The 57671-nt window shown below is 58.0% G+C and carries 46 protein-coding genes (1 of these 46 cut by a window edge); 18 read left to right on the forward strand and 28 right to left on the reverse strand.

Features of this window, described 5'->3' with window-relative positions; genetic code table 11:
• The 9 genes from QUE41_RS19615 to QUE41_RS19655 form a co-directional block, all read right to left on the reverse strand.
• Positions 1 to 819, reverse strand: the 5' portion of a protein-coding gene (locus QUE41_RS19615) for an ExeA family protein (protein ID WP_286340641.1). It extends 99 nt beyond the left edge of the window; the window shows 819 of its 918 coding nt (coding positions 1-819); the start codon lies at positions 817 to 819; its stop codon lies beyond the left edge, outside the window.
• A 4-nt stretch (positions 820 to 823) separates the two neighbouring features.
• Positions 824 to 2497 (reverse strand): pilus (MSHA type) biogenesis protein MshL, encoded by a 1674-nt coding sequence (gene mshL / locus QUE41_RS19620; protein WP_286340642.1) that lies wholly within the window; start codon positions 2495 to 2497, stop codon positions 824 to 826.
• 17 nt (positions 2498 to 2514) lie between these two features.
• Positions 2515 to 2832: a hypothetical protein gene (locus tag QUE41_RS19625; RefSeq protein WP_286340643.1), complete on the reverse strand. Its 318-nt coding sequence runs from the start codon at positions 2830 to 2832 to the stop codon at positions 2515 to 2517.
• Positions 2783 to 3454, reverse strand: coding sequence for a type II secretion system protein M (locus QUE41_RS19630; protein ID WP_286340644.1), 672 nt, complete (start codon positions 3452 to 3454; stop codon positions 2783 to 2785). Before QUE41_RS19630 ends, QUE41_RS19625 begins: the two co-directional genes overlap by 50 nt.
• Positions 3451 to 4053 carry a PilN domain-containing protein gene (locus QUE41_RS19635; RefSeq protein ID WP_286340645.1) on the reverse strand — a complete coding sequence of 201 codons (603 nt, stop codon included), beginning with the start codon at positions 4051 to 4053 and terminating at the stop codon, positions 3451 to 3453. The genes QUE41_RS19630 and QUE41_RS19635 overlap by 4 nt, the downstream gene beginning before the upstream one ends.
• Positions 4043 to 4816 carry a type IV pilus biogenesis protein PilM gene (locus QUE41_RS19640; RefSeq protein ID WP_286340646.1) on the reverse strand — a complete coding sequence of 258 codons (774 nt, stop codon included), beginning with the start codon at positions 4814 to 4816 and terminating at the stop codon, positions 4043 to 4045. The genes QUE41_RS19635 and QUE41_RS19640 overlap by 11 nt, the downstream gene beginning before the upstream one ends.
• Before the next feature lie 220 nt (positions 4817 to 5036).
• On the reverse strand, positions 5037 to 6950 hold the full coding sequence (locus tag QUE41_RS19645) for an EAL domain-containing protein (RefSeq protein WP_286340647.1): 1914 nt from the start codon (positions 6948 to 6950) through the stop codon (positions 5037 to 5039).
• Positions 6951 to 7183: 233 nt separating this feature from the next.
• Positions 7184 to 7603, reverse strand: coding sequence for an organic hydroperoxide resistance protein (locus QUE41_RS19650; RefSeq protein ID WP_286340648.1), 420 nt, complete (start codon positions 7601 to 7603; stop codon positions 7184 to 7186).
• A 442-nt stretch (positions 7604 to 8045) separates the two neighbouring features.
• Entirely contained in the window at positions 8046 to 9371 is a 1326-nt protein-coding gene (locus QUE41_RS19655; protein WP_286340649.1) for a hypothetical protein, read from the reverse strand.
• Between the two features lie 102 nt (positions 9372 to 9473).
• Between QUE41_RS19655 and QUE41_RS19660 the strand changes: the two genes are divergently transcribed.
• The gene (locus tag QUE41_RS19660; RefSeq protein WP_286340650.1) at positions 9474 to 9677 is read left to right on the forward strand and encodes a hypothetical protein; all 204 of its coding nucleotides are present in this window, start codon (positions 9474 to 9476) and stop codon (positions 9675 to 9677) included.
• Positions 9678 to 9703: 26 nt separating this feature from the next.
• On the forward strand, positions 9704 to 10018 hold the full coding sequence (locus QUE41_RS19665; protein WP_286340651.1) for a hypothetical protein: 315 nt from the start codon (positions 9704 to 9706) through the stop codon (positions 10016 to 10018).
• Positions 10019 to 10085: 67 nt separating this feature from the next.
• Here the strand turns inward: QUE41_RS19665 and ssb are convergent, their stop codons facing one another.
• The 3 genes from ssb to QUE41_RS19680 all read right to left on the reverse strand — a co-directional run bounded on the left by ssb (position 10086) and on the right by QUE41_RS19680 (position 12886).
• On the reverse strand, positions 10086 to 10739 hold the full coding sequence (gene ssb / locus QUE41_RS19670) for a single-stranded DNA-binding protein (RefSeq protein WP_286340652.1): 654 nt from the start codon (positions 10737 to 10739) through the stop codon (positions 10086 to 10088).
• Between the two features lie 64 nt (positions 10740 to 10803).
• Positions 10804 to 11502, reverse strand: coding sequence for a type IV pilus assembly protein FimV (locus QUE41_RS19675; RefSeq protein WP_286340653.1), 699 nt, complete (start codon positions 11500 to 11502; stop codon positions 10804 to 10806).
• A gap of 22 nt (positions 11503 to 11524) precedes the next feature.
• Positions 11525 to 12886, reverse strand: coding sequence for an MFS transporter (locus QUE41_RS19680; RefSeq protein WP_286342984.1), 1362 nt, complete (start codon positions 12884 to 12886; stop codon positions 11525 to 11527).
• 213 nt (positions 12887 to 13099) lie between these two features.
• Between QUE41_RS19680 and uvrA the strand changes: the two genes are divergently transcribed.
• The gene (uvrA, locus tag QUE41_RS19685) at positions 13100 to 15934 is read left to right on the forward strand and encodes an excinuclease ABC subunit UvrA (protein WP_286340654.1); all 2835 of its coding nucleotides are present in this window, start codon (positions 13100 to 13102) and stop codon (positions 15932 to 15934) included.
• A gap of 100 nt (positions 15935 to 16034) precedes the next feature.
• Positions 16035 to 16277, forward strand: coding sequence for a hypothetical protein (locus tag QUE41_RS19690; RefSeq protein WP_286342985.1), 243 nt, complete (start codon positions 16035 to 16037; stop codon positions 16275 to 16277).
• A 502-nt stretch (positions 16278 to 16779) separates the two neighbouring features.
• Here the strand turns inward: QUE41_RS19690 and QUE41_RS19695 are convergent.
• The 4 genes from QUE41_RS19695 to QUE41_RS19710 form a co-directional block, all read right to left on the reverse strand.
• Positions 16780 to 16929, reverse strand: a complete 150-nt coding sequence (locus tag QUE41_RS19695; protein WP_286340655.1) for a hypothetical protein — start codon at positions 16927 to 16929, stop codon at positions 16780 to 16782.
• Positions 16929 to 17108, reverse strand: a complete 180-nt coding sequence (locus QUE41_RS19700) for a hypothetical protein (RefSeq protein ID WP_286340656.1) — start codon at positions 17106 to 17108, stop codon at positions 16929 to 16931. Before QUE41_RS19700 ends, QUE41_RS19695 begins: the two co-directional genes overlap by 1 nt.
• A 117-nt stretch (positions 17109 to 17225) precedes the next feature.
• A complete protein-coding gene (locus tag QUE41_RS19705) occupies positions 17226 to 19370 on the reverse strand; it encodes a peptidase domain-containing ABC transporter (RefSeq protein ID WP_286340657.1) in 2145 nt (714 codons plus the stop codon).
• A complete protein-coding gene (locus QUE41_RS19710) occupies positions 19370 to 20614 on the reverse strand; it encodes a beta-barrel domain-containing protein (protein ID WP_286340658.1) in 1245 nt (414 codons plus the stop codon). Before QUE41_RS19710 ends, QUE41_RS19705 begins: the two co-directional genes overlap by 1 nt.
• 324 nt (positions 20615 to 20938) lie before the next feature.
• Between QUE41_RS19710 and QUE41_RS19715 the strand changes: the two genes are divergently transcribed.
• Positions 20939 to 21199 (forward strand): hypothetical protein, encoded by a 261-nt coding sequence (locus tag QUE41_RS19715; RefSeq protein ID WP_286340659.1) that lies wholly within the window; start codon positions 20939 to 20941, stop codon positions 21197 to 21199.
• Positions 21200 to 21205: 6 nt separating this feature from the next.
• On the opposite strand, the gene QUE41_RS19720 is transcribed toward QUE41_RS19715, so the two are convergent.
• Positions 21206 to 21910, reverse strand: a complete 705-nt coding sequence (locus QUE41_RS19720; RefSeq protein ID WP_286342986.1) for a CAP domain-containing protein — start codon at positions 21908 to 21910, stop codon at positions 21206 to 21208.
• On the opposite strand from QUE41_RS19720, the gene QUE41_RS19725 reads away from it, so the two are divergent.
• A complete protein-coding gene (locus QUE41_RS19725; RefSeq protein WP_286340660.1) occupies positions 21903 to 22856 on the forward strand; it encodes an RluA family pseudouridine synthase in 954 nt (317 codons plus the stop codon). The two genes, QUE41_RS19720 and QUE41_RS19725, sit on opposite strands and share 8 nt — an antisense overlap.
• Before the next feature lie 60 nt (positions 22857 to 22916).
• On the opposite strand, the gene QUE41_RS19730 is transcribed toward QUE41_RS19725, so the two are convergent.
• Positions 22917 to 24308 carry a multiheme c-type cytochrome gene (locus tag QUE41_RS19730; protein ID WP_286340661.1) on the reverse strand — a complete coding sequence of 464 codons (1392 nt, stop codon included), beginning with the start codon at positions 24306 to 24308 and terminating at the stop codon, positions 22917 to 22919.
• A gap of 594 nt (positions 24309 to 24902) precedes the next feature.
• Here QUE41_RS19730 and QUE41_RS19735 point away from each other — a divergent pair.
• Entirely contained in the window at positions 24903 to 25940 is a 1038-nt protein-coding gene (locus QUE41_RS19735) for a DcaP family trimeric outer membrane transporter (RefSeq protein WP_286340662.1), read from the forward strand.
• A 49-nt stretch (positions 25941 to 25989) separates the two neighbouring features.
• On the opposite strand, the gene QUE41_RS19740 is transcribed toward QUE41_RS19735, so the two are convergent.
• Together QUE41_RS19740 and QUE41_RS19745 are read right to left on the reverse strand one after the other, a co-directional pair.
• Complete coding sequence (locus QUE41_RS19740) at positions 25990 to 27564, reverse strand: methyl-accepting chemotaxis protein (RefSeq protein ID WP_286340663.1); 1575 nt, start codon at positions 27562 to 27564, stop codon at positions 25990 to 25992.
• Positions 27565 to 27776: 212 nt separating this feature from the next.
• Entirely contained in the window at positions 27777 to 29351 is a 1575-nt protein-coding gene (locus tag QUE41_RS19745; protein ID WP_286340664.1) for a methyl-accepting chemotaxis protein, read from the reverse strand.
• A gap of 492 nt (positions 29352 to 29843) precedes the next feature.
• On the opposite strand from QUE41_RS19745, the gene QUE41_RS19750 reads away from it, so the two are divergent.
• The 5 genes from QUE41_RS19750 (at position 29844) to QUE41_RS19770 (ending at position 36875) form a co-directional block, all read left to right on the forward strand.
• Entirely contained in the window at positions 29844 to 30590 is a 747-nt protein-coding gene (locus QUE41_RS19750; protein ID WP_286340665.1) for a dimethylsulfonioproprionate lyase family protein, read from the forward strand.
• Between the two features lie 20 nt (positions 30591 to 30610).
• Positions 30611 to 31723 (forward strand): hypothetical protein, encoded by a 1113-nt coding sequence (locus tag QUE41_RS19755; RefSeq protein WP_286340666.1) that lies wholly within the window; start codon positions 30611 to 30613, stop codon positions 31721 to 31723.
• A 206-nt stretch (positions 31724 to 31929) separates the two neighbouring features.
• Positions 31930 to 33291, forward strand: coding sequence for a sigma-54-dependent transcriptional regulator (locus tag QUE41_RS19760; protein ID WP_286340667.1), 1362 nt, complete (start codon positions 31930 to 31932; stop codon positions 33289 to 33291).
• Positions 33288 to 34937 (forward strand): ATP-binding protein, encoded by a 1650-nt coding sequence (locus tag QUE41_RS19765; protein ID WP_286340668.1) that lies wholly within the window; start codon positions 33288 to 33290, stop codon positions 34935 to 34937. The genes QUE41_RS19760 and QUE41_RS19765 overlap by 4 nt, the downstream gene beginning before the upstream one ends.
• Before the next feature lie 183 nt (positions 34938 to 35120).
• Entirely contained in the window at positions 35121 to 36875 is a 1755-nt protein-coding gene (locus tag QUE41_RS19770; protein WP_286340669.1) for a flavocytochrome c, read from the forward strand.
• Between the two features lie 49 nt (positions 36876 to 36924).
• Here QUE41_RS19770 and metF read toward each other — a convergent pair whose 3' ends face one another.
• Genes metF through metB form a run of 3 tightly spaced genes read right to left on the reverse strand, consistent with a single transcriptional unit; the run spans position 36925 to position 41358 of the window.
• Positions 36925 to 37806 (reverse strand): methylenetetrahydrofolate reductase, encoded by an 882-nt coding sequence (gene metF, locus QUE41_RS19775; RefSeq protein WP_286340670.1) that lies wholly within the window; start codon positions 37804 to 37806, stop codon positions 36925 to 36927.
• Between the two features lie 31 nt (positions 37807 to 37837).
• Positions 37838 to 40207, reverse strand: a complete 2370-nt coding sequence (gene metL, locus QUE41_RS19780) for a bifunctional aspartate kinase/homoserine dehydrogenase II (protein WP_286340671.1) — start codon at positions 40205 to 40207, stop codon at positions 37838 to 37840.
• On the reverse strand, positions 40204 to 41358 hold the full coding sequence (metB, locus tag QUE41_RS19785; RefSeq protein WP_286340672.1) for a cystathionine gamma-synthase: 1155 nt from the start codon (positions 41356 to 41358) through the stop codon (positions 40204 to 40206). The genes metL and metB overlap by 4 nt, the downstream gene beginning before the upstream one ends.
• 181 nt (positions 41359 to 41539) lie before the next feature.
• Here metB and metJ point away from each other — a divergent pair, with 181 nt between their 5' ends.
• A complete protein-coding gene (metJ, locus tag QUE41_RS19790; protein WP_028107831.1) occupies positions 41540 to 41857 on the forward strand; it encodes a met regulon transcriptional regulator MetJ in 318 nt (105 codons plus the stop codon).
• A 58-nt stretch (positions 41858 to 41915) separates the two neighbouring features.
• On the opposite strand, the gene QUE41_RS19795 is transcribed toward metJ, so the two are convergent.
• The 5 genes from QUE41_RS19795 to rpmE all read right to left on the reverse strand — a co-directional run bounded on the left by QUE41_RS19795 (position 41916) and on the right by rpmE (position 50667).
• Positions 41916 to 46481, reverse strand: coding sequence for a PKD domain-containing protein (locus tag QUE41_RS19795; protein WP_286340673.1), 4566 nt, complete (start codon positions 46479 to 46481; stop codon positions 41916 to 41918).
• Between the two features lie 187 nt (positions 46482 to 46668).
• Positions 46669 to 47646, reverse strand: coding sequence for a cytochrome-c peroxidase (locus tag QUE41_RS19800; RefSeq protein WP_286340674.1), 978 nt, complete (start codon positions 47644 to 47646; stop codon positions 46669 to 46671).
• Positions 47647 to 47959: 313 nt separating this feature from the next.
• Positions 47960 to 48499: a porin family protein gene (locus QUE41_RS19805; RefSeq protein ID WP_286340675.1), complete on the reverse strand. Its 540-nt coding sequence runs from the start codon at positions 48497 to 48499 to the stop codon at positions 47960 to 47962.
• Positions 48500 to 48652: 153 nt separating this feature from the next.
• The gene (locus QUE41_RS19810) at positions 48653 to 49900 is read right to left on the reverse strand and encodes a malic enzyme-like NAD(P)-binding protein (protein WP_286340676.1); all 1248 of its coding nucleotides are present in this window, start codon (positions 49898 to 49900) and stop codon (positions 48653 to 48655) included.
• Positions 49901 to 50451: 551 nt separating this feature from the next.
• Positions 50452 to 50667: a 50S ribosomal protein L31 gene (gene rpmE, locus QUE41_RS19815; protein ID WP_286340677.1), complete on the reverse strand. Its 216-nt coding sequence runs from the start codon at positions 50665 to 50667 to the stop codon at positions 50452 to 50454.
• A 245-nt stretch (positions 50668 to 50912) separates the two neighbouring features.
• Here rpmE and priA point away from each other — a divergent pair, with 245 nt between their 5' ends.
• The 5 genes from priA to QUE41_RS19840 all read left to right on the forward strand — a co-directional run bounded on the left by priA (position 50913) and on the right by QUE41_RS19840 (position 57663).
• Entirely contained in the window at positions 50913 to 53102 is a 2190-nt protein-coding gene (priA, locus tag QUE41_RS19820) for a primosomal protein N' (RefSeq protein ID WP_286340678.1), read from the forward strand.
• A gap of 159 nt (positions 53103 to 53261) precedes the next feature.
• Positions 53262 to 55013 carry an arginine--tRNA ligase gene (argS, locus tag QUE41_RS19825; RefSeq protein WP_286340679.1) on the forward strand — a complete coding sequence of 584 codons (1752 nt, stop codon included), beginning with the start codon at positions 53262 to 53264 and terminating at the stop codon, positions 55011 to 55013.
• Between the two features lie 3 nt (positions 55014 to 55016).
• Positions 55017 to 55568, forward strand: coding sequence for an SPOR domain-containing protein (locus QUE41_RS19830; RefSeq protein ID WP_286340680.1), 552 nt, complete (start codon positions 55017 to 55019; stop codon positions 55566 to 55568).
• A gap of 49 nt (positions 55569 to 55617) precedes the next feature.
• Positions 55618 to 56217, forward strand: a complete 600-nt coding sequence (locus QUE41_RS19835) for a tRNA-uridine aminocarboxypropyltransferase (protein WP_286340681.1) — start codon at positions 55618 to 55620, stop codon at positions 56215 to 56217.
• A 36-nt stretch (positions 56218 to 56253) separates the two neighbouring features.
• Positions 56254 to 57663 carry a DUF3131 domain-containing protein gene (locus QUE41_RS19840; protein ID WP_286340682.1) on the forward strand — a complete coding sequence of 470 codons (1410 nt, stop codon included), beginning with the start codon at positions 56254 to 56256 and terminating at the stop codon, positions 57661 to 57663.
• Positions 57664 to 57671: the final 8 nt, after the last annotated feature.

The following is a 57671-nucleotide window of genomic DNA, read 5'->3' on the forward strand; positions in this document are numbered from 1 at the left end:
GGGGAGCAGGGTCTGCGCCGCTTCGGTATCGGATACTGCAGAACGAATCATCTCATTGCTGACCTTTTCCCGTTCACCGGCCCCGTAAGCAAGCATCAGCGCCTTATGGCAGAGCACGTTCAGCAACCTGGGAATGCCCCCGGACGCCCGGTGCAACCAGGCCATCTGCTGCCAGTTGAACAAGGGTTTGCCCTGATAACCAGCAACCGCAAGCCGGTGCTCCACGTAACCGCAGGTCTCCTCCAGAGTCAGCCCTCTCAGCTTGTAGCTGAAGGTGATCCTCTGCCGAAGCTGACGGAACTTGCTCTCGGCCAGCCGCTGTTCCAGCTCGGGCTGGCCAAACAGCACCACCTGCATCAGCTTGGCGTACTCGGTTTCCAGATTGGTGAACAGCCTCAGGGCCTCCAGGCTCTCATCAGGCAGCGCCTGGGCTTCATCGAGCAGCAGTACCACCCGCTTACCCTGACCAGCCAGCTCCATCAGCCTGTGGCTGATCGCCTCGGTCAGGTGATGCTGGTCTCCCTTGGGGACTATGCCCAACTCGGCGGCGACGGCCTGGCGAAGCTCATCGGCTTTCAGGTAGGGGTTGGGCAGGTAGGCGATCTGATATTGATCCCCCAGCTCGTTCAGCATCTTTCGGCACAACAGGGTTTTACCCGTGCCCACTTCGCCGGTCACCTTGATGAACCCCTCACCCGCCGCCAGGGCGGTATGCAGAACCTGAAGCGCCTCCACATGGGGCGCTATCTGCATAAAGAACTGAGTGTTGGGGGTCAGGGAGAAAGGCAGCTCCCTTAAACCAAAGTGATACAGATACATAAACTCAGTTTGTTGGGTACCAGGTGTCGATCAGTGTCTGAGACTGTTCCAGCTGCTGTTTCCAGGTGCCGTTCTCAATCACCGTGGGTTTGAGCAGAATCACCAACTCCGTCTTGGACTCCCGCTGAGACGTGTTGGTGAACAGCATACCCAGGCCGGGAATGTCCCCCAGCAGAGGCACCTTAGACTCAATGTCCTCTTTCAGGGTCTTCATCAAACCGCCAATTACCACCACATCGCCGCTGCTGGCCCGCACCAGGGTATCGGACTCACGGATGTCGCTCTGGGCCAAAGGCAGCTGCACCAGGTCACCCAGTACGTTGATGGACTTCACCTGCTCGGAGATGTCGGACACAGAGGGACGAACGTGCAGCAGCACTTCACCCTCTTTGGAGATCTGCGGGGTCACATCCAGGGCAATGCCGGAGAAGAAGGGGGTCAGCTCAATCTCAGGATTATTGATGGCGGTATTACCAGCTACCGTGGTGGTACTGGACACCTCGGTGACGAAATACTCATCGGTGCCCACCTTGATGATGGCCTTCTGGTTATTGGTGGCGGTTACCCTTGGGCTGGACAGGGTATCCACGTCGCCCTGGGTATCCAGCAGATTGATCACCGCATTGAAATCGGAGTTGGAGAAGGTCAGGCTGGTGAGATTACCCAACGCCTGAGTGACTTGGTTACCAAACTCACCCTCACTGGTGCCGCCGGACCAGACGTTGCTGGCGCCCTGACCATCGTCCAGCAGAGTCCACTGAATTCCCTGTTGGAATCCATCGTTCAACCGCACTTCCAGAATGCGCGCTTCCAGAATCACCTGGCGTTGCATATGCTCCTGAGCCTGCCCCAGGAACTCGCCCACCAGGCGCAGCTCCTCAGGATTGGCCCGTACCGTTACCAGGCCCGCCTGGGGCAAAACCACCACAGAGCGGCCCTGACCGGATCCCACAAGGGTGGTCACACTCTCTTTCAGTTCACCCCAGAAGTGACTTTCATTGAGCGTCTCGATGCGAGTGCCAGTTGCGACCTCGCCACTGCCTGAGGGGTCATTGCTGCTGTCATTCTGGTTGTTATTGCCGGAACTTGAATTGTTATTGCTGTTGGAGTCGTTGTTGTTGGAGCCACTGCCGTTGTTGTTGTCATCAGTCAGACGACCAGAGCTGACACTGGTCACCGTCAGGCCCGCACGCTTCATGTGCAGGTAGTTCACCGCAAAGGTTTCGGAGCGCATACCCGTTGGGTAGACCTGCAACACCCGGCCGCTGCGACGCACATCGTAACCGTAGATATCCTCGACGGTCTTCAGTACCTCATCGATGGTCACCTGCTTCAGATTCAGGGAGATGGTGCCCTGAACGCCGGGATGCACCGCCACGCTGTAACGGCTGCCCTCCACCAGGCTGGCAAAGAACACCTGTGCATCCACATCCTTGGCTGCTACGTCCACCAAGGGCTGGGCACGGCGGCTATCCGGCAAGCGCGGGACCGCCAGTTCCTGGGCAACGTCCGTCGGCAACGCCATGGGCGGCGCTACCTTATTGCTCTTTACTTGCTGCTCCTCCAGCGCCCGGTTCAGCGCCTGCTTAGTATCCACCGGATCTTGACGGTCCTCCGGCAGAGACTGACAGCCGGCCAACAGCACAGCCGCCAATGGCAGGCAACGAAGTAGGGTCATCGATTCCCTGATATTTCTCATAATTGGACACCTAGCTTGGGAAACAGAACCAGCTTGCGACCATCCGCCAGCCAGACTGCATCTCGTTCAATTCTTTTTATTGTTGAACCCATCAGGGCGGCTCCCGTTTCGAAGGATTGCCCACCTATGATGGCGACACGCTTATCTTTGGACACCAGAATGGACTGCAACTGGCCGTTGGACGCCACCGGCGCCGCAGCCTGAGGTACCTGAGCCGCCCAGGTGGGTGGCTTAGTCGGATCCCTCAGGGACTCGGCCTGAATGTCAGCGACCAGAGAAAAGCTCAAAGTCAGTGCGAGGACGCGTACCAACACGAATCAACTCCTTCTCAGTTCCGAGGGTGTAAATGTCCAGAGTCATCACCGCTATGGGGTAGGACTCCACCTGATAATCCACTTTCTGCCAGTAAAACTGCTGAGGCAGAGCTTCCATTTTGCCCAAGACCTTCATAAGGCTGAAGAACTCCCCTTTCAGCTTCAGGGTCAGCCCGTGCTGATACAGGGAACTGCCCGCCGCCAGAGGCTCTGAGGGATTCGATACCAGAGACACCAGCTCTACCCCTGAGGCACTGGTCAGCATCTGCGCCAACACCGAGGGCATCTGCTCTGGCAGAATCAGGCCAATCACCCTGTCTCCCAGGGCTGCCTGAGCCTGTTCAATCTCCGAGGACAGGGTTTGCAGCCTGTTGCGACTGTCTTCGTTGACGTCCAGAGTCAGGCGATCATTGAGCTCCAGCACCTGGGCCTGAAACTGAGGCAGCTGACTCTCCAACTGAGCCGTCGAACTTCGCAGTTTTTGCAGCTTCAGCCACATGGGCTCGGCCACCATCAGCAGCCCGATGGCCAGCACCATCACCTGCAGGGCGCCAAAAATCAGCACCCGCTCCCTGGAGGTCATCGCCTCAAACTGTTGTCTCAACCGATCCAGCTGCTTCATGGCTTAGCCTCCTCGGTTTCGATTTCATGCCCCACGGTGAAGGTCACCGGACCGGTGTCGTTACCGCTGATATTGAACTGGCTTAGTGACCGGCCACGCAGAGAGGGCTTAAGGCCAAGCTGCCCAAGCCACTGAGGCACCGCTGCCGGAGACTGGGCCAACCCCTGCAGCAGGATGCCGCTGTCGGACACACCGAAACGCTGCAGCCACACCTGTTGATCACTGCTCTGGGCCAGATCCCGCATCAGGTTGGAGAACCCTGGGTTGGCCATCACACTGCGTCGATCCAGCTCCGCCGCCAACAGGTCCATCGCTTCCAACTGGCGCTGGAGTATGTCCACCTGCTGCAGCAATTGTTCATCCGGCTGCCGGGCAGAGACTTCGGCGGTCAGGGTTTTAATCTGCTCTTCGGCCTGGGCCTGCTGACTCTGCAGCGCCGTCAACTTCGTCTGGGTCTGGCTGGTTTCATAGCTCAGCCAGCCAATCAAACCCGATAGGGCAACCACGGCAACCAGGGTGGCCGCCAACATGCGATTGAAGCTCAGGCGCAGCTCGACCGGCAGCAGGTCCTCACGGAATAGATTGACTCTATGCTTCATCCTGCACCTCCGGAGTCTCCTCAAGGACCGCCGCGGCGATGCAATTCACCACGTCCCGATCCACTGTGGCGATGGACTCCACCGGCAGTTCGAACAGAGTCTGAATGCGCGGCTCCAGCCACTGCTGCAACTCCACCGGCAACAACAGAGAGATGCTGGCAGGCATAGGCATCCTCAACTGACGATCCAGGTAATCCAGGGAACGCTGCAACTCCAGGGTCAGGGAATCGAACTGCATCTGGCGGGTCAGCTCGTCCTGCTCCTCGGCAAACACCACCCCGTTGATGGGGCGCTGCAGTACGAACTCTCCGCCCACGGACACCAGCAGACTCAGCTGATTTTCCCGCAACTGGCCCAGCATAAGGTGAGGACGGTCATCCTTGGGCATCAGGTTGGTCAGGGCGATCTCCTCGATGGTGATCAGCTCAATCTTCACCTTGAGGCTGTTCAGCAGGGTCACCAGAGGCTGAACCTTGCGGCGATCGGCCACCACCACCTGCAGCTTCTTGGGGCCAGCAGGCTGAACCTTCAGCTCGAAGTAATCGATCTGCTGATGCTCTAAAGGGGTCGAGGAAAGGTCTTTGACCGACCAGGTCAAGGCGGCCACCAGCTCAGACTCGTCCACATTGGGGCGGTCCACGGTGATCACTTCGTAGCAATCGGAAGAGAGCAATAAACGGAAGGTTTTCTGGCTCTTGGGCAGCTGGTTCAGTACAGCACGCCACCCCTCGACGCTCTCGACAGACACAGGAGAAAGGCGCAATTCCTTAGCGGCCAAATGGCACAGATTGCCTGATAAATATCCACCAATGTAAATCGGCTCTTGAGACCGATTGGAAAATATCCCCATAAACCCGCCAGTTGAAGATTATTTGAATTAGGTTATTTAGCAACGCTTTTAGTATATATACGTGTGCGGCAATAGTATCACAAGACCTAATGCTAACCATCATTCCTGTCAGAAATGCGTCAGTGTCAAAAAATCAGAACGCCTGCTTCAATGCATCCAGATCATCACTGGCTTTTCCGGCCAGCGCGCCCTGATATCCAACCACATCAAGCTCTTCCAAGCGCTCCCGTTCCTCCTCCAGCTCAACCCCTTCCGCCAGGATAATCACCTTAGCCTGCTCCAGGCTATTCACCACACTGCCGATATACAGTTGATTCTCCGGACGAAGATGGACTCTTTGAGCAAGACTGTTGTGAAGTTTGATCAGGTCCACACCGAATCGCTCCACATAGTCCAGCTTCTCCACCGATTGACCAACACCGTCCACCGCCAGCAGGCAATCCACCGATTTCAGCTGACTCAAAGGCTGCTCCAACTGATCCGCCTGGGTCACCAGCTCACGCTCATTGATCTCCAGAATCAGCTGCTGGCGACGGCTGCTGTAACTGGCCAGCAGCATCTTCAGCCGCTTGATGAAGCGTTCGTGCAGCAGGGACTCCGCGGAGATATTCAGGGAAACCCGCACAGGCCAGTCGTGATCCCGCAATTTACGCAGGGCGATCTCCACCAGCCTCAGTTCAATCTGAGGGATCAGGCCGCAGCGCCAGGCCATGGTGCGATACAGGGTGGCACGCAGCAGCTCGCCCTGGGGAGAACGCATTCGGCTGAACACCTCCAGGTGTGCCAGCTCCCCCTTCTGAGTCAGAACCGGTGCCATAAACAGCACCAGCCCGTCTCTGGCCAGCGCATTCTCGATCATGCTGCGCCAGCGTACCGAGCCCTGAGCCAGCTCCCGGTCCACCGCGCCTTTGTCGTACATGAACCAGCCGCTCTCTCCTTGCAGCAGCGCCGCTTTCAGCGCCATCTCCGCTTCGGTCATCACCTGGTCCGGCGTATCACCCCGGTTGTAGTAGGCAACACCGATGTAGATCAGCTCATCCCGATACACCCCTTTGGGCAGGGTGATCATCTCGATGCACTTCATCAACTTGGAGACCAGCCCCTCGCACTCCTTCAGGGGAAGCTGAGGCACCATCAGTGCCAGCTCCAGGGAGTTGCGACTGGCAAACACCGTATCGAAGTGCTCGGCAATCAACGGGCGGGCCAGCTCGATAAACTGGCGCTTCACCTTCTTGCGCTCAGCCACCGGCAAGCCTTCGAGACCGGTAAACTGCAGCAGAGCCACCATCCCCTGCTGGGTGATCTCGTCACCTTCGGCCTGGGCCTGCAGTCGGTGCTCGAAGAAGGAACGGTTGCCGATGCCCAGCTCGGCATCCAGGAAGGTGTTAGCCCGAATGAAGTGATCCAGCTTGCGCTTGGCGGCCTTTTCCGCCTGCCAGGCGCGATGAAGTTTGCCCAAGGCCTTGGCCACACTGATGGGGCGCTCCGCCCTGTTACGTGTGGCTGCGGCTCCCCATTCGCCCTCGAGAATTCGCCGCCCCCGGGCCGCCAGCAGTTCCACCCCGTTCATCTCCCGGGTCAGCCAGAAGTAACCGATGAGCACCATGGCCAGAGACGCCAGCAAACCGGCGCCGATCACCACCCATTCCCGGGCGGTGAACCCCATTAGGATCTGCGGTGCCGGCATCACCACCTTCATGCTGACGTCATTGGACAGGCGCACCTCGAAGTGACTCTGATGACGCTGCAAAGGATAGGGAGCCTGCCATTGATAAAGGTCGCTACCGTCCCGCTCAAGGCGGAAACGGGAAAATTCGTAGCTCACCAGAAGGTCTGGCAGCCAGCGGTCCAGGGCGGACAGATCCGAATTGCGGAAAAACTGGCGCTCCATGGTCGCAGCCAGAGCTTCGACGTTCTGTTGCTGATTGCGGTTAGCGTGGGAAAACGCCGCGGTCCACGCACTGACCATCAGCGCGAATACCACGATGCTCAGTGAAGCTACCCAAAAGGAGAGCAGTCGTTGGGTCTGTTCCCTGGTTGTTGTCATTGACGCCCCTGTCAGGCCCGGTCTTCTGTTGCCGGGCTTAATCACTTTGATACTGTCTATGGCACTTGGCAGGAGTGGCTGTACTCCGCCCATTTTTGCCTAAGTTACCGCAATGCGGCGGGAATCCCTACTCAAATGTAACGGAAAGTGTCGCCCTTGAAGCCAGAAATTAGAGCCGTTAAACAGGAAGGTCGTCCCTGAGAAACGGCCCCTTTAACCTTTTGCCGTTCAAATTACACCGACACCTGCAACCTGACCTCCACATTTCCCCGGGTGGCATTGGAGTAGGGACACACCTGATGGGCCTTTTCAGTGAGGGCATTCGCCGCCCCCTGATCCAGGCCGGGAAGGTGAATGTACAGATCGATATCCAGGCCAAATCCGCCGGGTATCTGGCCTATGCCCACTTCGGCGCGAATGTTGGTATCGTCGGGAATCTCCATCCCCTCCTGGCCAGCGACAAACTTGAGCGCCCCAATGAAGCAGGCGGAGTAGCCCGCAGCGAAAAGTTGTTCCGGATTGGTGGCACGACCGCCTGCGCCCCCAAGCTCCTTGGGCGTCGCCAGAGGCAGGTCGAGCAGACCGTCACTGGAGCGGGCATAGCCGTCCCGACCGCCCGTTGTGGTCACACTTGCCTTATAAAGCACATCCATAAAGGTCGCCTCCTGTTCAGAGAAAATGCGGCCCAGTTCAACAGGCCGCCGCCTCTAAGGGTAGGCTTGAATGGCCACCAACAGGTGACCAAGGGAGAATTTAACTGAAGAGAGGGGAACACTCCCCAGCTGCGCGTTTCTTTCAACAAACAGGCAAATGAGAAAGGGATATATGCAATTCCCGCCCAGCAGTCACCCCATCCGCGGCAGGCAGTCCGCATTAAGGGGGAGCAGGCACCCGACCAATAGGGCACCGGGGCTCAGTGGGGAGTGTTCCATGTCGCCTAACCTGAGATTGAAAAGCGACAAACCAAGGCTACGCCCAGACAATACGAATAACAATGGTTATCATTATGAAATGGCATGTTAACCATTGATTTTGGGATCCACTCCGCAATTTCTCTTAAGAGACAATAACCTGAACGAGCCCCCACCGATTCAATCAGGGCTGACGATGAGACAACTGTGCCACCCGCTCCTGAATGCAACTGCAATAACACTGATGCTCATACCAGTTGGCCACGTTGATGGAGTGCACCCACGCAAAGATTCGCCACTGCTTCCACAGTGCCGGGTAGAGGGTCTCCCGATCGGTTTTGTGTGTCTGATACAGCGTCTTGGCACTGACGCTGATGCCAAACTTCTGTCGCAACCTGTTGGACAACTCGGTGGCCATGCTTGCCTTCTGATCATCACCGCCTGAGAACACCGGCAAGTCCAGCCTGTCTCGCTGACCGAAGAGGAACAGATGGAACTGCAGGGCGCAGGTCATGGAGAGCATCTTGCCGAAGCGATACTCGCGACCCTGTTCATCCACAAACAGCTGCCGGGAATAGTCCGAGGCAACATACTCCAGTAACTTGGCCAAAGATTGGCGAGACCGCTCCATGGTTGTGATGGGCACCACAGTCATGGCGGAGCCCTCCGCCGCTGGCCCGGAAAACAGCGAGCGGATCAGCCGCTGACCTGCAGAGGTTTCCATCAGCGCCATATCGACGGTCAGTTTGCGGCTGGTGTGCGTGAGGGGGGTGGACTTACCATCAATCAACAGCTCAGAGTTGAGATCGATAGCCTCCTCCTTGATGCCAAAGCGAAACTCGGTCTCCCACACCTTATGGGCCACAGTCAGAAACTCCCGCCATAAAGCCAGCCGGATTATCGGCTGGGCAAAGTGGTCCGGCACATCATCTCGACATTGAATCGCTTCGGTGCGCAGAAAGCCTTCGCTGACAGCAAAGCTGAGCAGCTTCAGGGAGGCCAGCGGGTCAGAGACCAGGTAGGCGTTCATCACCAGATCCAGCAAATACTCCGGCGGTACCTCGGTGGGACTCAGTTCCGGGTCCTGCAGAAGCTCATAACACAGCTGCTCAACCAGAGAGAACTCCAGGCCAATCCGCTCAGTCAGCGCTTGCAGCAAACTGCGCACCAGGGCACGGCGAAAGTCAGCGTTATATTCCTGGAAAGCTTTCACCTTCTGCTCATCAATCCCGGTGCTGCCCGAGGCGTTAGCCGTCATAAACTCCCGCCAGTCCGTCGCCTTCCCATGCAGCTCGCAGGCCTCGGTCTGGAACAAGCACAACACATAATGGGCCAGATAGGGCCGGTGACTGTCCGGCTGCGCTTCCAGTTTCCGCGTAAGCCGGTCTGTAAGCTTTAGCAACCAGGCGTAGCGATCCGGGTCCCGCTCCGGTGACAGGCGGGTCTGGGCTGACACCAACAGATCCAGTGCATGGTGGACCCCCATGGCCCTGCGGTCGATTCTTGGCATGGCAAACACTTCCCATTTTGGTACACCACAATTGTACCTTTCAAGGATTGTGCAGCAATTTTATCCTGATTTCATCGATTTAGTCAGCTCTTGGAGCAGCAGATGAAATACAGCAGAGAACCCAGCATCGCCGCCCTGGTGAAACAGTTCATCGCCAAGGGCTGGACCTTCAGAAAGGGGCGCAAACACGGCAAGCTGATTACCCCCTGGGGCAAGGTGGCGGTCATTCCCGCCACCCCGAGCGACCGCCGCGCCTATCTCAACCTGCGGAGCCAACTGCGCCGCATGGAAGCCACTCCTTGTTAATGCCACCAAGCCAAAGAGGAACTCTTATGTCTAAACCATCATCCGTTATTGGTGCTGCCGGCGTCACCGCCACAGCGGGTACCGCAGCCTCCACCGCTTCCGCCGTTGCCGGGGGCTCGGCGGCCACCATCATGTCGGCCACCGCTGGCACCACCGGGGCCGCAGTGGCCTCAACTCTGGGGGCAGCGGGTACCTCAGGTGCCGCCGCCATCTCCTCGGGCATGGCGACCGCAGGAGGCCTGGTTGGAGGAGGCATGGCCACCGGCGCCGTGGTTACCGCCGCCGCGCCTGTGGCACTGGTTGCCGCAGTCGCCTGGGGCATCAGCAAACTCTGGGATTGAGCGCCGCAACGAAAAAGCCCCGTCAGTGACGGGGCTTTTTGATATTCGCTAGGAAACCGGGCCGGTTTTAGAACGGGATATCGTCGTCCCAACCGTCGTCCAGATCCGGGGTGTAGCTCTGCTGCTGGTTCTGCTGCTGAGGTGCGGCAGGCTTTTGCTGAGGCGCTGCAGCGGCAGGCTTCTGCTGAGGGGCTGCCTGACGGGGAGCAGACTGCTGCTGACCGTAGCCACCACCTTGCTGCTGGCCACCCTGGAAGCCACCACTTTGCTGGCCACCCTGGAAGCCACCGCTTTGCTGGCCACCCTGGAAGCCACCGCTTTGCTGGCCGCCCTGGAAGCCGCCACTTTGCTGGCCACCCTGGAAACCGCCGCCTTGCTGGCCGCCACGGGAATCCAGCATCTGCATCTCTTCCGCAACCACTTCGGTGGTGTAACGGTCCTGGCCGTTGTTGTCCTGCCACTTACGAGTTTGCAGTTTGCCTTCCAGGTAAACCTTGGAGCCCTTGCGCAGGTACTCACCGGCGATCTCGGCCAGACGACGGAACATCACAACACGGTGCCACTCAGTACGCTCCTGCTGCTGACCCTGCTGGTCTTTCCAGGTTTCACTGGTTGCTACGGTGATGTTCGCCACGGCATTACCGTTTGGCATGTAACGAACCTCGGGATCCTGTCCCAGGTTACCAACGAGAATCACTTTATTGACGCCACGGCTGGCCATCGTTGTCTCCAATGTTGAACTTGTTGTAATCGGCAAAGGTTACCACAGCACAGGGCCGGAATCATCACTTGCCAGAGGCTTTCATCAGCTCCTTGAAGCGAGCTTTGGCTGCGGCTTCATCCTGCCACTCCCGCAGAGAATCGGGGTCTGGACACCTGAGTTCTTTGCAGATCAATTGATTGGGATTTCCACCCGGGAAACACTCCGGATTGGTCTGGAACAGCGCCAACATGGCGCCATAGTGGCCCACGCCCAACGCCGGGGCCGTCTCCCGGGCCATGCTCCAGAAAGAGCGCCCCTCCATGGGGCAGAGCTTCAGCTCCTGCTTACGAAGCTTCGGCTTGGGCGCCACCTCGGTAGCCTTGGCCACGGAGGCATCCTGAGCCACCTTGCGCGTCACCGTAGGTGCCCCACCGGAGGCGGGTTCCAGGTCGATATTGAAATAGATCAGCTTGTCCGGCTCATCCTGAAACAGGCTGGTGACCACCACCTGGATGCGTGAACCCCGGGCAGGCACTTGTGAGTGCAGGTGGATAAGGAAGTCGCCATCCATCTGCCGGGCCAGGGGGTAACGGTTGCCGTTCTGCAGCAGATAGAAACGCAATTGCTGCACCACGAAGGGATCGCCAACGACATTCATGGTCAGGTTGAGTGGCTCATTGGAGCGGGACACCACCTGGTTCACACTCAGGTGATCCACCTTCTGAGCCGCCGACGCCACGCTAGCCCAACACAGCAGTGCCAGGAGCAAACCTCTGACCATATTGTCCTCCGAGTTGACCGAATTAGCCCGCCAGCACCTGCCTGGCCTGCTCGATATCAAACTCCGACTCCACCTTCAGATAGGCGGCCTGCTGATCCAGGATCAGGGTCACCTCGGCGACACCGGCCAGAGTCAGCAATCTGCCCGCCAGCGCCTGGGCGTGGGCGTCATCATTGATATGAGCATCCATGGTAATGCTCTTAACGGACTTGGGATTTTTCAGTCCCAGCATGGGGACAAACCAAATAAGGGTCAAGCCTGCACACACCAGGAACACCCCTTCGGCACCAAAGATGGTGTACATGCCACCACCGATGGAGCCACCGAAGAAGGCCCCCATAAACTGGCTGGTGGAGTAGATCCCCATGGCGGAGCCCTTATCCCCGGCGGGGCTCAGGCGGGAGATCAACGTCGGCAGGGACGCTTCCAGATAGTTGAAGCCGGTGAAGAACACCAGGGTGGCCGCACCCAGCACCCACAGGTTGTGGTGGGCTGAAGCCATGATCAGCATGGACGCCGCCAGCAGCAGCATCGCCATCAGGAAGGGACGACGGCTGTCCTGCTTGCGCACCGAGTAGATGATCATCGGCGCCATAAACACGAAAGACAGCAGCAGGGCCGGCAGGTACAGCATCCAGTGAGAGGTGGCTTCCAGGCCGCTGTCGACCACGACGATGGGCAGGGCCACGAACAGGGCGCACATGATGAAGTGCAGGGCGAAGATGCTGATGTCCAGGCGAACCAGCTGGCCATGCTTGAGCATCTTCAGGAAGCGCTTGGGCACCGCCACCACGTCGCCGGTGGGCGCCTGACGCACCGCGTTGGGCACCAGGCCATGCACCACCAGCAGGGCGGCGGAGGCCAGCACTGCGGTCAGGTAGAACAGGCCGGAGAGGCCCATGGTGTCAGCCAGCGCCGGGCCGGCCACCAGGCTGATGGCAAACGCCAGGCCGATGAAGGAGCCGATCACCGCCATCACCTTGGGGCGCTGCTCTTCTCGGGTCAGATCCGAGGCCAGAGCCAGCACCGCTGAGGCCACCGCGCCCATGCCTTGCAGGGCACGGCCAACGGTCACCATCTGAATCGATTCGGCCATGCCGGCCACCAGGCTGCCGAGGATAAACAGGATCAGACCTATAGTAATCACCGGCTTGCGGCCAATCTTGTCGGACAGCATCCCCGCCGGGATCTGCAGCAGCGCCTGAGTCAGGCCATAGCCACCGATGGCCAGGCCCACCCACATAGGGGAGAAGCCTTCCAGGTGCTGGCCGTAGATCGCCAGCACCGGCATGATCAGGAACAGACCAAACATCCGCAGCCCATACACGCTGGCCAGGGTAAAGGCCGCTCTGCGTTCAGTTGGGTTTAACCCATTACTCACAATCTACTTCCTCAAAATCGTTGTTTTTCTCGGCGCCAGAGGGGCGACAGTTTAACAGAGCTTCGCCACCTTCACAGAGTCGATTCGGCACTGATTGTCCCACTCTTCCGAAAACACGCCTTTACAATGCAGATTAAGACCATCGATTTCCTTGAAGTGCCCTGCCAATAGAGAATATGCGATACTGCTCAAATTCTTTTTCCAACCGGCAGCATCATGGATCAGATTGACGTTCGCGGCGCCCGCACCCACAACCTGAAAAACATCTCCCTGACCCTACCCCGAGACCAACTTATTGTGATTACCGGCCTATCCGGCTCAGGTAAGTCGTCTCTGGCGTTCGATACCCTGTACGCCGAAGGTCAGCGGCGCTACGTGGAATCCCTCTCCGCCTACGCCCGTCAGTTCCTGTCGCTGATGGAGAAGCCGGATGTGGACCACATTGAGGGGCTGTCCCCGGCGATCTCCATCGAGCAGAAGTCCACCTCCCACAACCCGCGTTCCACCGTGGGCACCATCACCGAGGTGTATGACTACCTGCGTCTGCTGTTTGCCCGGGTGGGTGAGCCCCGCTGCCCCACTCACGGCCAGCCTCTGGCAGCTCAGACTGTCAGCCAGATGGTGGATAAGGTGTTGAGCCTGCCAGAAGGCAGCAAACAGATGCTGCTGGCCCCCGTAGTGCAGGGACGTAAAGGCGAACACACCAAGCTGCTGGAAGGCCTGGCGGCCCAAGGCTACATCCGTGCCCGCATCGACGGCGAGGTGTGCGACCTGTCCGATCCACCGCCGCTGGAACTGCACGTCAAACACGACATCGAAGTGGTGATCGACCGCTTCAAGGTGCGCCCGGACCTGGCCCAGCGCCTGGCCGAGTCTTTCGAAACCGCCCTGGAGCTGTCCGGCGGCGTAGTCAAAGTGGCGGCCATGGACGACGCCGATGCCGAGCCGCTGGTGTTCTCCGCCAACTTCGCCTGCCCCATCTGTGGCTACGCCATGGCCGAGCTGGAACCGCGCATCTTCTCCTTCAACAACCCCGCCGGGGCCTGCACCAGCTGCGACGGCCTGGGGGTTCAGCAGTTCTTCGACGAGCAGCGAGTCGTCACCAACCCCACCGCCTCCCTGGCCGAAGGCGCCATTCGCGGCTGGGACAAGCGCAACTTCTACTACTACCAGATGCTCAAGTCCCTGGCCGAGCACTATAAGTTCGACTTGGACGAGCCCTTCGAAGACCTGCCTAAAAAGGCACGGGACGTGATTCTTAATGGCTCCGGCCGCACCAGCATCGCCTTCAAGTACGTCAACGACCGCGGTGATGTGGTCACCCGTAACCACCCCTTCGAGGGGATCCTCAACAACATGAACCGCCGCTACAAGGAGACCGAATCCAACTCGGTGCGCGAGGAGCTGACCAAATACATCAGCACCACCAAGTGCCGCAGCTGTGATGGCTCCCGCCTGAGGGAGGAGGCGCGCAATGTGTTCATCGAGGACATCAACCTGCCGATTCTGTCGGAGTGGTCCATCGGCCAGGCGCTGGAGTGGTTCAGCAGCATCGAACTGCAGGGCCAGCGGGCGCAGATTGCCGAGAAGGTGCTCAAGGAGATCAACGACCGTCTGGGCTTCCTGGTGAACGTGGGCCTGAACTACCTGACCCTTCACCGCTCCGCCGAAACCCTCTCCGGCGGTGAAGCCCAGCGTATCCGCCTGGCCAGCCAGATTGGTGCCGGCCTAGTGGGGGTAATGTACGTACTGGATGAGCCCTCCATCGGTCTGCACCAGCGGGACAACGAGCGACTGCTGGCCACCCTTACCCACCTGCGGGATCTGGGCAACACGGTGATCGTGGTGGAACACGACGAAGACGCCATCCGCACCGCCGACCACATCGTGGACATTGGCCCTGGTGCCGGCGTTCATGGCGGCCAGGTGGTGGCCCAGGGCGACTACAAGGCGATCTGCAATAGTAAGGACTCACTCACCGGCCAGTACCTGTCTGGCAAGAAACAAATTGCCGTACCCGAGGAGCGTACCCCCTACAACGCCAAGAAGGTCATCGAGCTGACCGGCGCCCGCGGCAACAACCTGAAGAACGTGGATCTGACCATCCCCTGTGGCCTGATGACCTGCGTCACCGGCGTGTCCGGCTCAGGCAAGTCCACCCTGATCAACGACACCTTCTACAAGATTGCTCACAAGGAACTTAACGGTGCCACCGTGGATGAACCGGCGCCGTACACCGCCGTCAAGGGGCTGAACAACTGCGACAAGGTGGTGGACATTGACCAGAGCCCCATCGGTCGCACCCCACGTTCCAACCCGGCCACCTACACCGGCATCTTCACCCCCATCCGTGAGCTGTTCTCCGGCACCCATGAAGCCCGCTCCCGTGGCTACAAACCGGGGCGCTTCTCCTTCAACGTCCGCGGCGGCCGCTGCGAGGCGTGTCAAGGGGATGGTGTAATCAAGGTAGAGATGCACTTCCTGCCGGACGTGTACGTGCCCTGTGACCAGTGTAAGGGCAAGCGCTACAACCGCGAGACCCTGGAAGTGCACTACAAGGGCAAGAACATCAACCAGGTGCTGGAGATGACCGTCGAAGAAGCCCGCGAGTTCTTCGACCCGGTGCCCGCCATCGCCCGTAAGCTGCAGACCCTGATGGACGTGGGCCTGTCCTACATCCGCCTGGGTCAGTCGGCCACCACCCTCTCCGGCGGTGAAGCCCAGCGGGTAAAACTGGCCCGGGAGCTGTCCAAGCGCGACACCGGCAAGACCCTGTACATCCTGGATGAGCCCACCACCGGCCTGCACTTCCAAGACATCCAGCTGCTGCTGGACGTACTGCACCGCCTGCGCGACCACGGCAACACCGTGGTGGTGATTGAGCACAACCTGGACGTCATAAAGACTGCCGACTGGATTGTGGATCTGGGCCCAGAAGGCGGCTCCGGCGGCGGCGAGATTCTGGTGCACGGCACCCCGGAAGAGGTGGCGGTTCACAAAGAATCCCACACCGCCCGCTTCCTCAAGCCGATGCTGCCCAAGCTGGCGTAAGCACCAACCACGCATTGACGACAAAGGCCCAGTCAACGAGACTGGGCCTTTTCTTTTTCAGAGCACAGCAACCACAGTGAAACCCGACTGCCGCACCGCCATGGCCCAACTGATTGAACAGGTGAGGGACGCCTTCCCCTTCGGCGTGCCCGAAGCTGAGATCTGTGGCGACACCTGCGTAGGCTGCCCAAAGAAACTGTTGGAACTGGTGGACACTGAGCTGTGCGACTGGGAAGCCCGACTAGAACACGGCGAAACACCCAAGCTGGGGGACATCTCCCGTCTGGCGAAGCTGTGTAAGAACGTGTATCGGGGATTGAAGCGGAATAAGCTAGTTACCTAATGTCTATCCAAGAGTAAAGCTAACACACTTAAGGCGCTAAAAAGTAAGCCAAGCACATCACTATAGTTCCAAAAACAAAGCCCAGAGCGAAAAAAGATAATGCAATCTTCATCCAAACCTCATAACAACAAAAAACTATCCAGAGAAACTTTAAATAAAATTAATCAACTTCGCTCGAATCAAAAGATCTTAGCCCCATAATGGGCTCAAAGAGTTTCATAACTGCAAACGCAAAAGCATAACCTATAGCGCTGGCAGTCGCAGGATCTACATACTCTTTCAAAAAAAAGTAGACTCCAAGACTGACTACCGTCCCTATAGTAAATCCTGATAAAATCGCGTACCGTAATCTTGACGCTAGTATCTGGCAGCATGAGGGACAATTAATATATTCTCGCCAAGCTAAAGGCCACCTATCTTTGAAATGCAATTTCACGTTGCAATTAGGACACCTATACATTTCACGCTCCATTCAAGGGCCTTAACGGCCCTTGTATTGTTTTTAGTCCTTTTTAAAGAACTCTTCTAGTGCTTTCCAAGCTTTTTTTCCATACTTTCCACCGATAACAGCACCGGCGATGGCTGCAGCTCCCAAAAGTACTGGATGACCACCTACGACCTTCTTGAATTCGTGAGAAGATAATTCAACCATTAGTCCTCTCCTATCGCAGATTTAAAAAACTCAGTACCAAATCCAGCCGCAAAGCTCTGAGAAAACACTCTTACAATAGATGAGGCACGATACAGGTGCACAGCACCAACTCCAACCCAATAAAGTGCAACAAACCCACCAGTCACACTTTGCATTTCTGCTTTGCTAAGTTTTTCCACAATTTATCCTTACCTACGTCCATGTTGAGATAAGCTTAGTTAGTAATACTAGTCTGCTAACCAACTAAGCACCAGTACAGAGGTTCGAACACCCCTGATTTAGGCCCCCGAAGGCACCTAAATTCCTTTTAGAGAAAAAATTTCATCGAAAGTGTCAATCTCCGTTATACCACCATCATCAACCTTCAATATTCTGGTAGCATTCCTAACTGTTTCCAATCGGTGAGATATAACGACTCTGGTAATCGGCAACCTGTCAATCTGATTACATATACTCGTTTCGTTTTCCAAATCTAAGTGACTAGTAGCCTCATCCAAAAACAAGACTTTTGGACGTTTGTACAAAGCCCGAGCGAGCAAAATCCGTTGAACTTGGCCACCTGAAAATTGACTTCCCATATCTCCAACTAAACTGCTATACCCCATCGGCAACTTTTGTATATCATTATCAACGGACGCAATCTGAGCACACTTTTGCATCCATAGCATGTTCGGCTCAGGATCAAAAAATGTTATGTTATCTGCCACAGAACCAGTAAGAAGTGTGTCATCCTGCATAACTGCAGCAACCTCCGTCCGAAAACGCCTAGTGCCAAGCCCTCGGATCTCTACTCCATCCAAATAGATACTTCCGGCATTTGGCTCCAAGAGCCCAAGGAGCAACTTCATCAACGTTGTTTTTCCACTTCCTGACGGCCCGACAAGCGCAACATGCTCTCCCGGCAAAACATCAAAATCTAACTGATCAAATAAAAGTGATTCTGATGAATCATAACCATATGTCAGACCACGAACTCTTAAGCCGCCCTGAGCCCGCTCTAAAGTATCCGTTCCTTCCCTATGTTTCTCTTCTTCAGCCAAAGCAATATCTGAGATCCGCTCAATGTGTAACCTTAACATCCTGAAGATAATTAGTTGTTCGAGAAAGTTGGAAGCACGCTGGGTAAGTTGCTCTTTATAAGCCATGTAGGCCAAAACCATTCCAACACTCAAGCCTCCACCCATTACTGCGAGTGCCGCAACATAAACTACGACTACATTCTCTATTCCAAATAGTAATTTATTGGCAGAATCGAAGCTGATTTCTAATTTCCCCAATCTAATATCCGCATTGATTACTTCTGAGTACTGGTTCTGCCAAAGGTTTTGCCTCTGAGACTCTCGCCCAAACAACTTAATTGTTTGTATTCCTCGAATGCTCTCCAAAAAGGTACTTTGCTCTGCTGCGGAAGCTCGTATAGACTCCTCTGTGGTCCTTTTCAAAGAGCGATATAGAGCTAGTCTTAAGATGGCATAAAGGCAAACAGCGGCTAAAACGATGAAGGTTAGTCTAACATCATAAACAAACATCACAATCAAGACTGTAAGTACCATTATCCCATCAACAAATGTTTCAACTAGTCCTGTAGTCAACCTTTCTCGTATCTGAGCTAAAGAACCAAATCTAGAAACCAAATCCCCTATGTGCCTGGACTCGAAAAAATTCATCGGAAGCCGAAGAAGATGATGAAGTAGGTTTACACCCAGGTAAAAATTAAACTGAGCAGACAGCCTCACGATTAACCAACTACGGATGACTGAGATAATTACATTTATAAGCACCAACAAAGAGAACCCTATTGCAAGCACTTTCAAAAGAGATGTATCTCTACTTAATAGTACTTCATCAACCACCCACTGCATATAGTAAGGCGACAATAATGAAAGCAACTGAATTAGTAAAGTCATGGCAAGAAGAGAAACTAAGCTTCTCTTAAAACCAACCATTTTGGTCCAAAGCTGATTCAACGCCATTCTTTCTCGGTCATCTTTACGTGTAAAATCGGCCGTTGGCGTGAGCTCCAGTGCAATCCCGGTAAAATGCTCTGCAAACTCGTTTAACTTCATTTGCTTCCGGCCTGTAGCAGGGTCAATTAGAGTGACCACAGCTTTACTGGCTTTGCTCAACACAACAAAATGGTTCATATCCCAATGAATTACACATGGAGTTTTTAACTTACCAATCTCCTCCAATGGACATTTCAGCGCTCTGCTTGCCAATCCCAACGAGTCAGCAACCTCTACCATCTCCTGAAGGTTCATTCCTTTCAGATTAGCTTTAAATCTCCTCCTCATCGCTGGGAGATCAACCTTTCTCCCAAAGTAACTGGCTACCATGGCAAGGCAGGCCAAGCCACACTCCGCGACTTCAGCTTGAAGGATCACCGGTACTCGCCTTATGCCGCTAAAATCCAGAGAGACTGTACTTACAGCATCAGACATCAGCCGATCCTCCCTTTCAGGCTATAAATGGGATCGAGTAGCCACTGCATCAGCGATCGGCGTTCTAAGATAATGTCAGCTTCGAGTAACATCCCACTTCTAAGGGGAATAGCCTGACCATAGGCATCGATGCTTTGTTTAGGTAGAACTGCTCGAACGCGGTAAAAAGATTCTCCTAAATTAATCGGTAGTCGAACATCGTGGGAGGTTAAAATCGCCTTGTCTACTTGACTAACGGTAGACTCAACAGAGCCAAATCGTTGGTAAGGAAATGCATCAAACCTGAGCCTTGTAAGAGCACCGTTCTTAACAAATCCTACTGAGCGGCTCGGGAGCAACAATTCTGCGACCAAAACTGCTCCCTCCGGCAAAATACTAAGCAAAGCCACTCCTGACTTTAAGAACTCTCCGTTGGAAATACGAATTGCGGTAACTACTCCAGAAGTAGTGGCACGAATTACGTATCGAAATCGATTCTCCACCTCTTTCTGCTGGCGAAGAAGCGATACACGACGCCTATCCAACTCTACCTGTTCCAGTTGGCTTCGCTCCGGAAGGTCTGCTAACTTCAGCTCAGTCTGATTTTGCTTCATTCTTACATTAGCAATGTCGGACTCAGCCTGTTCTACAGCATGGCGAACAAGTAGCAGTTGCTCTTTCTGACTCTGGTATTCAACGTGTGAAATAAACTGCTCTTTATATAAAGATTCAGTTCTTGCGAACAACTTGGTTTTCAGTGACAGCCTTTGGAGCAAAGTTTTTCTTTGACTCTGAAGGGTATTTAAGTATAGCTCTAGCGACTTTGATTCTTCATGCAGTTTATTTTCCTCTAACTCCATTACTTTATTTCTTTTATCCCTTTCTCTCCGAATCAGTACCAGCCGCTGTGAAATCTCTTCAGTCAAGGAATGCTCCAATTCTCCTCCCGACGCTAAAGAACGGACTTTAGAAATAGTCACCAAGGGCTGGCCCTTACGAATGATTTCACCTTCTTTAACATGCAGTCGCCAAACGGAACCTGCCCCATCAGCAAAAACATTGACCATTCCTTTGTCCGGCTTAAGATAGCCTTTCACCGTCTCTTTTCGCGCATAGTCTGACATCGCAATAAAGATCCCCACCAACAAGACAAGGCAAACCAAAGTCGCAGCCAACACATGCAGTGACAAAGGTTGGGAAAGCCAAACCTCGCCTTGCAGGCGCTTTCCTTGCGCCTCGACAGCCTGACGACGAAAAAGAGACATACGTTCAACCTCCGCTCAGAATCACATCGAACTTGCATCGAATTTAGCAGTGGTATTTGTGACGATTAGAGTAATCACAAATTATCACCTGATGACCTCTCCTCAATTTCGTTGTGATTAATTGTGACGTACGATGCGCATCACATATATGACTAAATTTCCCTCTATAGCTCAGACACATACATTTCGACAACAAAGCTCAGTCAAATTGGATACAAGGCCCAACTGCCCCTCCTCTTTGGACTTTATAGGTATATCCCTACTGCGGTTCGACGACTAAAATCGACTCATCCTTACCCTACTCTCGACCAAAAAGGACCCTGGATGCGCCCGTTTGAGCGTCTGCTCGCTGTGATGTTGTGGCTGGAAGTCGCTGTGGCTCCGGCTTTGCTGTGTGCATTGCTGGGCAGTGTCTATTGCATCATCGCCGATCACTTGGAACTGACTTTGGTGGGTTGGTGGGCATTAGCAGGGTTGGTGCCTGGAGTGATTGCCGCCGAGTACATTCGGCGCACCCGGGGGTTGGTGATGCCCATTGCCAACTGCCTGCCTGGTGCTGAAGGTAAGAAGCGCAGGCTTAGTTAGACACTGCTATTCGAATGGTGCGGCGAATACCTGCACCCAGTAAAAGCGATACTCGGTCCCCGGATTAGCCACACAAGCAAATCCTGTTTCTTTGTACTCCGCCGCCATCAGATTTTTACAATGCTCCGGGCTGGCCAGCCATTCCTCTATAGCTATCCCCACCTTGGGTTGCCCTGCCGCGATATTCTCGCCAACCAACTGCCAGCGGTAACCATAAGCCCACACTCGCTGGCCCACATCACTGCCATCATGGCCGGTATGACTTAAGAAATCGTGGGCAGCCATGTTGTAAGCGTGTTCAAAGGCGGCATGTTCCAAGAGCGGGTTTGGTTTCAAAAGATCTACGGGCTTCATGTAGAGGTCGCCGCAATTGGCTCCTTTGATGCGAACGGCGTTGATTTGTCGAAGAAGGTTGTCGAGATTCTCGGTGCAGGGAAGATAACGAATCGTCGTCTTTTCCTGTGGGCCATCGTCAGCCATGGTCTGGTCAAAGAGATTTAACCCCGAGGCCATCACAACGGCACTCAGCAACCCGTTCATTGGAGCTTGCACATCTGTCCCCCATCCAATACCAATACCAATACCATCCCAATTGTAGCCCCTCCTCCAGTTCACTATGGATTGCCCTATTTGGCCTAGGCAGCCATCAGTTTTGGTTGTCTGTCCTTTCGGGTACACTGCCCCCACTTCAGGAGGACACTCTTTGACCACCAGCTTCAACGACACCATTACCCCCAGCGATTCAGGCCAGCGCCTGTATGGCTTTTTGCGCGCTCGATTCCCCTATCTGAATCAGCAAACCTGGCAAGCCTTCGTCGATGAGAGCGCGGTTTGTGTTGATGGTGTTCAGGCCGAAGGGGACCCCGTGCTTGAAGCGGGGCAACGGCTGAGCTATCGCATCGGTGATTACTTCGAGTCCCCGGTGGACACCGGCTGGAAACTGCTGTGGCAGTGCGAGGAGATCATCGCGGTACACAAGCCCCATGGCCTGCCGGTCAGCCGCACCACCCGCAACATCATCAACACCTTGGTGGCGCTGGTGCGCCGCGAGAGCGACTGGCCCGATGCCCACCTGCTGCATCGGTTGGACTTGGAAACCGGCGGCATCGTATTGCTGGGCAAAGACAAGGCCGCCGCCAGCCGCTGGCAACCCAGGTTGAAGGAGCTGATGCTGCGCAAGGTCTACCACGCGGTTGTGTGTGGCTTGCCTGATTGGGAGCAACAGGAGTTGGAGTGCCGCCTGGGCACCAGAGAGGACAGCCCCATTCGCTGCCAGATGCATGTGTGTGGGGATGACGAGAAGGGCAAACTGAGCCACACCAAATTCCGGGTGCTGGCCAGAGGTGAAAATTGCGCCCTGGTGGAGTGCGAACTTGTGACCGGCCGTAAACACCAGATCCGCGCCCACTTGGCGCACCTGGGCCATCCCATTGTCGGCGATAAGATCTATTCCAATAATGGCGACTACTACCTGAAACGACTGGAAGATGCGGTCACCGACGCCGATGAGCTCGCCCTGGGCGCCCCTCACCACCTGCTGTTGGCCAAAGAGGTAACCATAAACAATTGCCCAGGCAGTGAGCAAGTGCTTACCAACCCTCACCATTCCGAGGCTTGGCGACAGTTCTGCCAGACGAAGGGACTGCCCCTGCTCTAGCCCCAAAAACAACAAACCCGGCGAGTTAGCGGGGTTTGTTTTTAAGTTGGAGGTAAGTCCTTACTCAGCCGCAAAGTGCTGGCTGAGGCTGGTCATCACCACCGAAGGCACCACCACCTTATCGCTGAGCAGGAAGTCAGCCACGCTCTGATCGAAGGAGCGGTAATGCAGCTTGGCCTCTACGCTGTAGCCGCCCTCGGGCAGATCAAAGCCGTACTCCACTGTCTTGTTCCCCTTGGCAGGGATGGTGTTCTCCTGGGCGAAGCGGGCCACCTTCCAGGGTTTGTGCTCTGGTTTCCCCTTCGCATCCACCGAGGCATCCTGGAACACCACGGTACCCTCCGGCAGCAGGTTTTCGTCGGTCAGGGTACCGGAGCGCAGCAGTTCATGGCCGGCGTCGTCGCGCACCACCACTTCGAGCCAGATCTGGCGGATGAAGGTCAGGCTGGTTGGCAGGGCATGACCGGCGCGGCGGTTGTGCACCGTCAGTTGCAAGGTGGCTTTGTCGTCCTCTGCTACAACCTTGGCATTCAGAGAGGCGGCGCTCTGCAGACGTTTAATCGCTTCCATGGCGTGCGCTTCGCCGTTCTTGACGCCCAGCAGAGGCGCCAGCACCGCGTTGCCGCCGACAAAACCGTGGTCGTGCACCAGGGCGCGCTCTTTACCGCCGCGGGCAGCCTTGCCGCCCAGACCATGATCCGCCAGCTCGGAGACCGGTTTCATCTCATCGGCCACCCGAATGGCGGCCTCCACCGGCACCATGTGGCAGTCCTGACACTGAATCCCCTTGGCGGCATATTCAGACTCTTTCCACTCCTGGTAGGTGTGCTCCAGGGCGAAGTCGTGGGCCGGGTTAAACACGTTGTGGCAGTTGGCGCAGAACTCCGATTTGGTGTGCAGCTCGTTGTACTGGGCTTTGTGGCCCCGGGCCTTGGCATCTTTCAGCGGGCCGCGTTTCACGCCGTCATTGGCCAGCGCCAGGGAGGCGTTGCCATGCTCTCCCATGGAGGTGTGGCGCATGTTGGTGTCTTCGACGCTGTGGCAAACGTCACAGGAGACCCCGGTGGTGGCCATCTTCTGAGTGGTGAAGCCACCGTATTTAGCAGTCTCAGGGTGAAACTCCACCTTCTGGGTAACGGTACCCACAGCAGTGTGGCAACCGCCGCACAGGTTTTTGGTGGCGCCGTCGGTTTCCCGGTCGCCCAGGGCCCACTCCGCCTGGAACACAGGATCGATGAAAGCGATGGAGTGCATGGAGCCCTGCCAGCCGTTCCACTGACGGGGGTGACAGCCTTTACAGCGTTTGGGGTCACTCCAATCCTTCAGCTCCGGAGCTTTGTCTCCTACTACGCTGAGGTAGGAAGGGGCGTAAGGCTGGGTGTCTGAGGCCTGGGCCAGCATGGGCAGGGCGGCGCACAGCAGCGCGGGTAAGAGTTTGAGTTCCAACTTCATCATTATTTTCCTGATAATCCCGGTCTCGGGTACTGCATCACGGCGAAGGTTATTATTTTCTCTGACCGCCCCACTGAACTTGAATCGATAATACTCTTTAAATCCAAATGGATAGGCCGATGCGCATGGTACTTCAACCAGCTCCTGTGCTCTGCCGCCGGGCACACACTCTGACGAAAAGAAGCGATGGATTGGTCAGGACGGGAGCGGGGTAACAACAAGACGGTGAAGCCTGTGAGGTGGATCGGCTTAAGACGTTGGTGTCAAAGTGAAAAAAGTTTCTCAATGGGCCTCAAGAAAAACCTTTCTCACCCTGGGGAAGTGTGACTGTCCTCACCCGGAACTGATCTCCAGCCCTTTAGAGTAACTCCCGCTAGTCAGAGCTGGCCGGTCGAACGCAACGGACCGTGCTGCTCTTGGTGTTTTTGCTCCCCGGCAGTGTGCATGAGTGTCCCGCGACTTTACACTCTGGCATCAGCGTTTGCAGGGTTTATCCCCTTGTCCCCTGCCACTCACATCATCGATGCACGTCGGGGAGCCTTTCTCTTTTTAGGTCGCTGCCATCCAGGCGGCGATCCGGACTCGCAAGGAAACATGAAGAAATTGATTCTGGCCGCATTGACGCTGGCCTCCCCCCTCTGCTGCGCCACCGACGTTGATCTCAGCGGCTTCATCAAGGCCGATCTCAAGTCGGTTCATGGCGACATCCCCTACGCCGGCATCTGGACCGGCGCCGACACCCCGGCGGAGCAAGACACCGCCAAGACCCAGTTCAGCGGCCAGGAGAGCCGCATCCGCCTGGCCCTGAAGGAGACCAGACTCAGTGCGGTGATCGAGGTAGACTTCGCCGGATCGGCCCAGGGCAATACCGTGGTCTCCAACTCCTACAGTCCCCGCCTGCGCCACGCCTACCTGACCTACCGCGACTTCCTGGCGGGCCAGACCTGGTCCACCCTGGTCAATACCGCCAGCTTCCCGGAAACCACCAACCTCGGTGGCCCCCTAGTCGGTGAGGCCATGGTGCGTCAGGCCCAACTGCGTTACCAGGGGAAGCACTGGCAACTGGCTCTGGAGAACCCCAAGACCTACGGCACCCAGTCCAGCGGGCAGAGCATCGATGACAACAACGACTGGATGCCGGATCTGATCCTGCGACGGGACTGGCGCGGTGACTGGGGAGAGTTGTCCATAAGTGGTCTAGCCCGCTATCTGGACCCGGATGGACTGGCAGAGCTGGGAGTGGGCGGCTCTGTCTCCGCCAGCCTGCCCCTGGGCCAGGACAGGCTTCAAATACAGCAGCACCACGGCAACCTGGGGCGCTACGTCGGCACCTCCGCCGCCAAGGACATCGCCTACGGTGAGTTGGAGACCACCAGCGCCACCATGCTGGGTTACCAGCACCATTGGAATGGCACCCTGCGCTCCACCCTGTTTGTGGGCAAAATTGTCACCGATGTGGAGAAGGTGGACCGCACCCACCTGGGCATCAACCTGTTCGCCTCCCCCGAGCCCTATCTGGACCTGGGACTGGAGCTGGGCCACATCCAGGTGCAGGACGAGGACACCGAGTTCCAGCGGCCCCAGCGCGGCGGCTCCAGCTACCTGCAGGCCACCGCCCTCTACCGCTTCTAACCATAAGAAAAGCCCCGGATGACCGGGGCTTTTCTCTGTTTGATGCGGCTCAGTATTCCCGCTGAACGCTCTGCTTCCAGAACTGCTGGGACAGGCCGTGGGTCTTGGTGGACAGGCGGCTCATCTGCTCGCAGCGGTCCTTGGCCATCTCGGTCTGCTCCAGGCTCTGCTCCGCCAGTTCGCTGATCACCTGAATTGCCCCGCTGATTTCACTGGCCACCGTGGTCTGCTGACCCATGGCGGTGGCATTGTGCTCGGACATCTCGGTGATGCGGTTGATGGAGGCGCGCAGCTGCTCGAAGGCGGCGTCCGCTTCCTCGGCCAGCTCCACGGAGCGGCTGGCCTGGGTCTGGCCGGCTTCCATCGCCTCGGTGGCACGGCGGGTGCTCTCCTGGAACTTGTTGACGATGGTTTCAATCTGGGCAGTGGATTCGCTGGTGCGGCTGGAGAGCTGACGCACTTCGTCGGCCACCACGGCAAAGCCGCGACCGGACTCGCCGGCACGGGCCGCTTCGATGGCGGCATTCAGCGCCAACAGGTTGGTCTGCTCGGCGATGCCACGAATGACGTCCAGCACACCGCTGATGTCTCGGCTGTCGCGCTCGATGGAGGCCACCACTTCGGAGAAATGGCCCACCTCTTCGCTGAGCTTGTTGATCGCTTCGATCACCGTCACCAGACGGTCGTGACCCTGCTCGGCGGCAGTATGGCTGCGACCCATCTCTTCGGCGGCGGTCTGGGTGTTGTTGTTCACCTCGGCGAAACTGGCGGTCATCTCTTCCATGGCGGTGGCCGCCTGGCTGGTTTGCTGACTCTGGCTGTCGGCCCGCTCACGGGTGTCGTTGATGGTGGAGGTCAGGTTCAGGCTCTGCTCGCTGATGGAACCGGCGGAATCCGCCATGCGTCCCACCACGCCACCGGTCTCGGTGACCAGGTAATGCATCGCCAGATCCAGCTTACCGATCTCATCCTGACGACCTGTGTACACGCCCTGGGCGATGGGATCTTCGATGATGTTGGTGGCGGTCTGCACCAGGGTCCGGAAGGGCGCCAGCAAACCATAGATGCCTGCCACACCCAGCAGACCACCGGCAACGCCGGCGGCCACAGGGGAGTACACGGCTCCGGCGGCGGTGGCGGCACTCACCGAGGCTGCCCACAGCATCAGACGGCCACTGAAACCCAGCACATCTTTGCGAAGCTCTTTGGGGGTCTTGCCCTGATTGATCGCCGAGTAGATGCGCTCCGCCGAAGCCACCTGCGCGTCAGTGGGTTTGCGGCGCACCGACTGGTACTCATGAATCTTGCCGTTCTCATACACCGGCGCCACATAGGCGTTCACCCAGTAGTGATCCCCGCTCTTGGCGCGGTTTTTCACCACCCCCATCCAGGGCTGACCCGATCTCACTCTCTCCCACAACGACTTGAACGCCGCCGGAGGCATATCCGGATGACGAACGATGTTATGGGGTTGACGGTGCAGCTCCTCGAAGGAGTACTCCCCGACCTCGATGAAGGTCTCATTGGCGTACTTGATGTTGCCATCCAGGTCCGTGGTGGACAGCAGGATGCAATCGCGACTGAGCGTCTTCTCTTTCTGGGTAACCGGTTGATTATTGCGCATGGTAATCGGGGCTTTTTTTATAAGAGGCGCCATTCTGGCAAACCCCTTCGAACCGGGATATGACCCACATCACGTTATTGATACGTTAAATGAGCTGGTCAATAAAATCAGGGGGAAAGAGAGGAGAAGCGGGTCATTTATGACAGCTTTGTGAACAGAACCGCGGGCGCTTGCGCAACCCGCGGTGGTGAATCCATTCGGATAAGTCGAAATCAGTATTCGCGTTGAACGCTCTGTTTCCAGAACTGCTGAGACAGGCCGTGGGTCTTGTCCGCCAGCCGGTTCATCTGTTCGCTGCGATCCTTGGCCAGCTCGGTCTGCTCCAGACTCTCCTGGGCCAGCTCGCTGATCACCTGAATTGCCTGGCTGATCTCGCTGGCCACCGTGGTCTGCTGGCCCATGGCAGTGGCATTGTGCTCGGACATCTCGGCGATGCGGTTGATGGAGGCGCGCAGTTGCTCGAAGGCGGCGTCCGCTTCTTCCGCCAGCTCCACGGAGCGGCTGGCCTGGGTCTGGCCCGCTTGCATCGCCTCGGTGGCGCGACGGGTGCTCTCCTGGAACTTGGAGACGATCTCCTCAATCTGCGCGGTGGACTCGCTGGTGCGGCTGGAGAGCTGACGTACCTCGTCGGCCACCACCGCAAAGCCGCGACCGGACTCACCGGCACGGGCCGCTTCGATGGCGGCGTTCAGCGCCAGCAGGTTGGTCTGATCGGCGATGCCCCGGATCACCTCCAGCACACCGCTGATCTCGCGGCTGTCCTCTTCGATGGAGGCCACCACTTCGGAAAAGTGGCCCACTTCTTCGCTGAGCTTATTGATCGCCTCGATCACCGTCTCCAGACGGTCGTGGCCCTGCTCGGCGGCCTGGTGGCTGCGGCCCATCTCCTCGGCGGCGGTCTGGGTGTTGTTGTTGACCTCGGCAAAGCTGGCAGTCATCTCCTCCATGGCGGTGGCCGCCTGGCTGGTCTGCTGGCTCTGCTGATCTGCCCGGTCCCGGGTCTCGTTGATGGTGTAGGTCAGCTCGGTGCTCTGCTCGCTGATGGAACCGGCAGAGTCGGCCATGCGCCCTACTACGCCGCCGGTCTCGGTCACCAGAAAGTGCATCGCCAGGTCCACCTTACCAATCTCATCCTGACGGCCGGTGTACACCCCACGAGCAACCGGATCGTCGATGATGCTGGTGGCGGTGCTCACCAGTTTACGCAGTGGCGACAGCAGGCTGTGAATCCCCAGGGCGGCCACAGCCGCACCGGCCACACCGGCCGCAATGGGCGAATAGATGGCCCCCACGGCGGTCAGAGAGGTGGCCGCCAGGGTCCACAGCATCAGCTTGCCGCCAAAGCCCAGCATGCTGGGTTTCAACTCTTTGGGGGTCTTGCCGGCATTCACCGCCTTATAGATGCGATCGGCCCGCTGCACCTGTTCAGAGGTGGGCTTGCGACGCACCGACTGATACTCATGCAGCTTGCCGTCTTCGTAGACGGGGGCGATGTAGGCGTTGACCCAGTAGTAGTCCCCGTTCTTACAGCGGTTCTTGACTACCCCAATCCAGGGATTACCGGACTTGATGGTGTCCCACATGGACTCGAAGGCCACCGGCGGCATATCCGGGTGACGCACGATGTTGTGCTCTTCACCGTGGAGTTCATCGAAGGTGTAGCCACAGATGTCACTGAAGTCCTGGTTGGCGTATTTGACGTCGCCATCCAGGTTGGTGGTGGAAAGCAGGATCGAGTCCAGGCTGACGGGCTGCTCTCGTTCGGTAACCGGTTGATTGTTGCGCATGAGATGATTGTTCTTCTGTAGGGTGTCGGCATTTTGACAGTTGCCCCGCCTCAAGAACTTGACCGCTGTCAAACTTACACCTGCGCATCCATAGCCAACTCGCTAAAATTTCGAGCGAAATCACAACATCTTTCACATGCATTTCAGTGAATATAAGCGGGGCTAAATCGAAGGGCAGAACAAAACTTGAACAGGGCATTTTGCCGCCATGGGGCGTAAAGCGTCATGAATTTGTCACATTTCACTGCGCACGGCCACAGTATCTGGGGCTAGAGTGAGGAAAACGAACTCTCTGGAGATCAAAATTAAATATTTGCAATCCAGAATGAAAATTGCGTTTATCGCCTTATATACGCCCAGCACAAATAGGCCTGCCACAATAATAAAACTCGACTTTATATTCCCCATTCCATCGCGCCAAAGATCACAGAATTAATTAATCCAACATTTAATCTCTTGCCCGACACATCAATTAATCCAAAGGGTAAGAATATGAAACTGAAATTAATGGCTTTGGCATTGGTCTCCACCATCTCCGCTTCCGCCTGCGCCAGTGAACCTGAAAAAGGCGATTGGCAGTGGGAAGGCGAATACATCTCCGGTGCCGAAATGAAGAAGGGTGGCTACAACGAGTACGGCACCAAGTATCCGGTTCCCGGTCCTCGCACCGAACTGCCCTGGCACATCAACGCCTACAAGGAACTGCCCCAGAAGAAAACCGCCCGTTTCAAGGCCTACAAGAAGTGGGCCGAGGACCATGGTCATGACACCAGCGCCATCGAAGCCAACCCCTCCTACACCTACACCTACCCCATGGGTCCGGGTGCGCCACTGGACACCAAGAACCTGATGGCCGGTACCTTCACCTTCCAGCCTGGTGCCGTCTATGCCGTCGGTCAGCACCCCAGCTGGGAAAGTTATGTGGTGATCAAGGGTGAAGGTGAGTTCTACAACTACGACCGCGTGGTTAAGGCCACCCCGGGCACCTTCGTGTTGACCCGTCCCTTCGACGTACACGCCATCAAAAACACCTCTGATGAGCCCCTGGAGATCATCTGGTTCTGGTGGAAAGAGGATGACCAGGCGTTCGATTCCATCCACATCGGTGGCCTGCCCTTTATGCCTGAAGAGTGCTGGACCGATAAGGACGCCCAGAAACACTGCGTTACCCCACCGGTCACCATCAAGCCTGCCATCGGCAAAGACGCCGAAGCCTGGTTGTACGCCGATAAGAAATAACCGGACACAGGACCTAGACAATGCTTAACTGCAGCAAACCCAAGACCCTGGCCCTGCTGGTGGCCTCTGCCCTCTCCATGCTGGCCATGGGCAGCGCCCAGGCAGAGACCCACATCGGCGGCTCTCTCAAGGTGAACTACGCCTACAAGGAGTTCTCTGAAAGCTCCAAGTCCAAAGGCGGCGATCTGGATTTCAACTCCTTCGAGCTTAAGGTGAAGAGCGAATGGGACGACGTGGGCATGAAGGCGGCGTATCGCTTTATGAATGGCCACGACTACCTGAAATTTGGTTACGCCTATTACAACGGCCTGCCCGACTGGCAGTTCCAGGCAGGCATCATCAACAAGCCTTTTGGTAACCGCAAATACGCCTCCCACAACTGGTGGTACAGCCTGAACTATTACCTGGGCTTCGAAGATGACTTCGACATGGGGGTGAAGGCCCAGTACAGCCAGGGTGGCTGGATCTCGGAAATGGCGTTCTTCAAGAACTCCGAGTATAAGGCCACCGATGCCCGTGGTTTCGCCGCCGATGCGGCCCGAATGACCATCAATGGCACCGACTACCACAACGAAGAGACCAACACCTTCAACCTGCGTCAGAGCTATGGATTCGACACCGGCGGCATCAGCCACCTGGTGGGCGCCTCCCTGGAGTATGGCCAGTTGTATGACACCAAACTGGACGACAATGGCACCTCGACCGCCTATGCCGTGCACTGGGACAGCCGCTACAACGGCTACAACATGCAGCTTCAGTTCGTGGACTATGACTACGATCAGGCCAACCAGCGCAGCACCTATGGTGTGAAGATGCTCAACAGCGCCTTCGAGGTGGCCAGCGCCGGTCAGGTGTATACCTTCAACCTGGCCAAGTCCTTCAAGCGCGACTGGGGCAGCTTCACCATCTACAACGACTACAGCATGGTGGAGCCAGACACCGCCGACGCCAACCAGGACCGCTCCGTACTCAACAGCACCGGCGTGAGCATCTCGGTGAAGCAGTTCCAGATCTACATCGACCACTACATGGCCAAGAACTCCGTGTGGCTGGGAGATAAGGGCATCGGCCTGGCCGATGGCGACGATGACTGGAACCACAGGATCAACGTCAACCTGGCCTACAAGTTCTGATTCAACCTTCCCTCCTTTGGTCGCGCCTTCGGGCGCGACCTTTTTTGGCAAAATTGCAGTTACGCAATCCCCCCTGCCCTGACATCGCCCTGGTTCACGCTCTGCCTCTCTCAATGCCACTCAGGGCAAAAAGTGAGACGTGAACGACGTACAACCCGAATTCACACGGCTACTCTTGCGGCGAACCGGCTTTCTGGAACCGCACCATGAAACGCATAAACACTCTGGTACTGGACGACGAGCAGATCTGGGTCGACACCCTCACCGGGTTGATCGAGGAGCTGCCCCTGGACGTCAACATCATCAAGGCCACGGACCCCAGGCAGTGCAGCACCATACTGGACACCCTGGACATCGACCTGATCACCTTGGATCTGATGATGCCCGGCATCACCGGATTGCAGCTAATCAAGGAGATCCATTGTCTGCACCCAGACATCAGCATCATAGTGGTCTCCGGCATGGACAACCTGGATACCGCCGTGGAGTGCATGCAGGCCGGTGCCTCAGATTTTCTGGTGAAAGACAGTGAAACTCCGTTGATGAAACAGCGCCTGCACAGAATCATCGAGCGCTGCTGTCTGCAAAGGGACTATAGGGCCCTGGTCACCCAGTACCTCAATCCCACCAATCACTGCCTGGACAATTATGCCCCCCTGATCACCCGGCAGGAGTCCCTGAAAGCGGTGATCGGCTATGCCCACACCATAGAATCCAGCGCCTCGCCACTGTTGATCCAGGGTGAAACCGGCACCGGCAAGCGGACCCTGGTGAACTGCATGGCCGGCAACAGTCAGATTCAGGAGATTCATTGTCAGGCGCCGGCGGAGGTGATCCTCGAACAGTTGCTGGGCTGTGCCCGTGGCTACCAGAATCGTCAGCAGGCCTCCCTCGGCTTGCTGCACCAGACGGAAGGGGGAGTCATCCTGCTTCGTCAGGTGGAACACCTGCCGCTGCAGGCCCAGATTGTGCTGCTGGATCTGCTGACCAGCCACCGGTTCTCCCCCCTGGGCAGCAAAAACCAGCTGCCGGTCAGAGCCAGATTCATCGCCACCAGCCAGGTCCAGCTGAACACTCTGGTGGAGGAGGGACTGTTCCGTGCCGATCTCTATTATCAGCTCAGCACCCATCAGGTGACCCTGCCCCCATTGCGGGAGCGGGGCACGGATCTTGAGTTGCTGGTTCCCCACCTGCTGGACAAGCTGTGCCAGACCCACAACCGTCCCGTGCCCGAGATACCCCAGGAGCTGTATCAGCTGCTGCACCACTACCCCTTCCCGGGCAACCTGACCGAGCTGTCCAGCATGCTCACCGATGCCCTGTTCTACGCCAGTGGTGGTGACCTGTCGCTGCTGCCGATTCAGCGGCGCTGCCATACCCAGGAGGAGGGCTGTGTCGAGCTCATCAGTCACCAGGTGGTGTTCCCGGACCCTTTGCCGACCATCAGCGAGTGCAATGAACTCTTGATTCGTGAGGCGCTTAGGCGCTGCAACGGCAGCCAGAAAGGGGCCGCCGCCCTGCTGGGGATCTCCCCCGCCGCCCTGTGTCGCCGGGTTGCCAAACTATGAGGTGGCTGTGGCTGCTGCTGTGCTGGCCCCTGATGGCCAGCGCCGAGATCCACTACGGCATCGATCGGGATTTCGCCCCCTTTGAATGGCTCAACGAGCACGGGGAACCCGAAGGCTTCAACATCGACCTGATGCAGATGGTGGCGGACGAGATTGGTGAACCCCTGGTGGTCAGCGGCGCCTCCTGGGAGGAGACGGTGGACGCCTTCAACCGGGGACAGATCAATCTGATTGCCATAGGGGTCAGTCACTCGGGTGAGGTCAATCCCGCGCTGCAGCCCCCCCTGAGAGTCAGCCCCTTTGCCATGGCCTACAGCCATATCCATACCCTGAGCCACAGACACAACATCACCAACCTCAATGATCTTGAGGGACTGAAGGTGGCGGTGTGCCGAGGGTCCTACACCGCCCACGCCCTCAGGCAACAGGGACTGGAACTGGACATCCTCTATGCGGACTCCGAACGGGAAACCTTGCAGCTGGTGCGCCGGGGCATGGCCGATGCCGCCATCACCAACTACCAGGTGGGCCGCAACTCCCTGGCCAAAGACACCTCACCGGTGCTCATCGACAGCGGCATTCCGCTGTTCCCCAGAATGTATGCCTTTACCGTCAAGGGCAGCAACCCCCAACTGGCCAAGCGCATTCAGGAAGCGATCATCTCTCTCAGTAACAGCGGCCAATTGTTCAAGCTGAGAGAGCGCTGGTTCAGCACCACCCAGAAGATTCGCCAGTTCGACCAGCTCAGCCAGATGTTTGTCTACGTGCTGGTGTCAGGACTGGCACTGTTTATCCTGGTGGTCCTGTGGAACCGGACCCTGAGAGAGTCGGTGCGCAAGCGCACCCAGGAACTGGAGCAGCAATCCGCCATCGCCGAGGAGCGGGCCAAGCTGGCCACCCTGGGCACCATCTCCGCCGGCATCGCCCATGAGATCAACAACCCCAATGGGGTGATTCTGCGTGCCTCCGAGCGACTGCGGCACGACTCGCTGAAGTTGATCCATTTCCTCGAGGAGACGCCCGGCCTGGAAACCGACCTGGAGCTGCACCGCATCGATCTGGCCAGGATGGAACAGGAGCTGCAGCAGCAGGGAGATTACATCCATCAGTCCAGCCGCAAGATCTCCAGCATCGTCAAAGAACTGAAGGACTATGCCCGCCCCACTCCCGCCACCGAATTCCAGAGGGTCAGTGCCCGGCAGCTGTGCCAGGCGACCCAGGTTTTGTGCGCCTCCTTCATCAAGGCGGCCAGCATTCGCCTCGAGCTAAGACTGCCTGACAAGGATCTGCAGATGCTTGGCAACAAGGGGCGCCTGGAGCAGGTGCTGGTGAACCTGCTGGACAACGCCGTCCGCGCTTCCCGGCCGGGAGATACAGTGACCCTGGCGGTGGAGAAACAGACCGACAGGGTCGTCATCAGTGTCTCCGATCGGGGCCATGGTATGGACGCGGAGACCCAGGAGCGCGCGACCCAGGGGTTTTTCACCACCAGGCGCGGCGAGGGCGGTCTGGGATTGGGGTTGGCGATCTGTCAACGCATTGCCCTGGAACATCAGGGAACACTGACCATCCACTCGGTGGCCAATATGGGCACCCGGATTGAGATCGCCATTCCCTTGATAAAAAGCGACCAAGGACAAAAATAAACACCGGCCGATTGCAGTTGGTTAATTTAATATTGAAATTAATTAACTGCATCGGCATTTGCCAAATTAAATATGCCAATGGCAAATATTAAATAAAGGCTGTCGATTATTTGTCTGGCTATCGAAAGCCCATACTTCTCTCTCTATGATGGCCTGGAGTGTTATTACTTTCGGGCTTTCATCATGAAATTATCTCCTCTCTCTCTCGTCATCAGCGGTGCCCTGCTGCTCAGCGGCCAGGCACTGGCTCAAGGTATCGTTCCCCTCCACAAGGAGTTCACCGAATGCAGCTCCTGCCACACGGCAGGCATGCAGGTAAGAGACAACCTGGCCGCCGAAAACGCCGCCTGTGTCGACTGTCATGGCAGCTACCCTGAACTGGCCACCGAAGACCGCCACGACATCGATCCCCACGACTCCCACCTGGATCTGGGCAACCTGAACTGCACCACCTGCCACTCGGGCCACCAGGAGTCCTCCATGGTGTGCAACTCCTGTCACGAATACGACATGGCCATGCCAGCCGGTGACAATCAGTGGCGCCCAACCAAGCTGGAGACCGACGCCGACGCCGTGGCCAAGGCGATCGCCGCCGGCCCGGTTGAGCAGATCGATGTTCTGGTGATTGGCTCCGGCGCCTCAGGCACCACCGCCGCCGTCAGTGCCGCCCAGGCAGGCATCGACAAGATCCTGATTCTGGAAAAGGAGCCAATGCCCGGGGGCAACTCCATGCTGGCCGCAGGGGGCATGGCCTCAGCCGAATCCAGCACCCAGAAGGCGCTGAAGATCGGTGACACCAAGAAGGTGTGGTACCAGGACATCATGAAAGGGGGCTACCAACACAACGACCCGGCCCTGGCCCGCACCCTCAGCCAGAATGGCGCTGAGGGCATTGAGTGGCTCAAGTCCCTGGGTGCCGACCTCAACAGCGTAGGCCGCCCGGGCGGACACAGCTTCGAGCGGGTTCACCGCCCCACCGGCGGCGCCAAGGCCGGCCCACACATCATGACCACCCTGATGAAGGCGGTGAAGGACCATGACATCGAAGTGCGGGTCAATGCCCCGGCAGTGAAACTGGTGGTGGACAACCACGACCGCATCCAGGGTGTGGTGGTCAAGGGTAAGCACCAGGGTTACTACATGGTGGGTGCCAAGAGCGTGGTGATCGCCTCCGGCGGTTTTGCGGCCAACAACGACATGGTGGCCAGCTTCCGACCCGAGTTGAAGGGGATGAACACCACCAACAACAAAGGCAACCAAGGTGACGGCATCCAGATGGTGGAGGAGATTGGCGGCAAGGTTAAGGACGTTAAGGAGATCCAACTTTTCCCCACGGCCGCCAAGGGCAAGATCCTGATCACCGGGACCATTCGCGGTGCCGGCGCCATCCTGCTCAACGATCAGGGGCAGCGCTTCGTCAACGAGCTGGGCACCCGTGATGTGGTTTCCGGCGCCATCATCGACCAGAGCAAGCATCACGCCTGGATGCTGTATGACCAGGACGTGGTCAATGAACTGAGTCAGGTGAAGGGACTGGAAACCCTGGGCCTGGTGGACGTCGTCCTCAGCTACCCAGAACTGGAAGCGGTCACCGGCATGCCCGCCAAGGCGGCCCAGGCCAGCCTTGAGCGTTACAACGAGTTCCAGATGAAGGGTGAGGATCTGGACTTCGGCAAACGCTTCATGAAGACCGATGTCCGCTTCCCCATCTACGTGGTGGACGTGTCACCGGCCATCCACCACACCATGGGCGGCATCGCCATCAACGAGAACACCGAGGTGTTCCTGCGTAACGGCACCAAGATTCAGGGGCTGTATGCCTCAGGTGAAGTGACCGGCGGCGTTCACGGCAAGAACCGCCTGGGAGGCAACGCCATCGCCGACACCGTGGTGTTTGGTCGTATTGCCGGCGCCCAGGCCGCCAAACAGGTTAAGTAGGGCTCATCCCCCGCACAGGGCGGCACCTTAGGGTGCCGCCTTTTTTGTTTCAGGGCCGCACCCCCAGGGCGTGGCAGATGGCGTAGCTCAGTTCGGCCCGGTTCAGGGTGTAGAAGTGGAACTCCCTCACCCCCTCTTTGGCCAGCACCTTGGCCATCTCGATGGCGACATTGGCGCCCACCAGCTTGCGGGTCGCCGGGTCGTCATCCAGGCCATCAAACATGTGGTGCAGCCAGTTGGGCACATGCACATTGGTGAAGCCAGCAAACTTCAGCAACTGCCGGTAGTTGGTCACCGGCAGAATCCCCGGGACGATCTCCACATCGATGCCTGCGGCGGCACAACGGTCACGGAAACGCAGGTAGGACTCGATGTCGTAGAAGAACTGGGTGATGGCGCGGTTGGCTCCGGCGTCCACCTTACGCTTGAGGTTGATGAGATCCGCCTGGGCGCTAGTGGCTTCCGGGTGCACCTCGGGATAGGCGGCCACGGAGATCTCGAAGTCGTGCTCCTCCTTCAGCAGCTTCACCAGATCCACGGCGAAGCGATCGGGACGCCCCTGGCCTTCCGGCAGGTCGCCTCGCAGGGCGACGATGTGGCGCACCCCCTGCTCCCAGTACTGGTTGGCCAGGCCACGCAGCTCCTCTTCGGTGGCGTCCACCACGGTCAGGTGAGGGGCGGCCACAAGATCGGTCTGATTGTGGATCTTCTCGATCACCTTATGGGTTCTGTCCCGCACCCCGGAGTTGGCACCATAGGTCACGGAAACAAAACGGGGCTTGAGCGGCGCCAGCCGCTCAACCGAGCTCCACAGGGTCTGCTCCATCTCCTCGGTGGAAGGGGGAAAAAACTCGAAGGAAACCTGGATATCCTTCAGGTGGCTCAAACGCTCGTTCAGGGCTTCTAACTGCTGTGCGTGATGAAATCCCATAAATACTACTCCCGTAAAACGTGCGTCCGGCTCAGTGCAGCAGACGTCGGCAAATGGCTACAAAATCGGACTGAACCGCGGCGGCGGTCACCTCCCGTCCGGCCCCCGGGCCCTGAATCACCAGGCCGTTGGGGTAATGCTTACTGAGGAACAGGAACTGATTGTCCCCCGCTGGCAGGTTGGCGAAGGGATGGCTCTGATCGACCTGCTCCAGGCCAACCCGGGCCTTCACCTCGCCCGCCTCTATGGTGAGGCTGGCGGCATACCTCAGGGCCAGGCCCTGCTCCTTGGCAGCCTCGGCGGCGGCCTGCATCACAGGGTCCAGTTCATCGATGCGCGCCAGGAACTGCTCCAGCGGCAGATCCGCCAATGCCTCCGGCACCAGGGATTCCAGTTCGATCTGCTCCAGCTCCAGATTCAGCCCCAGTTCGCGAGCCAGAATCAGCAGCTTGCGCTGCATGTCACGGCCAGACAGATCGTCTCTGGGGTCAGGTTCGGTCAGTCCCTCGGCCTTGGCCTTGAGCACCAGCTCAGAGAAGGGGCCACCGCGGTCGAAGTGATCGAACAACCAGCTCAGGGTGCCGGAGAACACCCCGGACACCGAGGTGATGGCATCGCCACTGCGCTTAAGATCGTCGATGCTGTAGAACACCGGCAGCCCGGCGCCCACCGAGGCGTTGTAACGCCAGTAACGGTGGCAGTTGGACAGCTGACGCTGCAGTTCCTGATAGAAGGCACCCGGGCCGCTGCCCGCCTGCTTGTTGGCGCTGACCAGATGCAGACCGGCGGCCACAATCTCAGGGTAGTGCAAAGCCAGGGTGGCCGAGGCGGTAATGTCCAGCAACACCACCTCATCCAGATCCATGGCGGCAGCCTGATCCAGCCACTCCAGAGAGGAAAACTCCAGGGCTTCATCCTGGTAGCGGGTCAATCCGCTGCGGGCGTCGATGCCCGCTTCATCAATCAGGTAATGCTGGGAGCCGATGATCCCCACCAGGCGCATCTCGGCCTCAAACTCCTCGTTGAGCTGCTGCTGTTGCAGGGCAAAGAGATCCAGCCAGGCAGACCCTATGTTGCCCTTGCCGGCCAGCACCAGTCCGATGCGCTTGCGGGGCCCGGCGCAGCGACGGTGAATGGACTCCACCAGGGCGGTCACCTCGCGGGCCGGCACCAGGGTGACCAGGGCCTGGTCGTGACGGCAGCAGGGCAAGGCGCTGCGGCTGAGCAGGCGGGAGAAGGCCCCCGCCAGTCGACCTGGGTGCTGACTCACCAGGCCTACCAGACCGTAATCGTCGCCGCTGCTGAGCAGGGTCAGACCCAGGCTTTTCGCCTGATCCGACAGCTCGCTGCCCAAAGCCTTGGCCTGCTCACAGGTCAGGGCCAGGGCCAAGGGCTGGTCATAGTGGGCCAGGGGCGGCAACCCCTGCTGCGCCAACCAGTCACACAACTGCTGAAACGCGGGGGCTTTGCCCTTGAAGCGAAACAGGGTCACCCGACTGAGGCTGGTGACCACAGGTTCGGTCTGCTCGTTGCCTCTGGGCAGGATGCGGGTAAAAGGGCTGTCCGGGGTGTAGCTGGAGCGAACATTCAGGGCCAGGGCCAGCTGACGCAGGGGCTGCAGGGTACGGCTGTGCAGAACCGGCGAGCCCAGGCGAGCCAGTTGATCCGCTTCATCCAGGCTGAGGCTGGCCTGCAGACGGGCGTCCGCCAGCAGGTTGGGATCGGCGTTGTAGATGCCGGCCACGTCGGTCCAGATGGTCACCTCGGTCACTTCGGCCAGGGCACCGATGAGGGTGGCGCTGTAGTCAGAACCGTTGCGTCCCAGCAGACGGGTGCGCCCCTGGCCGTTGGCCCCAAAGTAGCCGGTGATCACCACTCGCTGGTTGGGGCGCTGCGCCAGAGCGCGATGCAGGTTCTCGGAGGATTGCCCCCAATCCGGGCGGGGCTGGACGCTGTCATCCAGCAACAGGAAATCTCTGGCGTCCAGGGCAGTCGCCGGTGCGCCCAGTTTGCTCAGCAGGGCCGCCAGCAAGCGGGCAGACCACAGCTCGCCAAACGCCTGGATGGCGGCGCAGTCTCTGGGCTCGGCAGCCAGGGCCTGATCGATGTGGTGAACGTCGGACTCCAGCTGATGAGCCAAAGGCTGCCCCGACTCCCCCAGGGTGTCGGTGACCAGCCCCAGCTGGAACGCCTGCAACTGAGCCAGCTGTTCATCGTAGCTGTGGCCATGACGGGCCAGTCGCAGCAGCTCCAGCAGGGCGTTGGTGGTCTTGCCCGCGGCAGAGACCACCACCAGATCCCCGGCGTGACCGTGGGTCTGCAGGATATGAGCGACCCGGTGGTAACACTCGGCGTCTGCCAGGCTGGAGCCACCGAACTTGTGCAGCTGCTTCACTGTCACTTCACGGCCTCCAGGGCCTGGCGCAGGTCCGCCACCAGGTCCTCACTGTCTTCGATGCCCACGGAGAGGCGGATCAGGGTGTCTTCGATGCCGGCGGCGCGGCGGGCTTCCGGCGCCATGGCGGCGTGGGTCATGGTGGCCGGGTGCGCCACCAGGCTCTCTACCCCGCCCAGGCTCTCCGCCAAGGAGAACAGCTCCAGCTGAGCCAGGAAGTCACGCACCTGCTGCTCACCGCCCTTGAGTTCGAAGCTGAGCATGGCACCAAAGCCGCTCTGCTGACGCTTGGCCAGCTCATGGCCCGGGTGGGATGCCAGGCCGGGATAGTGCACTTTGGCTACTGCGGGGTGGCTTTGCAGCAGGGCAACCACGGCCTCGGCGTTCTCCTGATGCTGGCGCATGCGCAGCGGCAGGGTGCGCAGGCCACGCAGGGTCAGGAAAGAATCGAAAGGTGCGCCGGTGATGCCCAGGCAGTTGCCCCACCAGGCCAGGGTTTCCGCCAGCTCCTGTTCGCGGGCAATCACCGCACCGCCGACCACGTCGGAGTGACCGTTGATGTATTTGGTGGTGGAGTGGATAACGATGTCCGCCCCCAGGTTCAGAGGCTTCTGCAGCACCGGAGAAAGGAAGGTGTTGTCCGCCACCACCAGGGCGCCCACTTCCTTGGCAGCCTTGGCCACCTTCTCCACGTCCACTACGCGCAGCAGCGGATTGCTCGGGGTTTCCAGCCACACCATCTTGGGATTCTGCGCCAGGGCATCGGCCAGGGCCTGCTCATCGCCCTGGTCCACTACGGACAGCTCGAACGCGCCCTTGGCGGCCAGGCTGGTGAACAGGCGGTAGCTGCCGCCGTAACAGTCATGGGGCACCACCAGGCGCTCGCCAGGCTTAAGCAGGTTCACCGCCAGGTTGACCGCCGCCATACCGGTGGCGGTGATCACCGCGCCGGCGCCCTCCTCCAGCTGTGCCAGGGCATTGCCCAGGCTGTCCCGGGTGGGGTTGCCGGAGCGGGTGTAATCGTATTGCCTCGGCTCATTGAAACCGGCAAAGGTGTAGTTGGTGGACAGATAGACAGGTGGCACCACGGCACCATGAGTCAGGTCGGTATCAATCCCTTCACGGGCAACAATGGTGGCGGGCTTATGAGTACTCATTCCGTGGCTCCTGGTTATTCTGTGCGCTCAAGATGTCTGGACGTCCAAATTAGTCGATCCAAATTTGGGCGTCAAGACTTTTAGACGTCTAAACGTTTATAGGTTAAGATATCTACAATTTGACTCAGAAATCAGAGCAGTTACAATTTGCACCCGTTAACCCAAGTCAAAGGCAAAGGCAATGAGCACTGAGTGGAACGGCAACTACATCAGCCCCTATGCGGAACACGGTAAGAAAAGCGAGCAGGTGAAGAAGATCACCGTCTCCATTCCGCTGGGCGTATTGAAGTTGCTGACCGATGAGCGTACCCGTCGTCAGGTCAACAACCTGCGTCACGCCACCAACAGCGAACTGCTCTGTGAAGCCTTCCTGCACGCCTTTACTGGTCAGCCTCTGCCTGAGGACAATGACCTGAGAAAGGACCACCCGGACACCGTTCCGGAGTCTGCCAAGCGCCAGATGAAAGCCCTGGGCATCGACTGGGAAGAGATGGAGTAAGACTCCAGCGAATTGATAAGAAAAGGGATACCGCGAGGTATCCCTTTTTCGTTGTCAACTAATTGAGTTCAACAACTCCCGGATAGTAGAGGTCCGTTGGGCTGTCTTTGGGTATCTCTGTCAGGCTGACCTGCCCGGTAGCCAGGTGATACGCAAACAGCTGTTCCTCTTGGCCCCGGACCACGCCCAGGATGTCACCGTTCTGATCTTCAATCAGGTAACCGACCACCTCTGCATTGCCAAATGTCGCAACCTCACTCACCAAGTCCATCACTGGATCAAACTGCATGAGCTTGCCATTCTCAGTACCGAAATACAGATAGCCGTCGGACGCCACCAACAACGCTGTGCTGGGTATATCCGTAAGGCCGGTAACTGCATCCGTACGAACTGGACTTGAGCAGTCGTTGGTAATGCGCTGAATGGTACCCTCACCCGCTACAGCGCTGGCCCTTGTAGGCAGATACCATGCATCCTGACTTGCCAGATAACTCAGTGTACGCACAGGGTCGTGAGGGCCATTGACACTGAATGAGTGGCCCATCACCTTGGCTCTCGTAGTCAGGTTAAAGCAATAGAGATTAACGTCAGAAAGCACCCAGGCCCCTTGTCCCTGGATGGCCACTTCGGTGTTGGCATGGGCTCTTCCGGTACTGTCGAACTTATCCAATTGGGTGAAGGCCAGGGAGTCAGGGTCCAGGCTATACAGCACCTGACGGAAAGCATCGCGCACGTCGACACCCAGGCCATAGATTAGGCCTGTCTGCCCCTCTGCTAATGCAATCCCCGGACGAACTGAGCCGTACCCCGAGCCATAATCGATGATGGCCGTATCAGGATCATAACTGTAGTTAGTCCCGAAGCCTTCGAAGTCAGGGGCATAGATAACTGAACCAAATAGTTTTCCGTTACTGTGAAGCAGAGGACGACCAAAGGTATAAGCCCCTTTCTGATACCCCAAGCTGGTGACAGAGACGCTGTTATCCAGCCTGTCCAAGGTCACGAAGGCGCCCTGGTTCATCTCTCCCCCATCGAAGCTAACAACACTGACGAAGCGATCATCCACCGGGTCATCCGGGTTACTGGATATACCAGGGTCACCCACAAACAGCTTTCCTCGCAGCTCATCTCCAATGATCAAGGGGGAGTCCGAGTAACTTCCGTTCTTCACCTGCTTCACTTGAGACGGCAGATGTTTGAATGGTGCATCTGTACCTGAGATCCGCTCAATCTCTACAGCAATTGAGGTCGCAGGATCCGTAGCATTGATAAACAACAAACCGCCATTTTGAGAGGCTGCAAGTCCGGTAGGCTTCAAGTCACTCCAGTTGCTGAAGCGCCTCAAATTGGTGCTGTCAGCACTTGCACGATTCACCTCAACCAGAATGGGTGGCTGACTGCTGCCAAGCCCCTGACACAGACCGTAGAGTTTGCGAGCGTCCCAGGGGAAGGTCCCCAGAGGGTTGAAGCAGTCAAAGTTGACATAGCCACCGGCCCCTCCGGCTCGGGTTGTCACCTCGAAGATGGAATCGGGACTGCGATTCCACACGTTGTAGACAGTGTCGTCTCCATAATGCTGAAAGCGCCCATCATAGGGTACGGTGATATCGGCATAGCCCTTTGCGTTCCATGGCTTTGTCAGATCATTGGGATCTGAAGGGGTCAGTTCAAAGGCATTGGTTTCCGTCACCCCTTTTTTGTTGTGGTTGATCACCATTATTCGGTTATCACCACTCCATTGAATGTTGGCCAGCGGAATGCGGCCAAAGGTATTTCCCTTGCCGTCGCCTTGTCCCAGCTCCGCAACCCAGCTCAATTGGCCAAAGTCGTCGCTGCTACGGTCAATATTCAAATGGTAAAGTCGGCCTGCGTCATTAACTGACCCAAACTTAACCATTCCAAATAACGCAGAGCCATCGGGGTGCAGGAGTAACCGGGTATTAAAACCATAAACCCGGTTTCCAGAGAGTGTTTGGTCCTCTATGTGGCGCACTATCTCGACCTGTTGTGACACAGGATCGAAGCTCAGCACGACCCCTCCGGCGTACACACCCTCGGTATCCAATTGGGTATAAAATCTCTTATCCTTTGTGTTGTACACCAATGCCAGGTCAGATTTGTTTTGAACGCTCGGCTTACCCTTGAGACTGATGAGTGGGTGAATATCTCCCAAAGACGACTCACTGATCGAATAGAGTCCACCGACCTGCTCCTCGCCGCCCAAAGTGCTGCTCATCACCAATGTATGCCCCTGGGGGACGGGGTTGACCACTATGGATCCCGACGGCTTGTTTGTGATGGTTACCGTCACCGGAGCACTGCTCAGCACCCCATCACTGACCACCAACTGGGCCACGAAGGTCCCGGCAACATCGAGTCTAAAATCGGTGTTTACCTGATCAGCTGACGAGAGCACTGCCTGGCTTCCCGCTGGTAAAGAGAGCAATGACCAACGGTAGCTAAGAGGGTCTCCGTTGCCATCGGAAGAGGCGCTGCCACTTAATGACACGTTATCTCCAATACTCACCTGACGATCACTACCAGCATCGGCAACGGGAGCCACATTGCGCTGCTTGTCATGGATGAGCAGTGTGTCGGGCAAGCTGGTGGATTGACCATCACTGACCACCAATTGAATCAGATAGTCCCCCTCCTCACCGGTGACCAGCACAGGATAGGCGGAATCCGCCTTCACTAGCTCGGCCTTACTGTTCACCGGACGAGACAACAGAGCCCAGCGATAAGTAAGGCTGTCGCCGTCAGCATCGCTAGAGCCACTGCCATCCAGATTAATCAGCTCGCCGGCCTCCGCTGTTCGATCTGCCCCGGCATTCGCAACCGGCAGCGAGTTCTGGCTGAGCTCACGAATGATGACAGTATCTGGTGCGCTGTCTTGCTCACCATCGTTAACCACCAGCTGCAACACATAATCACCGTCAACGTCTGCGACAAAACTGGGCATGGGCGTACGTGCGGCTGAGAGTGAGGCCTGACTGCCTGCTGGACTGCTGATGAGCGACCACAGGTAAGAAAGAGCAGCGCCTTCAGCATCCGTTGAAGCACTGCCATCCAACTGGACAGTTTGTCCTTTGACAACCGACGCATTGACTCCAGCATCAGCCTTAGGGGGGAGGTTCACTTCAGTAATCAATACGGTATCGGGCGCACTGGTTAAAGCACCATCACTTACAACCAGTTGAGCCACATAATCTCCAGCAGCGTCCAGGGTAAGGGAGGGCCGCGCAGAGTCCGAACCGCTTAAGGCGGCATTACTGCTGCCTGGTTTGCTGATCAAGGTCCAGCGATAGTTCAGTGCATCGCCATCAAAGTCGTAGGAGCCCGAGCCATCCAGTATAAGAGTGTCTCCGGGTCCTCCCTTGTGGGTTATCCCCGCATTGGCTACCGGGGCTAGATTGGTGTCTCGATCACTCAGCAGCAGAGTGGCTGGCAGGCTATTGCTCTGGCCATCACTGACGATCAATTGAATCAAGTAATCTCCAGACACATCCGGGATTAACTGAGGGTGCGCACTGCGAACATCTGTCAGTGCACTGGCACTGCCGGTTGGCGCAGAAAGCAGAGACCATTGATAACTGAGCCCATCACCATCGAGATCATAGGAGGACGACCCATCAAGATGAACAATCTGTCCTGTATTCACCCATTGATCATGGCCAGTTACCGCCACAGGTGGCCGATTGCCTCTGTGAAGGGTAGAAGTCACTGTCTCGCTGAGGTTTACACCGTCACTGACCGCCAGTGCGACAATATAATCTCCCGCTAAATCCGGAGTCAGTTCCACTTGAGCGAGATTGGTGGCATTCAGAGCTACCTGACTTCCCTGAGGTACAGACACCAGGTGCCACTGGTAACTGATGCTGTCGCCATCGGCGTCGGACGAGCCGCTGCCATCGAATCGAACGGGTACACCTGGAGTTGAAAAGGCGGTGCTTACCACACGCGCAACAGGCGCCACGTTGGAGTCGCTGATTCGTACTCGATCAGGCTCGCTGCTTCCAGTGGCATCGCTCACCACAAGCTCTGCGTCATACTCACCCGGCAGATCCATTTGCAGTACGGGAAAAGGGGTATTGGCACGCTGTAACTCAGCAACACTGCCCGCAGGGCGACCAACCAAGGTCCAGTTAAAGCTCAGTCGGTCACCATCAGGGTCGATGCTGGCACTTCCATCCAGGGTAACTGAGGTCACGCCTGTGACTTTAATGTCATGACCGGCGTGAGCTATCGGCACCACGCCTGTGTCACTGATTTTAACCCTGGCCGGTTCGCTATCAGATTCACCGTTGCTCACTACCAGCGTAATCTCGTAGTCACCCACTGCATCCAAATAGAGCCCAGGGTAAGGACTGGCAGAATCGGTCAGTGCACTGCTGCTTCCCACCGGGCGTTCCGTGACAGTCCACTGATAGCTAATGACTCTCCCTTGAGGATCATAGGAACCACTGCCGTTCAATATCGCAGTAGCACCTTGGCTGAGGGACTGAGCGTGCCCCGCATCCGCAACAGGCCTCACTACAGAGGCCGACGCCGAATCACTGTCGCTGCAACCAACCAACAACCCCAAAACGAGTACTACACTCAGACTCACTGGTACACGCATCATTCCAACTCCCTTTGCGAACCTTTATGGGCAACCACCCTCACCGATCACCAAAAAGATCTTGTTAAATCAATCAAATTCCTTTTCACTTAAAAGTTAGTTGAAGCTGGGGCAATGACAAGGTTCTGCACTTAAAGTTGCTCAGATCGCAAAAGGGATACCGCGAGGTATCCCTTTTTTGTTATCAGCTTCAGTCGGCAAAAGGCGCCGGCTTGGGGGTGTCCGCCACCGAGGGGGGCAACAGCGGCAGGGTGATGGCTGGCTGCGTGCCGGTGAGGGTCTTGAGGAAGGCGGTGATCTTCGCGGCGTCCTGATCGCTCAGCTCCCGGCCCAGCTGCACCCGCTGCATGGTGACTACCGCTTGCTGCAGGTCGTAGGTGGAGCCGTCGTGGAAGTAGGGGTAGGTCAGCTCGATGTTTCTCAGGGTGGGCACCTTGAACACCATGCGATCATGCTCCTGGCCGGTCACGTCGACGCGGCCCTGAGCCGGGTTGTCGGTGACAAAGGGCTGCATTAACCCCATCTTCTGATACATGGTGCCTCCGGCGGCAGGACCATTGTGACAGGCGGCACAGCCGTTGGACTTGAACAGGGCATACCCCTGCAACTCCTCGTCGGTCATCGCCTGCTTGTCACCCTTGAGCCACAGGTCGAAACGGCTGTCCGGGGTCACCAGGGTCTCCTCGAAAGTGGCGATGGCATCGGTGACCCGTTCCAGATCGATACTCTTATCCCCATAGACGCCAGCAAAGGCACTGCGATAGCCGGGGATGGAGCGCAGCACGTCCAGGGCCAGTTCATGCTTGAGCGCCATCTCCTTGGGGTTGGCGATGGGACCGGCGGCCTGCTCTTGAAGATCCGCCGCGCGACCGTCCCAGAACTGAGCCAGCATGTAGCGGGAGTTCAGTACCGTCGGGGCGTTGATGGGCCCCTCCTGCCAGTTGTGGCCGATGGAGGTGGGCAGGATGTCCACCCCGCCCAGGCTGAGGTTGTGGCAGCTGTTGCAGGAGAGGAAGCCAGACTTAGAGAGACGCGGGTCGAAGAACAACTGCTTACCCAGGGCCACCTTGGCAGGGTTGTCGATCTGAGGCACTTCGATGGGCTGGATGGGTTCACCGGCGCTGACTGCGGCACTGATGAGGCTGAGGGACAGAACGAGCGTTTTCATACTGACGAGTCCTTGTTGTTGGATTTGTCGCCAGTCTATTGGGCCGTGCTCATCGAAAAAATCGGATAAATTCGATTAGGTCTATCGCCGGACGATCCTCGTTATTATTGATTTAAAACAAGGATTTGAATCAAACAATCTAGTGGTATCAAAAGCGAAGACCATCTGTGACAGATACGACGTTTTGGTGGCCTGTCGGCACCAAAAATCGCGATACCCTGCGCTCCTGCCTCACCCCTTGCCGCAGTTTTTCCCGGAAAGCCGAAGCATAAAGCAGGGATACCTTGGGCATCCCTGATTGGTCGTAGCCTACTTAGAAGTGGTAATGCACCCCGAGATAGAGCTGAGACAGTTCAACGTCCACGTCGACGGAACTGAAGTCCTCGTGCTCCAGCTCACCGTCATTCATCTCATAGGCCAGTCGCAGGCCCAGGTGCTCACCGACACTCCAGTCCAGTCCCACGCCCCAGGAGAAAACAATGCCATCGAGATCGGTGTCACCGATGGGGGTGTCCACATTCACCAGGGTATTGGCCAAGCCCGCCTTGGCAAACAGGGAAAACTCCTCGTTCAGGGTCAGTATGAAGCGGGGAGCAACACTGAAGGCAGCGCCCATCACCTCGACACCGTCCCCCTGTTTGAACTCTGTGGTGGCAAAGAGTGAACTTTCGATACCAAACCAGTCGGTAAAGTTGTAGCCACCATAGGCGCCGAAGCTGGTTGCTGTGCTGTCGTTAGAGGGATCCAGCTTGGCACTGCCCAAACTTCCCCCTACGTAAGCCCCCTCTTTAGCCAGGGCGCTACCGGAGATCATCATCGCTAGAACTGCGGTTGCCAGAATGGATTTTTTCACTGTCTATCCTTTGTTTTCATCAAATTGATTACACCAGTGCGTGCAATAATAAATCAATAAAGAACAGATGGATACGCCAAATGGTGGCCATTCTCTGACCCAGAAAAAAACAGGGCAGCCCTAGGGCTGCCCTGCTCAGTCGGTGAAGACGACTCAGTCAATCATATAGTGGGCCGGCAGCTCTTCGAGCTCGGCCACGCCGGAGTCGATGGCGGCCTTGGCCACCGCCTTGGCCACCCGGGGCAACAGGCGCGGGTCCATTGGCTTGGGCAGCACGTACTCGGAGCCGAAGCTCATCTCGGTGGCGCCATAGGCGTCCAGCACAGTCTGGGGCACAGACTCCTTGGCCAGCTGGCGAATCGCTTCCACCGCGGCCACCTTCATCTCATCGTTGATGGCTCGGGCACGCACGTCCAGGGCACCACGGAAGATGAAGGGGAAACAGAGCACGTTGTTCACCTGGTTGGGGTAGTCGCTGCGGCCTGTGCCCATGATGACGTCAGGGCGGGCGGCCTTGGCCAGCTCAGGCTTGATCTCAGGATCCGGGTTGGAGCAGGCAAACAGCACCGGCTTGTCTGCCATCAGCTTCACCTGCTCCTCACTGATGAGGTCGGGACCGGATACCCCCACAAACACGTCCGCATCCTGAATCACGTCGGTCAAGGTGCGCTTATCGGTGTTGTTGGCAAACAGCTTCTTGTACTCGTTCAGGTCATCGCGGCGGGTGTGCAGCACGCCCTTGCGATCCAGCATGTAGATCTTTTCACGCACGGCACCACAGGTGATCAGCAGCTCCATGCAGGCCACGGCGGCGGCACCGGCGCCCAGACAGACGATGGTGGACTCACACAGCTCTTTGCCCTGAATCTCCAGGGCGTTGAGCAGGCCGGCAGCGGTCACAATGGCGGTGCCGTGCTGATCATCGTGGAACACCGGCACCTGGCAACGTTCAATCAGCTGCTTCTCTATCTCGAAGCACTCTGGCGCCTTGATGTCCTCCAGGTTGATGCCACCGAAGGTGTCCGCGATGTTGGCCACGGTATCGATGAACTCCTCCTGGGTGCGGTGCTTCACCTCGATGTCGATGGAGTCGATGTTGGCAAAACGCTTGAACAGCAGGGCCTTGCCCTCCATCACCGGCTTGGAAGCCAGGGGACCCAGGTTGCCCAGGCCAAGGATCGCCGTGCCGTTGGAGATCACCGCCACCAGGTTGCCTTTGTTGGTGTATTTGTAGGCATCGGCTGGGTTGGACGCGATCTCCCGAACAGGCTCTGCCACACCCGGGCTGTAGGCCAGGGCCAGATCCGTCTGGGTTTCCGCAGGCTTGGTCAGCGAGATGCTGATCTTTCCAGGGACAGGTTGGGCGTGATACTCGAGGGCTTGTTCGCGAAGGTCTGCCATTCTCTTAATTCCAGTCACTACTTTATTTGGGAAGGGGGTACAGTCGCCTGAAACCTTACTCCTATTGCCTGATTTTGCAACCAATCTTGTTATTAATACTTGATATAACAAGCAGTTCTGACCAGTTTCATTGCCAAAGGGTCAAAAGTAATAGAATAGAGAATTATATTTCAGGAAAAGTGATTAATGGACCGTGAAACATTATTCAGTGAATTTAATTAGATAGAAGGCACTTAGCAGCAAAAAGTCTGAGTTATGCCGGTCACGCGGGAAATTGGACTGACCAATAAAAATTTACCTTTTCCCAAGCATAATGAGGTTCATTGAGAGTCATTAGCCGGTGAAATGTCCTTGGCTCCTTTAGGGAGATAATGACCTGAGGCGAGGATAGAGAGGGTGAGTGGCATCGGCTTGCATCTTCTGCGGCACCGATTCAGGCCGAATGCTCCAGCAACCCGACAGAGGGGCGGTAGGAGGAGTGTAAAAGGGGGGCCTGCGGACCAGGCACAAAAAAAGGCGCCCTGAGGCGCCCTTTTTCGATGCGGTTCGGCTTACTTCTTGGAAGACAGAGCACCGAAACGCTTCTTGAACTTGTCTACGCGACCGCCGGTGTCCAGAACCTTCTGCTTACCGGTGTAGAAAGGGTGACACTCGGAACATACGTCCAGGTGCAGGTCCTTACCTACGGTGGAGCGGGTCTTGATCACGTTACCGCAAGAGCAGTTGGCAGTGATTTCGTTGTACTCAGGATGAATACCTTGTTTCATGGGGCAAACCTCAGTTAAGGCCGTATCGCTATCCGATCCAAAGCCGGACACCATACGTCGTTAGTGATAAATTTAAGGCGCGTAATAGTACACGATGCAATCAACCCTCGCAAGCACAGAAACGCTCTGCATAGTAAGATTATGCCGCCTCTGATAGGGTATCCACCTGGCCATCAAATTTCGCTGGCCGGCGGGACTTCAGCCCGATAAAGACTATCCAATTCAGTAACCCAGGATCCTCATACGTGTACATTCAGGTCGCCCTGCCCCTGCCTCTGCGCCAACTATTCAGCTACCTGCCTGCCGAGGGACAGCCCCTGCCGGAGATTGGCTGTCGGGTGGAGGTGCCTTTTGGCCGCCAAACCCAGGTTGGGGTGGTGGTCAGCCTGAATGAGCACAGCGACCTGGATGACAGCAAGCTCAAACCCATATTGCGCACCCTGGACAGTGAGCGTGTGGTGAGCGAGCGCTTGTGGCAGCTGGCTCAGCTGGCCGCCCGCTACTACTTCAGCCCCCTGGGAATGGTGCTCAGCCAGATGCTTCCGGTGAAGCTGCGCCAGGGGGAGAGCGCTGCCCCGGAGCCGATCAAGCTGTGGCAACCCACAGAAGCAGGTCAGGCCCTGAATCTGGACACCCTCAAACGGGCGTTCCAGCAACAGCGGCTGCTGGCCTACCTGCAGACCCAGGGCAAGCTGGAAGATGGCCAGGTCAGCAAATTGGAGTTCAGCCGACAGGCGCTCAAAGCCCTGGAGGAGAAGGCGCTGATCCAATCTATAGAGCAGGCGCCTGAATTTGACCTCACCTGGCCCCAGGCCTTTGCCCTGGGCGAGGAACCTCAGACCCTCAACCGGGAGCAGGCGATCGCCGTGGCCACGGTCAGTGGCGATGGCGGCGGCTTCCGCCCCTGGCTGCTGGAGGGGGTCACCGGATCAGGCAAGACCGAGGTCTACTTTCACCTGATGCAGCCGGTGCTCGAGGCGGGCCGCCAGGTGCTGGTGCTGGTCCCGGAGATCGGCCTGACGCCCCAGACCATCGCCCGCTTCCGCCACCGCTTCCAGGTGCCCATCGGGGTGCTGCACTCCGCCCTCAACGACAATGAGCGACTGCAGGTATGGCAACAAGCCCGCGCCGGCGCCCTGGGAGTCATCATCGGTACCCGCTCCGCCCTGTTCACCGACCTGCCCAGCCTCGGGATGATCATCATCGACGAGGAGCATGACGCCAGCTTCAAGCAGCAGGAGGGGTTCCGCTATCACGGCCGGGATCTGGCGGTAATGCGGGCCAGCCTGGACAGGGTGCCCATCATCCTGGGATCCGCCACCCCCTCTTTGGAGAGCCTGCATAATGTGGCCACCGGCAAATACCGCAGGCTGCAACTGACCGAGCGCGCCGGCGTTGCCCGTCATGTACAGCAGAAGATCGTCGACCTGCGACTGCAGCACCTGGACGCCGGTTGCTCCCACGAGCTGCTGAAGGAGATGACCCGGCACCTGGAAGCGGGCAATCAGGTGATGCTGTTTCTCAACCGCCGCGGCTTCGCCCCGGCGCTGCTGTGCCACGAATGCGGTCACCTGCACGGCTGCAGCCGTTGCGATGCCTTCTATACGGTGCATCAGGGCAGCGGCCTGGTGCAGTGTCACCACTGCGGCAGCCAGAAGAGGCTTCCCCGCCAGTGCAGCGAATGCGGCTCCACCCAGCTGTTTACCCAAGGGGTGGGCACCGAGCAGCTGGAGCAGGCACTGAGTCAACGCTTCCCCGATTACCCTGTGGTGCGCATCGACCGGGACACCACCTCGCGCAAAGGCAGCCTGGATGCGCTGCTGGAGAAGATCCGCCGCGGCGAAGCCAGAATCCTGATTGGCACCCAGATGCTGGCCAAGGGGCACCACTTCCCCGACGTTACCCTGGTGGGACTGCTGGATGTGGACGGGGCGCTGTTCTCCGCCGATTTTCGCGCCGCCGAACGCCTGGCCCAGCTCTACATCCAGGTGGCGGGACGTGCCGGCCGTGCCAGCAAAGCCGGCGAAGTGCTGCTGCAGACCCACCAACCGGACCATCCGCTGCTGCACCAGCTCACCACCCAGGGTTACGGCCCCTTCGCCGACGCCGCCCTGAAAGAGCGGATGGATGCCCTGCTGCCCCCTGCGGGTCAGATGGCGATCCTGCGGGCGGAATCCAGCTACCCCCAGCAAGCCCAGCAATTTTTAAACGAAGCCAACCAATGCTTCGGCGACCTGGCCCTGCAGCGGGTCGGTCCCATGCCCGCCCCCATGGAGCGCAAGGCGGGAAAATTCCGCTTCCACACCCTGCTGCTGGCCAACGACAGAAAACGGCTGCAACAGGCGCTGGATCTGGCCCTGCCGGCCATAGAGCAACTGGCCTCCGGCAAGCGCTGTCGCTGGCACCTGGAGCGGGATCCCCAGGATCTTTTGTAGCCCCCAGCCGGTCCGGGCAGCCCTCCTGCCCGGTAACGCCCGTTTATCTGGTTAAACCGGCAAACAAACCGTTGGTATTGCCATAGTTAGGCGTTAAAATGTGCGGTTTGATTCATTAGCCGTTATGCGGCCAGTCCCCATCAGTTTTTCGGTGTCGCAATGAAAGAACATATCCAGCAATTACTTGAACAGACCGTTACCCTGCTAAAAGAGCGCGAGATCATTCCCGCCGACGCAGCGCCCCGAGTTCAGGTAGACCGAACCCGAGACAAGAGCCATGGCGATCTGGCCACCAACCTGGCGATGATGCTGGCCAAGCCAGCCAAGAAGAATCCCCGTGAGCTGGCCCAGGCGATCATCGATACCCTGCCTGCCTCCGAGCTGGTCTCCAAAGTGGAAATTGCCGGCCCCGGCTTCATCAACTTCTTCCTGGACAGCGGCTGGCTGGGCAAGCAGGTGGAGAAGATCGCCGCCGATGAGCGCCGCGCCAATGTGGCGGCCCTGGCCCAGCCTCAGACCATTGTCACCGACTACTCCGCCCCCAACGTGGCCAAAGAGATGGCGGTACACCACATCCGCTCCACAGTGATCGGCGACGCGGTCACCCGCACCCTGGAATTCCTGGGCCACAAGGTGGTTCGTGCCAATCACATCGGCGACTGGGGTACCCAGTTCGGCATGCTGATCGCCTATCTGGAGAAGATGGAGAACGAAAGCGCCTCCGATATGGACCTGTCCGATCTGGAAGCCTTCTACCGGGAAGCCAAGAAGCACTACGACGACGATGAGGCCTTCGCCGAACGCGCCCGTAACTACGTGGTGAAACTGCAAGGTGGCGACGAGTACTGCCGCACCATGTGGAGCAAGCTGGTGGACATCACCATGGCTCAGAACCAGGCCATCTACGATCGCCTGGGTGTGTCCCTGAGCAACGACGACATCATGGGCGAGAGCCTGTACAACCCGCTGCTGCCCGAGATCGTCAGCGACCTGACCGAGAAAGGCCTGGCGGTGGAAGATGACGGCGCCAAGGTGGTGTTCCTCGACGAATTCAAGGGCAAAGACGGCAACGCCATGGGCGTGATCATCCAGAAGCGTGACGGTGGTTTCCTCTACACCACCACCGACATCGCCGCCGCCAAGTACCGGGTGGATAACTTCGATGCCGACCGCATCCTCTACTTCATCGACTCCCGTCAGGCGCAGCACCTGCAGCAGGCCTGGCTGATCGCCCGCAAGGCCGGCTACCTGCCGGACACCACCAGCACCGAGCACTGTGCCTTCGGCATGATGCTGGGCAAGGACGGCAAGCCGTTTAAGACCCGCTCCGGCGGCACCGTCAAGCTGGCAGACCTGCTGGAAGAGGCCCACCAGCGCGCCGTGAAGCTGATCGGTGACAAGAACCCGGACCTTGAGGGCGACGAGCTGGACACCATCGCCAGCACCGTGGCCATGGCTTCGGTGAAGTACTCAGATCTGAACAAGAACCGCACCACCGACTATGTGTTCGACTGGGACAACATGCTCACCTTCGAGGGCAACACCGCCCCCTACATGCTGTACGCCTTCAGCCGCATCCAGTCCATCTTCCGCAAAGCCGGCGTCAGCGCCGATGCCCTGAGCGGCGAGGTGGTGATCGAGGCGGAGAAAGAGGAAGCCCTGGCTCAGAAACTGGTGCAGTTCAACGATGCGGTGCTCAGTGTCTCCGCCAAGGGTGCCCCGCACCTGATGTGCACCTACCTGTATGAGCTGGCCGGTGCCTTTATGAGCTTCTACGAAGCCTGCCCCATCAACAAGGATGACGTGGCCGAGGCCACCAAGGCCAGCCGCCTGCGCCTGTGTGCGGCCACCGCCAACACCCTGAAGGTGGGACTGAGCCTGCTGGGGATCAACACCCTGGAGCGGATGTAATCCATGGCCACCCGCGACTACGCCAAGCGGGGGCGCAAGCCCCGCAGCCGTGGCCGCAAGGCCGCTCCAAAGGCCAGCTTCCCCTGGGTTCGCCTGGTGGTGGTGCTGGCGCTGATCGCCGGCTTCGGCTACTTCCTGTGGAGCATCCAGGGCGCCTCGGACGAGGCCCCTGAACCACAACCGGCGACAGAAGTGGTTAAGCCCAAGCCACAGCCCAAAACCGAGCCCGCATTGCCGGAAAAGCCCAAGGAGACCTGGGAGTACATCGAAACCCTGCCTGAGAAACAGGTGGAGGTGGAGGTGCCCAAGCAGGAGCTCAAGGGCCCCTACCAGATGCAGTGCGGTTCCTTCCGCACCCGGGATCAGGCGGATGCCATGAAGGCGCGCATCGCCTTTATGGGGCTGGAGTCTGAGATTCGCCGCACCGAAGGCAGCAATGGCGTCTGGTACCGGGTCCGACTGGGCCCCTACGAGCGCAAGCGCCTGGCAGAGAGCGACCGCCATGCCCTGCAGCGGGGCGGCATCAATACCTGCCAGATCTGGCTGTGGAACTGAGTTGTCGGGCCGCCTTAGGGCGGCCCTTTTTCTTCATGGGTAGCCCAAAATGAGTCAACGCCTGCAATGCCAGCGCTGCCTGCGCCCCCAAAGCGTCTGCCTGTGTCCATCGCTGGGTCACTGCACCAGCCGCCACAGGGTGACCATACTGCGCCACCCTTCGGAGGCCAAATCCGCCAAAGGTACCGCCCACCTGTGCTCCCTGGTACTGGAGGGGTGCACCCTGATAGACGGCGAAACCCAAGCCGATTTTGCCCCACTGAAAGAAGCGCTGACCCGGGACAACCGCCCGGTGTGGCTGCTCTACCCAGGTGACGATGCCACACCGCTGGAATCCCTGGGCAGCGACTGCCGGCCTGGCCACCTGCTGGTGCTGGATGGCACCTGGAAAAAAGTGCACCGGATGCTGCAGCTCAACCCCTGGCTGCAAGCCTTGCCCAAAGTCAGCTTTGGCGAACTGCCCCAGGGCAATTATCAGATCCGCAAGGCTCGCCGCACCGACAGTCTCTCCACCCTGGAAGCGGTTGCCCACGCCCTGCCGAGGATCGACAGTTGCGACACCGCCCCCCTGTTCACCGCGTTCGAAGCGCTCAAGCAAAGCCAGCTGGCTCATATGCCGGACTCGGTAAAACGTCGCTATCTGGGCTAAGCTTTACCCCATATAGTCAAACAGTTAACCGCACGGATGCGCACACTGACCTGTCTGCTACTGGTCCTGGCCCTGCCCGCCATGGCCACAGAAGATCCTCCCATGCGTCTGGGCAGCAAGGCCCAGGCTTCTGAGCAAGTCCCGCCCCCCTCCGGGGAGGGCGACACCTTGCGCTTCCCTGCCCCCCAGCTGAGTCAGGACGCCCCTGCCGCTTCCGTGCTGACCCAGCCCATGGCGTCGTTGACCCTGCCCAGGGAACACGGCACAACACCGATGAAACCCGGCCGCTTTGTGCGGATCCTGCCCCAGCACCTGGAGATGGCCCGGGCCGCCTGGACTTACTTCGAGAGCCAGTACCAGCCCGATACCGGCTTGGTGAACTCGGTGAGAGGCTACCGGGAGACCACACTGTGGGATGTGGCCAGCGCCATCGCCGGCACCCTGGCCGCCCGGGAGCTGGGCCTCATTGAGGAGACGGTGTTTCTCACCCGCATCAACGCCCTGTTGCACACCCTGGCCTCCATGCCTCTCTACGACGATGCCCTGCCCGCCCGCCGCTATCACACCGATACCGGTCTGCCGGTCACCAATGACCATAACCACCAGATAAACGGCAGCGGCTGGTCGGCGCTGGACATCGCCCGCACCCTGGGTTGGCTGGCGATATTGAAGCAGCGACGCCCCGACCTGGCTGCGGCGATCCAGAGAATTACCCAACGTTGGGCCCTGACTCGGCTGGTCAGTCAGGGACAGGTCACCGGCGCCCGCTACACGGCTCGAGGAGAACGGCATTACCAGGAGGGCCGCCTGGGCTACGAGCAGTATGCCGCCGCGGCCCTGACGCTGTGGGGCCTGGCTCCAGACCAAGCCTGGGCGCCCTCGTTCCGGGAAAGAGTGGTGCTGGAGAAGGGCAGCCTCTGGGCTGACCGCCGCGACCGCCCCTTCCTGACCAGTGACCCCTTCTACCTGTGGCAACTGGAACTGGGCACCAATCCTGGCCAGTTCCGCCCCCTGAGCGACGCCGTCTTCGATGCCCATAAGCGCCAGTTTCAGCGCACCGGCCAGGCACACTGCTTCGGCGAAGACGCCGCCGACCGTGCCCCCTGGTTTCTGTACAACAACCTGCACTACCAGGGGAAACCCTGGTTGGCCACGGACCATCAGGGGCAGGCTCAGGCGTTCTCCCAGATCCTGAGCACCAAGTGTGCCCTGGCCTGGGGCGCCCTGAGTCAGGACACTCTGGGGTCTGAGCTCTGGCAACAGGGGACCAGCATGATGCGCAGTCGCGGCTGGCTGACCGGGCGCTATGACGACGGCACACTGAATACCAGCCTCAACCTCAACACCAACGGCGTGGTGCTGACCGTGCTGCTCTACATCCACAACGGCAACAGACCCCTGCTGGAGACAGATCACCTGGATTCCACCCGGTTGCTTGATCAATAGCCCAACCC

It is taken from the genome of Ferrimonas sp. YFM, from assembly GCF_030296015.1.
Taxonomy (GTDB): Bacteria; Pseudomonadota; Gammaproteobacteria; order Enterobacterales; family Shewanellaceae; genus Ferrimonas.

What these genes read in the sequence shown, in the direction of transcription:
- mshL (WP_286340642.1), bottom strand. Translation starts at nt 2,497, where the DNA reads ATGACCCTACTTCGTTGCCTGCCATTGGCGGCTGTGCTGTTGGCCGGC.
- QUE41_RS19630 (WP_286340644.1), bottom strand. Translation starts at nt 3,454, where the DNA reads ATGAAGCAGCTGGATCGGTTGAGACAACAGTTTGAGGCGATGACCTCC.
- QUE41_RS19635 (WP_286340645.1), bottom strand. Translation starts at nt 4,053, where the DNA reads ATGAAGCATAGAGTCAATCTATTCCGTGAGGACCTGCTGCCGGTCGAG.
- QUE41_RS19645 (WP_286340647.1), bottom strand. Translation starts at nt 6,950, where the DNA reads ATGACAACAACCAGGGAACAGACCCAACGACTGCTCTCCTTTTGGGTA.
- QUE41_RS19650 (WP_286340648.1), bottom strand. Translation starts at nt 7,603, where the DNA reads ATGGATGTGCTTTATAAGGCAAGTGTGACCACAACGGGCGGTCGGGAC.
- QUE41_RS19655 (WP_286340649.1), bottom strand. Translation starts at nt 9,371, where the DNA reads ATGCCAAGAATCGACCGCAGGGCCATGGGGGTCCACCATGCACTGGAT.
- QUE41_RS19660 (WP_286340650.1), top strand. Translation starts at nt 9,474, where the DNA reads ATGAAATACAGCAGAGAACCCAGCATCGCCGCCCTGGTGAAACAGTTC.
- QUE41_RS19665 (WP_286340651.1), top strand. Translation starts at nt 9,704, where the DNA reads ATGTCTAAACCATCATCCGTTATTGGTGCTGCCGGCGTCACCGCCACA.
- ssb (WP_286340652.1), bottom strand. Translation starts at nt 10,739, where the DNA reads ATGGCCAGCCGTGGCGTCAATAAAGTGATTCTCGTTGGTAACCTGGGA.
- QUE41_RS19675 (WP_286340653.1), bottom strand. Translation starts at nt 11,502, where the DNA reads ATGGTCAGAGGTTTGCTCCTGGCACTGCTGTGTTGGGCTAGCGTGGCG.
- uvrA (WP_286340654.1), top strand. Translation starts at nt 13,100, where the DNA reads ATGGATCAGATTGACGTTCGCGGCGCCCGCACCCACAACCTGAAAAAC.
- QUE41_RS19690 (WP_286342985.1), top strand. Translation starts at nt 16,035, where the DNA reads ATGGCCCAACTGATTGAACAGGTGAGGGACGCCTTCCCCTTCGGCGTG.
- QUE41_RS19695 (WP_286340655.1), bottom strand. Translation starts at nt 16,929, where the DNA reads ATGGTTGAATTATCTTCTCACGAATTCAAGAAGGTCGTAGGTGGTCAT.
- QUE41_RS19705 (WP_286340657.1), bottom strand. Translation starts at nt 19,370, where the DNA reads ATGTCTGATGCTGTAAGTACAGTCTCTCTGGATTTTAGCGGCATAAGG.
- QUE41_RS19710 (WP_286340658.1), bottom strand. Translation starts at nt 20,614, where the DNA reads ATGTCTCTTTTTCGTCGTCAGGCTGTCGAGGCGCAAGGAAAGCGCCTG.
- QUE41_RS19715 (WP_286340659.1), top strand. Translation starts at nt 20,939, where the DNA reads ATGCGCCCGTTTGAGCGTCTGCTCGCTGTGATGTTGTGGCTGGAAGTC.
- QUE41_RS19730 (WP_286340661.1), bottom strand. Translation starts at nt 24,308, where the DNA reads ATGAAGTTGGAACTCAAACTCTTACCCGCGCTGCTGTGCGCCGCCCTG.
- QUE41_RS19735 (WP_286340662.1), top strand. Translation starts at nt 24,903, where the DNA reads ATGAAGAAATTGATTCTGGCCGCATTGACGCTGGCCTCCCCCCTCTGC.
- QUE41_RS19740 (WP_286340663.1), bottom strand. Translation starts at nt 27,564, where the DNA reads ATGCGCAATAATCAACCGGTTACCCAGAAAGAGAAGACGCTCAGTCGC.
- QUE41_RS19745 (WP_286340664.1), bottom strand. Translation starts at nt 29,351, where the DNA reads ATGCGCAACAATCAACCGGTTACCGAACGAGAGCAGCCCGTCAGCCTG.
- QUE41_RS19750 (WP_286340665.1), top strand. Translation starts at nt 29,844, where the DNA reads ATGAAACTGAAATTAATGGCTTTGGCATTGGTCTCCACCATCTCCGCT.
- QUE41_RS19755 (WP_286340666.1), top strand. Translation starts at nt 30,611, where the DNA reads ATGCTTAACTGCAGCAAACCCAAGACCCTGGCCCTGCTGGTGGCCTCT.
- QUE41_RS19760 (WP_286340667.1), top strand. Translation starts at nt 31,930, where the DNA reads ATGAAACGCATAAACACTCTGGTACTGGACGACGAGCAGATCTGGGTC.
- QUE41_RS19765 (WP_286340668.1), top strand. Translation starts at nt 33,288, where the DNA reads ATGAGGTGGCTGTGGCTGCTGCTGTGCTGGCCCCTGATGGCCAGCGCC.
- QUE41_RS19770 (WP_286340669.1), top strand. Translation starts at nt 35,121, where the DNA reads ATGAAATTATCTCCTCTCTCTCTCGTCATCAGCGGTGCCCTGCTGCTC.
- metF (WP_286340670.1), bottom strand. Translation starts at nt 37,806, where the DNA reads ATGGGATTTCATCACGCACAGCAGTTAGAAGCCCTGAACGAGCGTTTG.
- metB (WP_286340672.1), bottom strand. Translation starts at nt 41,358, where the DNA reads ATGAGTACTCATAAGCCCGCCACCATTGTTGCCCGTGAAGGGATTGAT.
- metJ (WP_028107831.1), top strand. Translation starts at nt 41,540, where the DNA reads ATGAGCACTGAGTGGAACGGCAACTACATCAGCCCCTATGCGGAACAC.
- QUE41_RS19795 (WP_286340673.1), bottom strand. Translation starts at nt 46,481, where the DNA reads ATGATGCGTGTACCAGTGAGTCTGAGTGTAGTACTCGTTTTGGGGTTG.
- QUE41_RS19800 (WP_286340674.1), bottom strand. Translation starts at nt 47,646, where the DNA reads ATGAAAACGCTCGTTCTGTCCCTCAGCCTCATCAGTGCCGCAGTCAGC.
- QUE41_RS19810 (WP_286340676.1), bottom strand. Translation starts at nt 49,900, where the DNA reads ATGGCAGACCTTCGCGAACAAGCCCTCGAGTATCACGCCCAACCTGTC.
- rpmE (WP_286340677.1), bottom strand. Translation starts at nt 50,667, where the DNA reads ATGAAACAAGGTATTCATCCTGAGTACAACGAAATCACTGCCAACTGC.
- argS (WP_286340679.1), top strand. Translation starts at nt 53,262, where the DNA reads ATGAAAGAACATATCCAGCAATTACTTGAACAGACCGTTACCCTGCTA.
- QUE41_RS19830 (WP_286340680.1), top strand. Translation starts at nt 55,017, where the DNA reads ATGGCCACCCGCGACTACGCCAAGCGGGGGCGCAAGCCCCGCAGCCGT.
- QUE41_RS19835 (WP_286340681.1), top strand. Translation starts at nt 55,618, where the DNA reads ATGAGTCAACGCCTGCAATGCCAGCGCTGCCTGCGCCCCCAAAGCGTC.
- QUE41_RS19840 (WP_286340682.1), top strand. Translation starts at nt 56,254, where the DNA reads ATGCGCACACTGACCTGTCTGCTACTGGTCCTGGCCCTGCCCGCCATG.